This is a genomic window from Janthinobacterium sp. HH106, from assembly GCF_001758725.1.
In the GTDB taxonomy this organism is placed as follows: Bacteria; Pseudomonadota; Gammaproteobacteria; order Burkholderiales; family Burkholderiaceae_D; genus Janthinobacterium.
Window position 1 is genome coordinate 111,678 of the sequence record NZ_LRIC01000008.1, and the last position, 57,671, is coordinate 169,348.

Sequence of the window (57,671 nt, forward strand, 5' to 3'; positions counted from 1 at the left end):
CACTATGCGCAGCACGATGCGGCGCTGCGCGGCGGCTGGGGGCCGGCGCTCACGGACGAAGAAGTCAGGGCGTGGCAAGCCCTGATATAGCGCTCACGCCAGAAAGTCTTGGCGCACCTGTTCGAGCAGACGCTCCTCTTCATCCGTATCGGCATCGATTTGCGTGACCACGGTCCAGAACGGCGCACACGTCTTGATCTGCTCGAAAGCACGGCTCGTTTCCAGCCGCACCATGGTTTTCCTGAGGCTGTGCAGATAGCCTTCCTCGATGGCGCAGAGCAGCTCGTCATCGGCAGCGTCGATCAGCTCGCTTAAAGCATCTTCGATCCTTGCGTAGCCCTCCTCCCACAATTGTCCGATTTCCGGCACGTCGGCTTCCATGCACTCGTTCGACCAGTCCGGAGGATAGTAATCGCGCGCCCTGTTACCGGGATCGGTGTCAAAGCTCAGCGAAATGGACGGGAACGATACGGCATTGAAGGCAAAGGCTGAAAATGCCTGATCCTTGAAAGCGGACGCGCCCAGCAGCGCCAGCGAGGCATTGGCCAGCCTGAACCAGGTTGCTTCAACGTCATAGGCTGTTTCAAACGCGTGCCAATCCGGCGGTAAATCGGGAGTCTGGGGCATGGGAACCTGTCGAAAAAGAATAGCGGTGGATAGTGCGCGGAATTATACGTGGCGCAGCCCATGCGGCAGGTCGTGGCGCGTGCACAGTGTGGGCGATGCCGGGGAGGCAAACCGGCGGGACGCTGCGCCTAGCCGGCGGCCAGGAAGTACGGTTTTTGTAACTGCGAGGCGTCGCTTGGCTGCGGGGTGGCTGGTGGTGGGCTGATGCCCTTGGCGGCATGCAGCAAGGTATCCCTGTCGCCATTCCAGGGCGGCAGATCGGCGGGCGGGAGCGGCAAGACCTTGTCCAGATTAGGAAAACGCGCATTGGGATTGAATCCAAGTTCACGGCTAAGTACGCCGTAACGTTCCGCTCGCGCTTTATCAATGTACGGAACCAGCATATTTGCAAGATCAAACGGATCGCCGAATTCAATCGTGAGTTTGTTTGCGCATTTCTCGCAGCCCAGCCTTACTCCGGTATGTAATACTTGCAAGGCACGCTCTTTGGTTTCAGTTGTTCTTTCCCCATCAGACGTGCCGTCAGGCGTTCTTAATACAACATATAAATAAGATAAATCATATGCGGATGGGCCATATCCCTGCCCCAGTGCACACTCCATCATCTTGATTGCCACAGGAATATTCCCCCACATTTCAGCACCCGGATAATCCTTCCCCGCAGTGAGTTTTTCTCCTAAAAAACCCAGCGCTTGGGGGTTACCCATCTGCGCCGCCTTTTGCCAAAAGGCATAGGCACGCGTGATGTCGCCGTTAACGCCCGTGCCATTCGCGTAATACGTCCCCATCCGGTCAAAGGCGGCAGGTATGCCCAGGCGCATCGCCTTTTCCACCAGTTGCACCGCTTCTTCCTCACCATATACAGGATCACGCCCTTCCACATACAGGCTGGCCAGATTGAGCATCGCCTTCCAGTGCAATCGCTCTGCCGCCTGACGCGTCAAATCGACGATTTTTTTGTAATCGCGGTCTTCCACAAAAATTTCAGGATCTTCCAAAGCGCGTGCTTCGAGAAACCAGTCCTCGGCTTGCGCATCAATGGGCGGCACCTTGTTCGATTCGATTTCACAAATGAAATCAGGGACATGCGGATTGAAGAGCGGCAGGCTCTGGTTACGTGGCAAGACTTTGTCGTTAGGCATTTTGCAGGCAAGCAGGCAGCACAAGACAATCAGCGACGCAAGGCGTCCTCTTGTGGCAGCCATGCTGGATTGATTGCTATCCATTACCTTATCCAAGATCAGGAAGGGACGCATCCATCAAATGCCACGTCACGTCGCCATCTGGCAAGTCCAGCAGCCAGTCGCGGCGCGGTCGCGGGAACGGTGCGCCCTGGGTCAGCCAGGCCTGGCGCCAGTACTGGTTGACGATGGCCTGCAGCGGATGGTCGGCCGCCACCCACGGTTGCCAGACGCCGCTGACCGGACAGACCTGGTCGCAAGCGCAGCTCAACAAAGGCTCGGGCCGCGCCACCTCGCGCAGCAAACCCTGCACCGCGCGCGGTTCCACGGCGCCATGGTTGTGCCGTATCGTCAGGCACTGCTCCCACGTCACGGGGCCGTAACGGGTATCGCCAGCGGCATTGAGCAAGCCGAAATGACGGAACGCTTCGCCTTCACCGAACAGCCGGGCCGGTTCCGTCAAATCCTGCCCAGCGGCCGGTTGCCAGTATGCGGAAAATGGCGCAGTCGGCGCATCGCTGTGCAAGCCGGTGGGGCGCAGCGCATAGTCGGCGGCCAGGAAGTACGGTTTTTGCAACAGCGAGGCGGCGCTTGGCTGCGGGGTGGCTGGCGGCGAGCGGACGCCCATGGCCGCGTCGAGCAGGCTCTTTCGTTGACCATCCCAGGGCGGCAGATCGGCTGGTGGCAATGGCAAGATTTTATCGAGGTTGGGAAAGCGGCGATTGGGGTTGAAGCCGAGGGCATTACTAAGCATACGATATCGCTCTCCACGAGCCTTGTCCACATATGGCGCCAACATATCGGCAAGATTAAAAGGTGAACCAAATTCAATCGCCAATGCATTTGCACAATCCTCACAACCCAACTTCACACCTTCATGCAATACCTTCAATGCACGATTTTTTGTTTCAGCGTTACGCGAGCCATTTATTTTCCCGTTGGCAGCCCGTGGAGATACATACAAATAATGCAAATCAAATGCTGCGGGACCATATCCTTGCCCAAATGCACATTCCAGCATTTTTGTCGCGACGGGAATATTGGACCAATAGCCCCCCCCTTCACTGGCGGGTCCAACATTTAATTTATCCGCCAAAAATGCCATCGCCTGAGGATTTCCCATGACAGCAGCCTTTTGCCAGAATGCATAGGCGCGAGTGATGTCGCCGTCAACGCCAGTGCTATTAGCATAAAACGTCCCCATCCGGTCATAAGCTGCCGGTATCCCGAGCCGCATCGCCTTTTCCACCAGTTGCACCGCTTCTTCCTCACCATATAAAAGATCGCGCCCTTCCACATACAGGCTAGCCAGATTGAGCATCGCTTTCCAGTGCAATCGCTCCGCCGCCTGACGCGTCAGATCGATGATTTTTCTGTAGTCGCGGTCTTCCACGAAAATTTCGGGATCTTCCAAGGCGCGCGCTTCGAGAAACCAGTCCTCGGCTTGCGCATCGATGGGCGGCACTTTGCTCGCCTCGGTTTCACAGATAAAATCCGCGACATGCGGATTGAAGAGCGGCAGGCTTTGGTTGCGCGGCAAGATTTCTTCTTTGTCGTTAGGCATTTTGCAGGCGAATAAAGGAATACATAGGAAAACTGCCAAGATGAAAAATGGCAGGGAAAGAGGAAATCTTTTACACTTTTTCATGCTCAACCCAAACGTATCGTGGAGCTGCGTTTATCTTCCAATGGCAGCAAAAAACCGGTCATTTTTTTATCTGCAGAATTTTCAGAATACGAATTTTTTTTCCCACGATTATCTTTCATTAATTTCCCCCAGTTCCCGAACGCCGACACAATCTCCGCCTTCGTCCCGCTCCCGCCATCGACCAATCCCCCGCTATGCATACGCCACACCCGCTTGCGCAAATCGCGGGCCACGCGGTGGTCGTCGGTGGCGATATTGATTTCGCTGTCGACGGCCATGCTGCGCTGGTTCAGGTTGGCGCTGCCCAGCGTCATGAACACGTCGTCGACCAGCATCAATTTGGAATGGATGTAGATTTCACGGTAGCGCCAGCGGTCCTTGTCAAACGCACTGACATTGAGCATGGCCACCGATACCTTCAGCCCGAATTCGCTTTCGAGTGTCATCACGCCGGGTTTGTTGATGCCGTTGGCATGCTGCACCACGTCGGGCAACTTGACTTCCACCTCGTTGGTGATGCCGAATCCGCCTCTGACATGCCGGGTTTTCGGCTGCTTGTTGTAGTCATCGATCATCTTGTTTTGACCCGTCATGCCAGCGTGCTGCCCCAGCCCCGCCAGCGTATCGTGGGTGCGCGGCACCATCTGCGCGCGCTCCGGCACGGGGATGACAATGAATACGTGCATGACCGGCATGTCTTCAAGACTCTTGCCCGCCTTGACACTGCCGGCCTTCCACGCGGCGACCACCTTCTTGCGCTCGGCCAGCAAGTGCCGGGCCCATTCTTCATACTGGAAATACTGGTTTTCCACGTACAGGTAGCCGGCCGCCAGGCTGGCCTGGGTCACGGCGCGAAAATAGGTTTCCTTGATCGTCTTGTCCTGCTCCTCGGGCTGCGTCAGGACGATCTGCACGGTGGAGTCGCTTGGTTCGGCCTAATCCAACAGCCGCGCCGGTGGGCTGCCACATGGCAACTCCCGGCTAACACAGTCGGTGGAAGCCGAACGCGTGCGGTCGTCGATAGCGCGGTCCCACGCCTTCACGAAATTGTTGTAGAGCGCGATCAGCGCACGGCCGCCGTCGATGCGGCAGGCGTAATCCTGATAGGGCTTCAAGGTGGCGAACCCGCCGTCCTCGGCTACTCCCTGCACACACTCGCGCCGCTCGTTGACGCCGCCCTGTTCGCGGCGCGTATCGTCGAGCAGATGGGCCGTCGTGTCCCAATAATCGGTCACCGAGTTCAGGCCCATCACATAACCGACGGCCTTGGCCCCTTCTTCGTGGTCGAAATCGATCAGGACCGGTTTCTGGTGATGCGTACCCAAGTAGCTCATGCCAGGTTTTTCAATTTCCCCCATCGTCAGGCCGTGCGGCTGGCTTGTTTCGGTCGCGATACTCTTGCCTATCGCATGGCTGTTGCCGTGTCGCAGGTGAATCGTCAGGCGCCCCAACAAGCCATGGAACGCGGCCGCATACCAGCTGTAGCAGTATTCTTCACGCGCCAGCATCGGGATATCCTCGGGCCGTACCCTATCGCCCCTGTAACCGCCGCTGAACATCTCTTTCTTGGCGACCGCGTCCTGCAACATCGCCAGGCTGCCTTTTGCGCTGATGTTCTCAAAGCGCTGTCCACCGGTTTTCCATGGCGAGGTGCCATGCGAATGGCCCGGCATATTGTGCACCATTGGTGAACCGATCCGGTCATGCCAGATCAGCAAGCGCACCCTGAGGTGACGCCGCGTGGTGGCGGCGATCAGCAAGTCGCCAAACGTTTCACCGCGCGGCCAGGTGGCGCTGTTGCCGCGCACCAGTTCCATGCCCGGGTCGAAACCCCAGCAGCACAGGTCGATGGACTTTTTAGCCTTGGCGATCTCGCCGGCGATGTCGGCGAACCCTTCCTGTCCGCAAATGAACAGTGTCAGCTTGTTGTTGTGCGTAATCGGATGAGTGGCCTTGCCCTTCAGGTTGCGGTTTTCCAGCAGCCACTGGAGCGAACTCGTCGCAGTCCGTCCGACTTCGTCGATATGGGTGGTTTCGATGCGGCCGCTCGATTCCGGCATGGCGCTCTCCAGTCAGTGTCGTGAATCATTGAACCCAGCGGCTGTCGCTGGTGTCGTCGAACGCGCGCAAGCCGCGGTTCGACAGCGTGTGTTCGCCGCCCGGCGCCGCGTCCGGGTCGAAGCGTGTGCTCGCCTGCAATGAAAACTCTTCGCCATTGCCAAGGACGACACGGTAGCGGGGCGTGCCGTCCTGATGCGCGATCAGGATGCGGCCGAATTCGTCGGTCAAGCCGCGTTCGACTTCGGCTTCCCCGTTGTACAGCGTGTACGGCACATTGGCGTACTGGCCGCCATCCGCATGGGCCTGTATCGTATGCTGCAATTGCCCCGCTACCGGCGCGACGGGCGGTTCCAGCTCCGGCTGCGGCCGGTTCTTTGGCGCCAAGGTTTCCAGGTTTCCATGGAACAGCGTCGGCGACGCAGTAAAAAACTGTACCTTGTCGCTAATTTCAAGCATGCAATTGGCGCCATGCAGACGCACGCCTTTGCGGCCGCGAATATGCACCCAGTCGGTCTGACTGATCAATTCCAGCACCTTGTGAGCAACGATATCGACCGCATCGGTTTGCGCCGCGATCTGCACCGGGCCGGCTGCGGCGATCAGTTTCATGCCCGCCTTGTGGACGAACAGGTGGAACGCCGCGCCGATGCTGGCGAACAGGCCGCCGCCGGCCGCCAGCGACAGGTCGCGCCCGGTCGTCAGCGCCGTGTGCTCGGCGCTGACGATATGCGTCGATTGCGCGCTCGTCGTTTCGATACCGGCCGGACTGGCCAGCACCAGATGCGGCTTGGATAGTTCGGGAAATGCGCTTTCGCCACTGCCGGCACCGCCCTTGATCCCGGCATGCTGGTCGTTGAGCACATCGGCGACGGCGCCCTGCTGGGCGGCGCTTTCTTGCGCGCCGTAATGCTGCGCCAGGGCGGCAAGCGCCTTGTGCCGTTCAGCAGCCTCGGCCAGCCGGCGCAAGGTTTCATCCATGCTCTTGATATGCGAGGCGGCGCCAGGGCGCGCTTCGGTGGTCAGCAACATGCCGCGGCCGGCGCGCGCCACGCCCCAGGCGTCTGACGCCAGTTCCCAGCCCTCGCCACGCGCATCCTTGCGCCCGCTGGCGTCTTCGATGCGGCTGATGCAGCCGAGCGACAATTGGCTGTGCTGATGATCGCTTTTCAGTTGCGCCTGGATGCGCTGGTGCGTGTCGTCGAGCACCAACTGATTACCGCGCACGCCGCAGCCGCCGCCAGGCATCAGCTCGGCGCTGCGCCAGCCGCCCAGCATGCGTTGCCCCGGCAAATTCCACGGCGGCGCATGGTTGCCGTTGTACACTGCGCCGACGATGACGGGACGGTCGATATTGCCGTCGAGAAATTGGATCAGCACTTCCTGGCCGATGCGCGGCAGCGCGATCTGGCCGAACGCCTGGCCCGCCCATGGCGTCATGACCCGGATCCATGGCGAACTGCCCGCGTCGAACTTGCCCAGCCGGTCCCAGTGGAATTGCACCTTCACCCGGCCCAGCCCGTCGGTATGGATGGTTTCGCCTGCCGGCCCGGTGACGATCGCCGTCTGCACGCCGGGCAAGGCACAAGGCGTGCTGTTGAACTGCCGCCCCGGATACCAGCGGATGCTCTTGCGGATGCAGTTAAACCGGTTTTCATAATGCGACTTCGCGCCCGTGCCTGCCTGGTAATTGTTGCTGGCGATATGATCGACGGACAGGATCAGGTATTCGCGCGCGCCGATGTCCGGGCGCGCCTCCTCACCTCTGGCCGGCATGGCTTGCTGGGCGCTGAAGTGTCCGCCCAGCGTGAAACTGCGCCCGGCCTGGGCGCAGCGGTGATTGCCGCCAGCTTCGAAGTATTGCGCCTGGCAGTTCTGCTCCTCCAGGCGGCGTTGCGCCAGCGCTTCGCCGTCGCCCATGCCGGCATAGCCATAGCCGGTGTTTTGATACAGTTCATGGGCAAACACGTCGCCCTGCTCGTGCAGCGCATAGCCGCTGGCGCGGCTGGCATACGGATGCTTGTAGTTGAAGCTGGCCAGCGTGAGCGAGCCTGAAGCGATCTTGCGTATTGCCTGCCAATCGCGTATGCCGTCGCGCTCCAGCGAGCCCGCGCCGCTGCGATACACCATCTCGTCGGCTTCGCTGGCATGGCCGTCGCCTGGATCGATGCTGTCGCTCAGCCAGGTATTGTCGCCCAGACACAGCGTATGACCGTCGGCGCGATGTTCATACCAGTAATGGATACCCTGGTCTTCCCAGCGCCGGTGCAGATGGTTGTAATCGGTTTCATTATGCTGGTTGGCGCAGCTTAAAATTGCTTTTTCCTCATGCAGCTGGTTTTTCCAGTCGCGCTGCACATAATGATCGAAGGTCGTTTCGCTGATGTCGATGACCGTGCGCTCGTGGAACGAGACGTTGTCCATGCGCAGCCTGGACAACGCCAGCCAGGGTTGCAGCACCATCTGGTAGAACGCGAAACCGCCATCGCTGCGCAACAGACGAAATTCGCCGACATAACCATTAAAATAGCGCAAGCTGCCATCATCGCGCACCAGCGAAATCGTGACCATGCGTCCCATCATCGCCGTCAGGGGGACGTGGAGATTGTCGGACAGCAGTTCGACGTCGAAGCGGAAGTCGCGCGACATTTCCTCGTGTGCCCGCAAGCTGTTGACCAGCAGCGCGGTATCGGGCGGACCGTCCTCGCGCGGAAAATCCATGCGCAGCAAGCGGCTGTCCTGGACTCGCCTGTCCGCCCCGAAAAGCCGCGCCAGATCGGCTGCCAGCTCGCCATCATCCATGTTGCCTCCATCCCATAGTTTCCCTGGTCCATGCTAACCATGGTGGACGCTGGCATATTGATGGAACTCAAACCAGTTGCCCATACGCAAAAAAGCCGCATCGGCCCTGGGGCGGATGCGGCTTTGTTCCAGCGCTTGCTAAAACTGATTACTTCGCGGCTTTGACTGCTTTCGGATACTTGATGGTCATTTCCTGCAGCAAGTTATCCGCGTGGTCCACTTCCTTCATCACCCACAGCATGTAGCGGATGTCGAGGTGGATGGCGCGCGTGATGGCCGTGTCGAAGTACCAGTCCTTGGTGATCGATTCATACGTCGAATCGAAGTTCAGGCCGATCAGTTCGCCGCGCTTGTTCATCACGGCCGAGCCGGAATTGCCGCCCGTGGTGTCGGCGCTGGTGAGGAAGTTGACCGGCACGGTACCCAGCACCGGGTCGCGGAACTGGCCGTAGCGTTTTTGCTTGACGGCATCGATCAAGCCTTGCGGCGCTTCGAACGGGGCCTTGCCCGTGACTTTCTCGACGATGCCTTCCACGGTCGTGAACGGACCCTTGGTGATGCCGTCGCGCGGCGAGTACGGCGAGACCGTGCCATACGTGACGCGCAGGGTCGAGTTGGCGTCAGGATAGACCGGCTTGCCTTGCGATTTCTTCCACGCGATCACGGCTTGCATGTATTGCGGAATCACGCGCTCCAGGTTGCCGTCGATTTCCTTGCGGCGCTCTTCCAGCGCCAGTTCCACCGGATACAGCTTGACGGCCAGCTGCATGAAAGCGTCATCGGACTGGGCAACGGCAGCCTGGTCCTTGTCCAGCCAGGCCAGGCGCTTGGCCGTGTCAGCCAGTTGCGTCTGCTGGTACAGGGCGACCACGGCGCCTGGTGCCGGCAGCAGCGCGTCCAGGCCTTGCGGATGGCTCTTCGCCGCCAGCTGGGCGTAACGTTTCAGGCCCGCTTCAAAGCGCGCCTGGTCGACCTTGTTGACGTACGACTGTTCCAAACGGGCCAGACGGGCCTTGATGAAGGCCAGGTCGCGCTGCTGGAAGCCCGATTCGCGCTCGGCGTCCGGCTTCTGGCGCTCTTGCGACAGACGGTAGACGGTGCGCGCGCTTTTCAGCAGGTCGCTGTTGGTGGCCACCGTCCAGGCGAACTCCTCTTCGCTCAAGGCCATGTCGCTGGCGATCGCCGCGTCCAGTTCGGCCAGCAGGGTGGCCGACACGTTCGGCTGTTTCGCGTACCAGGCGCGGAACTCGGCATCCTGCCCATCCTTGATGGCGGCGATGTCCTTGCGGGCGAAACCGTCGAGCAAGCCCTGGGTTTTCTTCAGCACGTTGTTGATGCTTTTCACCACGCTCGCGTAGCGCACGGCGGCGGCCGCATCGCCCTGCGTGGCGGCGGCCATCACGGCCAGGTCGGCTTGCAGTTCGGATACTTTCAGGGGGAAGGCCGTATCGCGCGCGAAGCGGATTTCCGCCGGCAGCTTGTAGCGGCTGGTGCGGCCAGGGTAGCCCGCCAGCAAGATGCCGTCGCCGGCCTTCAAGCCTTCGGCCGAGACCACCAGGAAGTCCTTCGACTTGTAGGGAACGTTGTCGGGCGACGGGTCGGCCGGACGGCCATCCTTGCCCACGTAGGCACGCAGGAACGAGTAGTCGCCCGTGTGGCGCGGCCATTCGTAGTTGTCGGTGTCGCCGCCGAAGTTGCCGATCTTGTCCGATGGCGCATACACGAGGCGCACGTCGCGTATCATCATCTGGCGGATGCGGTAGTACTCGAGGCCGCGGTGGAAGGCGGGCACGGAGCAGCGGTACATCTTGTCCGTCTCGCATTCGGCGATCAGGTCCTTGATGCGCTTTTCCACGGCTTCGTGGCGCGCGCGGCCGCTCATGTTGGCCGTCAAGCCTTTCAGCACGCGCTCGCTGACGTTTTCCACCTTGTCCGTCACATACACGAGGCTGTTCGGACCGCCCGGCAGCTCGCTAGCGCGCGTCTTGGCCAGAAAGCCGTCGGTGATGTAATTGTGTTCCGGCGTGGAATTGCGCTGCACGGCGCCGTAGGCGCAATGGTGGTTCGTCACCACCAGGCCCGCGTCGGAGACGAAAGCGGCCGAGCAGCCGCCCAGCGACACGATGGCGCTCATCGGATGCTTGCTCAGGTCGGCGAGTTTTTCTGCAGGAATGTCGATGCCGACCCGTTTGAGCTCGGCTTTCAGCTGTGGCAGCTGGTGTGGTTGCCACTGCCCTTCGTCGGCGTGTGCGCCGGCGAACGCGCCCAACAAGGCGACTGGTAAAACGATTGTTTTGAACAAGATATGCCCCTCCGTAAATAGCAGGCGAAAGTATAGCCTGTCCAAGGGACCTGAGTCGGCAAAAATTAACCCATTGCAATTTCTGTATCAGGCGGCTGGCTGCCTCACTCCCTGCAGGGGAATCTGCAGGGCCAGGCGGCAGCCGGCGCCCGACGCCGGCAAGCCCACCTCGAAGTGCCCGCCCAGCGCCGTCACCCGCTCGGCAATGCCGATCAGGCCAAAACACTGTTTCTTGCGCTGCTGCTGCGGCGTGATGCCGATGCCGTTGTCGCTGATGGTCACGTACACGGCGCAGGCATCCGAACTGAGCTCGATCTCGACCTGGCTGGCCTGGGCATGGCGCATGACGTTGCTGAGCGCTTCCTGCACGATGCGGAACAGCACGATCTCAGCCTGGCTGCCGATGGCGGCAAACAGCGCCTCGTCGCGTATCAGCAGGCGGCAGGCGACGCCGCTGCGCTTGCGGAAGTCGCCCACCTGCCATTCGATAGCGGCCTGCAAGCCCAGGTCCAGCGCCATCGGGCGCAGTTCGTTGATGATGCCGCGCACGCTCTTGATGGTCGTGTCGACGTTGCTGAGCACGGCGCCGACGCGGCCGTGCAGGCGCGGATGGGAACCCTCGGTGCGGGCGCTGAGCATGGAGATATCGATGCGCAGCGCCAGCAGGTTTTGCCCCAGTTCATCGTGAATATCGCGCGAAATGCGCTTGCGCTCGTCTTCCTTGGCCGTTTCCAGGTGCAGGGCAAGCTGGCGCAGCTGCGCGTGCGACTGGCGCAAAGCGCCATCCATCAGCTTGCGTTCCGTAATGTCCGTGTGCGCCACCACCACGCGCAACGGCCCTTCGCCGAGGAAACGGCTGATCCTGGCCTGCGACCAGCGGGGCCCCGAGCGCGTGGCAAACTCGTATTCGAGCGCAAACGTGTCGGCAGTACCGGCAATGACGGAGCGGATGCCGGCGGCCAGCTCGCGTCCGGCGCTGCGCTGCCAGCGCGGGTCGGTCTCGCAAAATTCCAGGTACTGCAGCGGCGGCTGCTTTTGCCCGACGAACGCCAGGCAAGCCTGGTTCGCATGCACGACGCTGCCCGCCTGGTCCAGCACCAGCACGCGGTCCGTCAGCGAATCGATGGTGGCGTGAAAGAAGCGCTCGGCATCGCGCAAGGCTTCCTGCGCCCGCTCGCGCTGGTGCACTTCCAGCTGCAGGTGCTGGTTGGCCCGCAGCAGTTCGGCCGTGCGGTCGATGACCCGCTGGTCCAGTTCGCGGTGCAGTTCGCGCAAGTCCGCCTCGGCCAGCTTGCGTTCGGTGATATCGGAAAACACGCCGACAAAATGGCTGATGGCGCCATCGGCCGTGCGCATGGGCGTGATCGACAGCGATTCGACGAAGCGCTCGCCATTCTTGCGCCGGTTCACCAGTTCGCCATACCAGCTGCCTTCCTCGTGCAGGCTGCGCCACATGGTTTCATAGAAATGCGGCAAATGCGTGCCGCCGCCGAGGAAGGACGGATCGCGTCCGATGGCTTCCTCGGCCTGGTAGCCGGTGATGGTGGTGAAGGCGGGGTTGACGGAAATGATGCGGTTGGCGCTGTCCGTCACCAGCACGCCTTCGCGGATACTGTCGAGGATGACGAAGGCGCGCCGCAAGGCCGATTCGCGCGCGTGCTCATCGCCCAGGTCCGTCACCAGCATGCGCGCCGTGGCGCTGTCCGCGTCGAAATTGGCTTCGATGCGCACCATGCCGCCCATGCCGCCCGCCTCGCCTTCGAACAGTTGCGCCTCGAGCACCTGGCGCGCGCCGCAGGTAAAGACGGTGTCGAGGAAGCGGCGGAAGCCGCCCTGCGCCTGGGGCGCGACGAATTGCTCGAAGCGCCGCCCCAGCAGCTGGTTCTTGTCGCGCTGCAGCAAGCCGCAGGCGGCCACGTTGACACGCGTGATCACGCCCTCGCGCGCCAGCGAGAAGTAGCTGACGGGCGCCTGTTCATACAGCTGCGCATAACGGTCGCGGCTGCTTTCATATTCATTCTTCAGCTGCTCGAGCTCGGCCAGGGCCGCGTTCTGCATTTCCAGCTCGATCTGGCTGACCTGCAACTCATGCAGCTGGCGTATCACCTCTTCATTCGACTGCGGCACGGGCTGGCGCTGCTCCGCCGCCAGTTGTTCGGCCTGCTCCCGCAATCGGGCCGGCACGCTCTCCTCGTCGAATGGTTCGCTCATGAGGCGCTCTCCCCTGCTTTCCCGTCTGCCGCGACGCCGGACTGGATCTGGCGCAGCTGGGCTTCCAGCAGCTTCGATTCCGTGATGTTGATGAAGGTCACGACCACGCCATCGATCACGTTTTCGATCGTGCGGTACGGCATGATGCGCACGTTGTACCAGCGCCCGTTCTTGGTCGGCACTTGCCGTTCGCAAAACACCAGGCTGCGGATCACTTCGAGCGCATCGTCTTCCAGGCCCGGATAATCGAGGTCGTTGACGATGTCGCTGAGCGGGCGGCGCAAGTCCGTCTGGATCAATTTGTAGATTTGCGTGGCCGGCGCCGTGAAGCGGCGGATGCGCAAATCGCTGTCGAGGAAGATGGTGGCGATATCGGTGCTGTTGAGCAAGTTTTTCATGTCGCTATTGACGAGCGACAAATCATCGACCTTCGATTGCAGCTCGGCATTGACCGTGTACAACTCCTCGTTGAGCGACTGCATCTCTTCCTTCGAGGTGGTCAGCTCCTCGTTCGTCGACTGCAGCTCTTCATTGGTCGACTGCAATTCTTCGTTGGCCGATTTCAATTCCTCGCGCGAGGTCTGCATTTCATCGCGCACGGCCTGGATTTCATTGCGCGCCTGCGCCAGCTGCTGTTCCAGCTCCAGCACCTTGGGGTTAGGCGAACGGCCGCGCCGCGCCTCGGCCACCAGAGGCGCACTGGAAAACGTGACAAACACCATGCCGCGCAGGGATTCGGGCTGGCTCAGGGCTTCGGCGCTCAGATCCACGCCCAGCGATTGCCCCAGGTGGTCCTTGACGACCAGGCCCTTCAGGCGTACCACGCTTTCGCTTTGCAGCGCCTGCTTGATCAGGCTGGCCAGCTCGTAACGCAAGCCTTCGCGCGCCATGGCATGGATATTCCAGTTGGCCTTGCCGGCCGCCGGTTCCAGGAAGGCGCCCGTGCGGCCGTTGATGTAAAGAATGTCGCCATCCTGGTTCAGCAGCGCGGCGGCCGGCGAATATTTCTGGAGCAATAATTGCTCGACATGGGCTTGAATCTTTCCAGTCATGCTGACTTCTCTCGTGTCGCTAGGTGTGGGGGGGGATGCCAACGATACCTTGGTGGGAAAATACGTGGGCAGGCGCTGGCGCGCCAGATTGTCGAGGCGGCGGTACAGCCGGGTCGACGTGGTCAGCGGCGAAAACAGCTCGGAAAAATGACCGGGCGTATCGGCGCTGCCCAGCAGTAAAATCCCATCGCGGTTCAAGGCGTAATGAAACAGGGGAATGAGGCGCTGCTGCAGCTTGGCATTCAGATAGATCAACAGGTTGCGGCAGCACAGGATGTCGAGCTTGGTGAACGGCGGGTCCGAAATGATGTTTTGCTGGGCGAAGATGATCGTGTTGCGGATCTCTTTCTTCACATGGTAGCCGTGCTTGTCATTGACAAAGAAACGCTCCAGCCGCTCGGCAGATACGTCGCTGATGATGCTGTGCGGAAAGCGCCCCTGGCGCGCGCGGTCGATGGCATCGGCCGACAGATCGGTGGCGAAGATCTGCAGGCTGTATTTCGACGGCGGGTTGATGCCGGCCACCACTTCATGGAACACCATGGCCAGCGAATACGCTTCCTCGCCCGTGGAACAGGCGGGCACCCAGGCCTTGAAGGCGCGCCCGTCCGGGTGGGCCGCCAGCATTTGCGGCACGACCACCATCTTCAGGTATTCCCACACTTTCGGATCGCGGAAAAAGCTCGTCACGCCGATCAACAATTCCTTGAACAGCAAGTCGATTTCCGCGGGATTCTCGCGCAGGTAGGGAACGTACTCTTCCATCGACGTCATTTGATACAAGCTCATGCGCCGCTCGATACGCCGCAGCACCGTGTTGATCTTGTAGTCGGTAAAACTGTTGCCCGTGTGCTCGGACAGCAGGGCGACGATTTCCTGCAGCGAATTGCGGCCGTTCGGCTCATGCCCCGGCAAGCTGAGGAAACTGCTGCGGAACAGATAGGTGATGATCTTGTCAGGCATCTTGTCGGGGAAATCGACGAGGTCCACCACTTCGGCGACAATCGCGCTTTGCGGCATCATGTCGAACTTGGCCGTATCGGGATGCTGGGCCAGGGTCAGGCCGCCCGCCTGCTTGATCGCCTGCAGGCCGCGCGTGCCGTCGCTGCCCATGCCGGAAAAAATCACGCCGACGGCCAGTTCGCTCAGCTCGCTGGCCAGGCTTTCGAAAAAGGTATTGATGGGCAGGCGGTGTCCGCGCAGCTGCACCGGCTCGCTGAGCACGAATCGGCCCTTGGCCAGGCCCAGGTCGGCATTCGACGGGATCACATAGATATGATTGGGCCGCAACTCCGCCTGGTGCGTGATTTCCGTGACGGGAATGCTGGTGGCGCGCTGCAACAATTCCGGCAGCATGGCCTTTTGCGTGGGATCGAGGTGCTGGATCACCACATAGGCAATGCCGCTTTCCTGCGGCACGTTCGCCAGGAAAGCGACGATGGGATCGAGCCCGCCGGCGGAAGCGCCGATGGCCACCACGGGAAAAACGATGGTGGCCACGTCGGGAACGGACATATTACTGTGTTTGCTGCGTGTCATCGTCTGCAAGAAAGCAGCCACGGCGGGGCCGTCAGGCTGGGAATTGATAATCTTGCATTCTAGCACTCAAGATGGGCAGGAAAACGCGAATTTGGCGCAGGGGTTTTCGCCTGCACCGGCCTGCCCCTGATCGCCCCCTTACTGCGCCTGCGGCGCATGCCAGCCGCCGCCCAGCGACTGGATCAGGGCCACGGCCGTCGTCTGGCGGTCCGCCTGCGCCTGCACCAGCGAGCGGCGCGCCGACAGGGCCGTCACCTGCGCCGTCACCACATCCGTGTAGCCTACCTGGCCCGCGTTATAGCGGTTCAACATCTGCTGTTCGACCTGGTCGGCGGCCGACGACGCCTGCTGGCGCAAGGCCAATTGCTCGGCCAGCGCGCGCGTGGCCGACAACTGGTCTTCCACGGCGCCAAAGGCACTCAATACCGTCTGGCGGTAGCGCGCGACGGCCGCCTCATGGCCCGCCTTGGCAGCATCGACACTGGCCGTGGTGGCGCCCGCGTTGAACAGCGTTTGCGCTGCCGACACGCCCAGCGACCACAAGCTGCTTGAAGCGTTGAACAGGTCGCCCACCTTGCTGGCGCCGGAACCGTAGGAACCCGTCAGGTTCAGGCTCGGATAGTAGGCCGAGCGGGCGATGCCGATCTGCTCGTTAGCCACGGCCACCCTGCGCTCGGCGGCGGCGATGTCGGGACGGCGCTGCAGCAGGGTCGATGGCACACCCAGCGGCACCTCGGGCACGGTCAGGGTCCACGGCGCCACGGCCAGACTGAAGTCGGACGGTGCGCGGCCCAGCAGGATGGCGATCGCGTGTTCGAGCTGGGCGCGGGCGCGCGTCTGGCTCGACAGGTCGATCTGCGCATTGGCCAGCTGCGTCTGCGCCTGCAGCAGGTCGGACTTGGCGGCGATGCCCGAGTTAAAACGGTTGCCGGTGATCTCGAGCACGCGCTTGTAGCCATCGATGGTGGCGTTCAGCAGCGCGATCTGCGCATCGCTCTGGCGCAGCGAAAAGTAATTGGTGGCCAGCTCGCCCTGCGCCGACAGACGCGCGGCGGCCAGGTCCGCCGCACTGGCGGCCGCGCCGGCATCGGCGCCCGTCACGCCGGCGCGCAGCTTGCCCCACACGTCCGGTTCCCACGAGGCGCCGATGGCGGCCTTGAAGTTGTTGTTCGTCTGCTGCTCGCCGCCGCCACCGGAACGGGCGCCGCTGCCCGTCAGGTTCACGGTGGGGAACAGCGAGGCGCGCTGTTCGCGCACCAGCGCGCGCGCCTGCTCGTACGAAGCGATGGCGGCCGCCACGTTCTGGTTCGAGATGTCGATGCCTTCGGCCAGCTGGTTCAGCTGCGCGTCGCCGAACAGGGTCCACCAGGGACCGCGCTCCAGGGTGTCGGCCGGCGCGGCCGGTTGCCAGCCGGCCGCCTCCTTGAACGTTTGCGGCGCGGCGGCCGTCGGCGTTTCATACGCGGGGCTGACGGCGCAGCCGGCAAGGAGAACTGCTGCGGCCACGGCCAGCAGGCGGCGTGCGGGAACGGCGGATGGAATAGGTTTTACTTGCTTCATGATTGTGTGCTCGGGTTATCTGGCCCAGGAATGCGGCTCAATTGCTGCTCGTCGGCGCTGCGCGTGCGCAGCTTGTCGAGCAGGATATAGACCACCGGGGTGGTCAGCAATGTGAGTAACTGGCTGGCGATCAGGCCGCCGATGATGGCGACCCCCAAGGGCTGGCGTAGCTCCGACCCCTCGCCGAAACCGATCGCCAGCGGCAAGGCGCCAAGCGCCGCCGCCAGGGTGGTCATCAGAATGGGGCGGAAACGCAGCAAACATGCCTCGCGCACCGCCTCCACTGCACTCAAGCCGCGCGAACGCTCGGCCTCCAGCGCGAAGTCGATGATCAATATAGCATTTTTCTTGACGATACCGATCAACAGGAACACGCCGATCAGGGCGATGATGGAAAACTCCATGCGGAACAGCAGCAAGGCCAGCACGGCGCCCACCCCCGCCGACGGCAAGGTCGACAGCACGGTGACGGGATGGATCAGGCTTTCGTACAGGATGCCCAGCACGATGTAGATGACCACGATGGCCGCCAGGATCAAGAGCGGCTGCTCCTTGTTGCTGTCCTGCGCGCTCTTGGCCGAGCCCTGGAAGCTGCCGCGCACGTTCACCGGCATGCCGATTTCCGACTCCGCCTGGGCCACGGCGGCCTGCCCGTCGCTGAGCGGATAGCCGTCGGCCAGGTTGAACGACACGGTGGTGGCCAGCTCGCCGCCCTGGTGGTTGATCGAGGTCGCGGTCGCGCTTTCCGCAAAGGTGCTGAACGAGGACAGCGGCACCATGTGCGCCAGGGTCGTGGACAGGGCCGAGCCGCTGGACGGGTCGCGCGCCGCCGTCGTGTTCGACGTCGCCGCGCCCGTCGCCGCAGCGGTGGTGCTGGCCGTCGCCGTCGTGCTGGTGGCCGCGACGGCCGCCGCATTCGACGCCGGCACATACACGGAGCGCAGCGCTTCCGGGCTTTGCGCATAGCGGGGCGCCACTTCCATGATCACGTGGTACTGGTTCAGCTCATCGTAGATGGTCGCCACCTGGCGCTGGCCGAAGCTGTTGTACAGCGCATTGTCGATATCCTTCACTTGCACGCCCAGTTGTGTGGCGCGGTCCTTGTCGATGCTGACAAACGTTTCCACGCCGTTTTCCGCCTGGTCCGTGTCGACGTCGATCAGGGCCGGCTGCAGCTTCATCTGGTCGGCCAGCTTCGCCGCCCACTTCTTCAGGTCCGCCTGATTGTCGCTGATCAGGGTGTACTGGTACGTGGAATTGCTCGAGCGCCCGCCCATGCGCAAATCCTGCACGGGGTTGAGGAACAGCGAAATGCCCGTCACCTTGGCCAGTTGCGGACGCAGGCGGGCGATCACGGCTTGCCCCTTGTCCGTGCGCTGCGAGGCCGGCTTCAAGTCGATGAACATGAAGCCGCCCCCTGCCCGTCCGCCGCCCGTAAACCCCACGACGGTGGCGACGGCCGGGTCGTCCTTGATGATGTTGACCAGCTGGCGCAACTTGCTCTGCATGGCCTGGAACGAGATGCTCTGGTCGGCGCGCATGCCGCCATTGATCTGGCCCGTATCCTGCTGCGGGAAAAAGCCCTTGGGCGCGGCCGCGAACAGGTACACATTCAGGCCGACGACGAAGACGAGGATGGTCATCACCAGCGCGGCGCTCGACAGCGCCCAGTCCAGGCAGTGCTCGTAGACTTTCAGCATGCGCTCGAAACCGCGCTCGAACCAGCGCGCGACCCGGCCCGGCGGCTGGTGCTGCTGGCCGCTTTTCAGTAGCCAGGCACACATCATCGGCGTGGTCGTGAGCGAGATCACCAGCGAAATCATCACGGCGGCCGACAGGGTGACGGCGAATTCGCGGAACAGCCGTCCCACCTGCCCGCCCATGAACAGCAGCGGGATGAAGACGGCCACCAGCGACAGACTGATCGACAGCACCGTAAAACCCACTTCGCGCGCGCCCAGCAGGGCCGCCTTGAAGCGGTCCATGCCCGCCTCGATGTGGCGCTGCGTGTTTTCCAGCACCACGATGGCGTCATCGACGACGAAGCCCGTGGCCACCGTGAGCGCCATCAGGGACAGATTGTTCAGGCTAAAGCCCAGCATGTACATCACGCCGAAGGTGCCCAGCAGGGAAACGATGGTGGCCACGGCCGGGATGATGGTGGCGCGCACGCTGCGCAAAAAGGCGCTGACCACCAGCACGACGAGCACGATGGACAGGATCAGGGTGAATTCGATTTCGTGCAGCGACGAGCGGATGGAATTGGTGCTGTCGGACGCCACCTGCAGCTTGATGTCGCCCGGCAGCTGCGCCTGCAGTTGCGGCAGCAGCGCGCGCACGCCGTCGACCGTGGCGATGACGTTGGCACCGGGCTGGCGCGTGATCAGCACGATGACGGCCGGGTCGCCATTGAACAGGCCCAGGGTATTGTTGTTCTCCACGCCGTCGACCACGTCGGCCACGTCGTCGAGGCGGATGGCGGCACCGTCGCGCCAGGCCACGACCAGGCTGCGGTAGTCGTTTGCTGAGCGCCCGCCCGACGCCGTCGCCGCGCCCGAATAGATCTGCAGGCTGCGCTCGTCGCCGGAAATGGCTCCCTTGGGGCGGTTGGCGTTGCTGGCCTGGATGGCCGCCCGCACGTCCTCCATCGACAAGCTGTAGTGATTGAGCTGGTACGGCAGCAGTTCCACGCGCACGGCCGGCAGCGAACCGCCGCCCAGTTCCACGTCGCCCACGCCTTTGACTTGCGCCACCTTTTGTTGCACCAGGTTCGACACGGCATCGTAGATCTGGCCCGGCGTGCGCGTTTTCGACGTCAGCGCCAGGATGATCACGGGCGCGTCGGACGGATTGGCCTTGCGGTAGGTGGGATTGCTGCGCAGGGTGGCCGGCAAGTCCACGCGCGCGGCGGCAATCGCCGCCTGCACTTCGCGCGCGGCCGAATCGATCTTGCGGTTCAGGTCGAACTGCAAATTGATGCGCGCCGAGCCCGTGCCCGACGACGACGTCATTTCGTTTACGCCCGAGATCACGCCCAGGCGGCGTTCCAGCGGCGTGGCCACCGAGGTGGCCATGGTCGCGGGGCTGGCGCCAGGCAGGCTGGCGCTGACGGAAATGGTCGGATAATCGACCTGCGGCAGCGGCGAGACGGGCAGCACGAAGAAGGCGCCGATGCCCGCCAGCGCGATGCCGATGGTCAGCAGCACGGTGGCGATGGGACGCTTGACGAACGGTTCGGACAGGTTCACGCGGCGCTCCCCGCACCCGGCTTATCGAGACTGACAGCGTTCTTCCCTTTGCCCGCGAAGCGCTGGCCCAGGCGGTCGAAGCCCAGGTAGATGACGGGAGTGGTGAACAAGGTCAGCACCTGGCTGACGATCAGGCCGCCGAAGATGGCCAGGCCCAGCGGACGGCGCAACTCGGCGCCCTCGCCCCAGCCCAGCATCAGCGGCACGGCCGCGAACAGGGCCGCCAGGGTCGTCATCAAAATCGGGCGGAAACGCAGCAGCGCTGCCTGGTGGATGGCTTCCTGCGGGCTTTTTCCCTCGTCGCGCTCGGCCTCGATGGCGAAGTCGATCATCATGATGGCGTTCTTTTTCACGATGCCGATCAGCAGGATGATGCCGATGATGCCGATCACGCCCAGGTCCTGGCCCGAGATCATCAGGGCCAGCAAGGCGCCCACGCCGGCCGACGGCAGGGTCGACAAAATCGTCAGCGGATGGATGTAGCTTTCGTACAGCACCCCGAGCACGATGTAGACGCAGACGACGGCGGCCAAAATGAGCCACAGCTGGTTCGACAGCGAGTTTTCATACGCGCCGGCCGCGCCGAGGAACGTCAGTGTCACCGATGGCGGCAAGGCGATGTCTTTCGCCGCCTGGCGGATGGCGTCGACGGCGCTGCCCAGCGCCACGCCTTGCGTCGTGTCGAAGCCCAAGGTCGTGGCCGGGTACTGCGCCACGTGCGTGATCTGCAGCGGCGCCTGTTTTTCGCTGACGCTGGCAAAGGCGGACAGCGGCGTCGACTTGCCGGAACCCGTGCGCACCTGCAGGTCCGACAGGTCGGACGGCGTGGTGACGATGCCCGGCTGCGCTTCGAGGATCACGCGGTACTGGTTGGTTTCCGTGAAAATCGTCGAGATGATGCGCTGGCCGAAGGCGTTGTACAAGGCGTCGTCGACGGTGGCCGTGGTGACCGACATGCGCGCGGCGCTGTCGCGGTCGATGGCGACCGTCACGGCGGCGCCCGTGGCGCCCGCATCCGTGACGACGTTGCGCAACTGCGATTGCTCGCGCATGCGGGCCGCCAGCTTGCCCGCCCACTCCGTGACGGTGGCCGTATCGGCCCCTTCGAGCGAGACGCGGTACTGCGTCGGGCCCGATTCCGCGTCGATGGTCAGATCCTGCGTCGGCTGCAGATACAGGGTCACGCCGGCCACCTGGGCCACGCGGTTGCGCAGGCGTTCCATGATCTCGTCCTGGCTGCCGCTGCGCGGACGCTTCAGGTTGATCAGCATGCTGCCCGTGTGCAGCATGGTGTTGTTGGCCGCATCGACGCCGACGAGGGAACTCAAGGTATCGACAGCGGGGTCTTCCAGCAGCGCGCTGGCGGCGGCCTGCTGCAAGGCGGCCATGCGCGCGTACGAGACGGCTTGCGAGGTTTCGATGCGCGCCTGCAGCTGGCCCGTGTCCTGCGTGGGGAACAGGCCTTTCGGGATGGTGATATACAGGACGACGGTCAGCAGCAAGGTGGCCAGGGCCACGAGCAGGGTCAGTCCCTGGCGCTTCAGTACCCACACGAGCGCAAGGTCGTACTGATGGATAACCTTGTCGAGGAAAGCCTGGATGCGCTGGCCCGTGGCGCTGATTTTTTCATCGGCGTGGCTTTTCAGCCAGCGCGCCGACATCATCGGCACCAGGGTCAGCGAGACCACGGCGGAAATCAAGATCGTGATGGCCAGGGTCATGGCAAATTCACGGAACAGACGGCCCACCACGTCGCCCATGAACAGCAGGGGAATCAGCACGGCGATCAGCGAGACGGTGAGCGAGATGATGGTAAAGCCGATCTGCGATGCGCCCTTCAATGCGGCGGCCATCGGCGTTTCGCCCTCCTCGATGTAGCGGGCGATGTTTTCGATCATGACGATGGCGTCATCGACGACAAAGCCCGTGGCGATCGTCAGCGCCATCAAGGAGAGGTTGTTCAGGCTGTAGCCGAGCAAATACATGACGCCGCAGGCGCCGATCAGCGAAATCGGCACGGACAGGCTGGCGATCACCGTGGCGCGCAGGCTGTGTAAAAAGGCGAAGATCACCAGCACCACCAGCAGCACGGACAACAGCAGTTCCATTTCCACGTGCTCGACGGAGGCGCGGATGCCCGTCGTGCGGTCGCTCAGCACGTCGAGCTTCATGGCCGCCGGCAGGCTGGCCTGCAGGTCGGGCAGCAGGGCCTTGATGGCGTCCACCGTCTTGATGACGTTGGCGCCGGGCTGGCGCTGCACGTTCAGAATGATGGCCGGCTGCTTGCCCGACCAGGCACCGAGGCGCGTGTTTTCCGCGCTGTCGACGACGTTCGCCACGTCAGCCAGGCGCACGGGTGCGCCGTTTTTATACGTGATGATCAGGCGCTTGTAGTCTTCCGCCGTCACCAGCTGGTCGTTGGCGTTGATGGTAAACGAGCGCGTGGGACCGTCGAAACTGCCCTTGGCGCTGTTGACGTTGGCCGCCGCGATGGCCGTGCGCAGGCTGTCGAGGCCCAGGCCGTACGAGGCCAGCAATTTGGTGTCGCCCTGGATGCGCACGGCGGGACGCTGGCCGCCCGACAGCGAGACGAGGCCCACGCCGTTGACCTGGCTGATCTTCAGCGCCAGACGCGTGTTGACGATGTTCTGCACCTGCGTCAGCGGCATCGTGTCCGAGGTAATCGCCAGGGTCAGCACGGGCGCGTCGGCCGGGTTGATCTTCGCGTACACGGGCGGCGCCGGCAAATCGGTGGGCAGCAAGGAGCCGCCCGCGTTGATGGCCGCCTGCACTTCCTGCTCGGCCACGTCCAGGGTCTGGCCCAGGGTAAATTGCAGGGTGATGAGGGAAACGCCGGCCGCGCTGGTGGAACTCATGCGCTGTAGACCCGACATCTGCCCGAACTGGCGCTCCAGCGGCGCCGTCACCGTCTGTCCCATGACTTCGGGACTCGCGCCCGGGTACAGGGTCTGCACCTGGATGGTGGGGAAGTCCACCTGCGGCAAGGCGGCCAGCGGCAGGAACTTGAAGCCGACCAGCCCCGCCAGCACGATGGCCAGCATCAGCAGCGCCGTGGCGACGGGGCGCTGGATGAACGGCGTCGATGGACTCATTGCGCCGCGCCCTTCGCCGGAGCGGTCGCCGGCGCACTGGCGGGAGCGGAGGCGGTGGCCGAAGCGCTGGCCGCGCCCTCAGCATGCTGGCGGCGGTGGCGGCGTTCGCCGTTCGCGCCGGCAGCACCTGCGCCGCCCATGGCCGGCTTGTCGCCCGCCAGCATGACCTTCGCGCCTTCCTTCAGGCGGTCGGCGCCTTCCGTGATGACTTGCTCTCCCGCTTCCAGGCCGGCGCGGATTTCCACCATGTCGGTGGTGGCCTGGCCCCGCGTGACCATGCGCACGGTGACGGTCTTGTCGGCCTTGAGCACATACACGAAGTCGCCGTTGTTACTGTGACGCAAAGCCGTGACGGGCACCAGCACGGCGCCCGTGATGTTGCCCAGTTCCAGACGCACGTTGACGAACTGGCTGGGGAACAAGGCCATCTTGTCGTTCGTGTAACGGGCCTTGGCGCGCACGGTGCCCGTCTGCACGTCGACCTGGTTGTCGAGCGCCGTCAGGCTGCCCTTGTCCAGCGTATGCGTGCGCGTGCGGTCCAGCGCCAGCGCCGCCAGGGCCGAGCCGCCATTCAGGCGCTCCTGGATGGTCTGCACCTTATCCTGCGGCACGGAAAATTCCACGTCGATGGGCGAGAGCTGCGTCACGACCACCACGCCGCCCGTGTCGCTGGTGCTCACCAGGTTGCCGATATCGACCACCTTCAGGCCCGCGCGGCCGCTGATCGGCGACACCACCTTGGTGTAGCCGAGGTTCAGCCTGGCCGTGCCTTCGGACGCGCGGTCCGTCATGACGGTGCCTTCCAGCTGTTTTACCAATGCGGCCTGCGTGTCGACGTCCTGGCGCGCGATGGAATCCTGGCCCAGCAGGGTTTGATAGCGTTTCAGGGTCAGGCGCGCGTTTTCCAGCTGCGCTTCATCGCGCTGGCGCTGGCCCGTGGCCTGCATCAGCGCCATCTCGAACTGGGCCGGATCGATCTGCGCCACCACCTGGCCCGCCTTGACCATGCCGCCTTCCTTGAATTTCAATTCCTTCAAAATGCCCGACACTTGCGGGCGCACCGTCACGGTGGATGCGGCCGTCACCGTGCCCAGCGCATCGAGCACCACGGGCAGGTCGGACTTGACGGCCGTGGCCACGCCGACGGTGGTCGAGGGAGCGCCGCGGCGTCCGCCAGGCCCGCCGGGTCCGCCCGGGCCACCGGGACCGCCGGCACCGCCCTGGGCGCTGGCGCCGGAATGGGTCAGATACCAGGCACCGCCCCCCAGCGCCGCCATCACGGCCAGCGCGATGACCGTGCCGACGATTTTCGAACGGCGGCTGCGCCGTGGGGTATGGGGTGTTGTCTGCGAATCCATCGCTTATCCTTGTAGTGGCCGCTGGCACGGCGATTCTGTGGCGCCGGCCGAGGTGGAACACACTCAGGCCGGACGACCGTTTTTCGGGGTTGTTTCGGTACACAGCCGGGGAGTCAAGAGCTGAAAATCAGCTGAAAAAACATCGCTCTCCAGCGTGAAACGACTCTAGCATAGTCATGTAACTGTTTCATTTCTACTTGAAACAATTACACACAGCCTGGCAGGCATGGGAGGACCAGGCGGGCCGGCAGGCGGGCCGACCCTGTGGGGTAACGGTGGAAAAATCAGGCTTGCGGGGCTTCATCGCCCGACGTGCGCCAGACGCGGGCGACTCGCATGCAGATACAAACTCGCTACAAATCTCCCGCCAGCCGCCTTGACCCGGCGCCGCGCGGGGATCAAGTGGTCACAGACGACGGCGATTCTTTACCTGAATTTACAAGGTCATGCCGAGGATGACATCCTGGTAGTCGGTGCGGCCGACGCGGAAGGTGCGCCGTCCCACCTGCGCAAAGCCGCAGCGCGCATAGAACGCCAGCGCGTCGTGGTTTTCCGCGTACACGCCCAGCAGCACGCGCCCTGCCCCGCCGGCGCGCGCTTGGCTCAGCGCCGCCTGCATCAGGCGCTGGCCCACGCGCCGGCCCTGGAAGCGGTGCAGCAGGTAGATGCGCTTGATTTCCAGGTCGTCCGGACGCGGGTCCGCCACCGGCAGGCTGGCGGGACTGAGCACCAGATAACCGACGGGTGCGCCGCCGGGCATAGCCTCGGCCAGCCACAGGCGCATGGCCGGCAGCGCCAGCCAGTCGCGGTACAGCTGCGCGTCATGCTGGCGCTGGCAATGGGCGATGACGTCGGCGCCATCGAGGATGCCGGCGAACGCTTCCAGAAAGGTGGCCTGTCCCACCAGCGCCAGCGCCTGTTCATCGCCCTTGATGCAAGGGCGGATGGTGATACCCGTGGGTCCACTCATGTCGCTTGCCATAGTCTGCTCCTCAAGGAAAACAAGCCGGGCGAAGCCGGCTTGGAGATGTCATCTATATTGCCGTGTAAGGCCTGACCTTACTTGCCGCCCAAGGGCACCTCGCACAGGCAGTGCGTAAGCGCCATGAACGGTTTGCGCTCGCGCGTGATGCCCGACAGCCAGGAGAGGTCCTGCGCCATGCCCAGCGCCGCGTCGGCCGGCAAGCCCGTGCCGGCCAGGCCCAGTTTCACGTGTTCGCCCAGCCCCAGCGAGGCCATGGCCTTGGAACCGAACATGCCGATCAGGCGGTCGACGTTCGACGTTTCCTGTTCCAGGTAGGTCACGCGGTAGTCGGCGCCCAGATTGGCCCGCTTGGCGGCCGAGGCCAGCGCATCGCCATAGCTGCCGATGCGGTCGACCAGGTTGCGCTCTTTCGCCTGCAAGCCCGTCCAGACGCGGCCCTGCGCCACTGCATCGATCTTTTCCGGCGTCGTCTTGCGCGCCTTGGCCGCCAGGTTCAGGAAGTCGCCATACACGTGGTTGATCGAACCCTGGATCACTTCGGCGAAGCGGGGATCGAGCGGACGCAAGGGGTTGCCCGCGTCGGCCAGCCACGTGGTCGGCGAGCCGGCCGTGTGGATGCCCAGCTTTTCCACCACCTTGTCGGCCGTCGGCAGAATCGCGAACACGCCGATGGAGCCGGTGATGGTAGCCGCGTCGGCGATCACTTCGTCCGACGAGGTGCTGATCCAGTAGCCGCCCGAAGCGGCCACGTTGCCCATCGAGACGACCACCGGCTTGCCGGCGGCGCGCGTCAGTTCCAGTTCGCGGCGGATCAGTTCCGAGCCGAAGGCGCTGCCGCCCGGCGAATCGACGCGCAGCACGACGGCCTTGATCGACTTGTCTTCGCGCGCCTGGCGGATCAGACGCGAGGTGGACAGGCCGCCGATGGCGCCCGGTGGCGCGATGCCGTCGCCGATTTCGCCCGAGGCGATGACCACGCCGACGGCGTCGCCGATGTGCACGGGGCGCAGGCGCGCCAGGTAATCGGTGTAGTTCACCTGGCGGAAGTTCGTGCCTTCCGTGTTCTTGGCGCCGCGCGCCATCATGAACTGGCGCAGTTCATCGCGCGTTTTCAGGCCGTCGACCAGTTTTCCATTGAGCGACAGCTTGGCAATGTCGCCGCCCGCCGCCGTCATCAGCGCGGGCAGGTTGTCGATCGTTTGCATGATGGCGCCGGCCGGCAGCTTGCGCGCCTTTTCCACATCCGTCGTGTAGGTGGTCCACAGGCCGTTGTTCAGGTAGCGGTCCGCTTCAGCCGCCGCTTCGGACGGGCCGTTGGCGATGAACGGCTCGGCCGCGCTTTTATACGTGCCCACTTTCAGCAGGTTGACGGTCACGCCCACCTTGTCGAGCGCGTCGCGGTAGTAATTGCGGTAGCGGCCGAAGCCTTCCAGCATGACGCCGCCCATCGGGTGCAGAAATACCTCGTCGGCCTTGGCCGCCACCAGGTACTGGCGCTGGTTGTAGCTCGAACCCCAGGCCGTCACTTTCTTGCCCGTGGCGCGGAAACGCTCGACGCCGGCCGCCACTTCGCGCAGCGACGCCAGGCCGCCGCCCTGCAATTCGTCGAGCAGGATCACCATGGAACCGATGTTCTTGTCCTTGCCGGCCGTGTCGAGCACCGCCAGCACGTCGCGCAGCTGCACGCTTTTCTTGACTTCGCCGCTGACATTGGCCAGCACGGCCTCGCGCACGCCGCCCGGGGTTTCCTCGACCAGCGGGCCTTGCAAGTCGAGTACCAGGGTGGTCTTGTCCGCCAGGGGCTTGGCGCCGCCGCCAAAGATGGCGATCAGGATGGCGATGACGATCAGCAGGAAAATCAGGTTGATGACCGCGCGGCGGGTGGCGTCCAGCGCGCGCCAGAATGCGCCAAAGCCGCGGCGTAGCGGCGGGAAGGGGTTGAGTGACATCGATGCTCCGTGAGGTTATGTACCTAAAGGAAATCAATATAGCTGAAAATGGCCGCGATCGCCTTGGGATTCGTCTTATTTTGACAAGTATTGCGTGTCCTGGCCGCCCTGCCCCGGGGGCGTGGAAATGAGGAACAGGCCTGCGAGTACCAAGGCGCCGTTCAGGATCAGCAGTTCCAGGCCGATGCGGTAATGCTCGAACAGCCGCGCCTGCTCCCCTTCGATTAGCGCGCACAGCAGCGGCCCGGCCACGGCCACCAGCGGCACCCAGCGGTCGCGTACGCCGCGCCGGCTCAGCAGGCCGAAGGCGAACAGACCCAGCAGCGGACCATAGGTATAGCTGGCCAGCTTCAGGATCACGCCTATCATGCTGGGGTCATCCAGCCATTTGAAGGCCATGATCAATATCAGGAACAGGGCGGCGAACCCCAGGTGCACACGGCGGCGCCAGCGCATCTGCGCGGCCGCGCTCAAGTCCGGCCTGCGCTGCACGCCCAGGATGTCGATGCAGAAGGTGGACGTGAGCGCCGTCAATGCCCCATCCACGCTGGGAAACAGGGCGGAAATGAGGGCGATGAAAAAAATCAACTGCACCACGGCGGGAAAGTGCCCCAGCACGACGGCGGGAAACAGTTTATCGCCTGTCGCGCTGACGCCGGCCAGCGGCGCATACAGGTGCAGCAAGCCGCCGAGGAAGAGGAACAGCAGCAAGACGCCCGTCAGCACCACGGTCAGGCTGAGCATGTTCTTTTGCGAGTCGCGCAAGGTGCGCACGGAAATGTTCTTTTGCATCATTTCCTGGTCCATGCCCGTCATGGCAATCGTGATGAACATGCCGGCAAGAATGTGCTTCCACACATAGGCGGGGCTGTCCGGATCGACGGTGAAGATGCGCGTGAACCCTTGCGCGCGCATGCGCTCCAGGCTGTCGACGAGCGACAGGTCCATCGCGTGCAGCAAAAACACGCTGCAGATGACGAGGCCGGCCAGCATGCACGCCGTTTGCAGGGTATCGGTCCAGACGATGGTTTTCACGCCGCCCTCGTACGTGTACAGCAGGATCAGCAGCAGCACGACGCACGACGTCAGCCAGAACGGCACGCCCAGGCTGTCGAGTATGGTGGCTTGCAGGATATTGACCACCAGATACAGCCGCGCCGTGGCGCCCAGCAGCCGCGAGACGATGAAAAACGCCGCCCCGCTCTGGTAGGAGCGCCGGCCCAGGCGCAGTTCCAGGTAGCGGTAAATGGAAGTGAGCTGCAGCCGGTAATACAGCGGCAGCAAAATAAACGTGATGGCCAGGTAGCCGAGCACATAGCCGATCATCAGCTGGATGTAGCCGAAACCGTTGCTGCCCACGGCGCCGGGCACGCTGATGAAGGTCACGCCCGTGAGCGTGGTGCCGACCATGCCGAAGGCCACCAGCATCCAGTTGCTGTCCTTGTTGCCGATGAAGAAACTCTCATTGGTGGCGTGGCGCGAGGTGCGCCATGCCACGCCCAGCAGGATCAGGAAATACGCGAGGACGACGGCAAACAGGATCGCTGGGGACATGGCAGATACGGTACTGAGCTAAGGTGGGCGGCAATATACACCGGATTGCCGCGCCCGTTGCTGGAGGCGGCTAAAAGCGCCCCCCAGCCAGCCGCCACACTAGCCGCCCGAGGCGCGCCGCGCGGCATGCAGCGCGGCCAGCGCCGTTCTGAAGTGCACATTCGGCGTTTCCTGGCAGAAGTTGTCCGCCGCGCCGCTGCCGCCCAGCAGCGGGCTCACCAGCGGCGCATAATGCATGCCCTGGCGCAATGGGCCAAGCTGGCTTTCGACGGCCTGCAGGCGACGCGCATCGACCAGGGCAAAGCGCTCGGTCAGCACCTGTGCGAACAGTTCCTGTGCGCTATGCGCAAGCACGAACGATTCGAAGGTATCGATGGCGAACAGCAAATAGAGCACGCTGTCGCCATCGTGGCGGTAGCCGAGCTGATCGCCAAAGCAGGTTTCGGCAAAGAACACGGGACCGCCCTCTGCCGGGCACGGGAAAATCTCCGTCCAGAAATCTTGACGGTTCCACTCCTGCAGGCAATCGCGCGGCGCCGGCGTTGCGCCGTCACCAAAAAAGTACAGATCGTTGCGGCCGAAATAGCCGCCGCCCACCTGCCGCAGAAATGCCGCGAGGTCGTCGGGCAAGGCCACGCCCAGTACGTGCTCCGTAAAGGCAGCCAGCTTGCCGGCATCGGCGCTCACGCGCTGCGCCGGGGGAAACGCGTGTAAAAACGCCTGGTACTCGACATCCATGCACATTGCTCCATTAGTTTTCGGTACGGTCATTGACGGTGGATAACTCAGCAGCCGGTCGGCTTCACTTTTTCCACTTCCAGGCCGAACCACGGACGCAAGCGCGTGCCGATGACGTTGCCCAGGAAGGCGCAGAGCAGCCACAGCCAGCCGTGCAGGCTGCCCGAAACGATGCCGCTGAAGTAGGCGCCGATATTGCAGCCGTAGGCCAGGCGCGCGCCGTAGCCGAGCAGCAAGCCGCCGACGACGGCGGCGATGACCGAGCGGCGCGGGATGCGCCACACGGGCGCGTAGCGGCCGGCCAGGGCCGCCGCCAGCATGGCGCCCAGCACGATGCCGATATCCATCACGGAAGTCTTGTCCTGCGTCAGCGGCGCGGCCAGGGCGGCCGCGTTGGCCTTGGTCGACCAATAGGCCCAGCTGGCCGTGTCGATGCCGACCACGGACGCGGCTTTCGCGCCCCACAGGGCAAACGCGGACGTCACGCCCCACGGCCGGCCCGACAGCGCCAGGGTGATGAAATTGAGCACGACGAGCGCGATGGCGCCCGCCACCAGCGGCCAGGGGCCGTGCAGCCAGGGCGACGCCTGCGACGGACGCAGCGGCGTGGCGACGAGCTTGCCATGACGGCGCTTTTCAACGAAGACCGTGATGCCGGCGATCAGCGCGAAGACGATCCAGTTCAGCGCCAGCGCGGGCACCAGGCCCAGGGTCGTGACGAGGGAAATGGGTTGAAGTTGCGGCAGCGCCGTCCAGAACGGCATGTGCGCCGTGCCGATCACGGAGCCGACGATGAAGGCAGCCAGGGTGATGAGCATGCGCGTGCTGCCCCCGCCGACTGTATATAAGGTGCCGGAGGCGCAGCCGCCGCCCAGCTGCATGCCGATGCCGAAGATGAAGGCGCCGAAGATGACGGACGTGCCGGCGGGAGACACCAGGCCGGCGACGGGCGTGCCGAACAGGGTGCCGGCCGACAGCGCGGGAAAGAACAGCGCCACGCCCACGGCCAGCATCAGCATTTGCGCGCGCAAGCCGTCGCCGCGGCCATCGGCAATGAAGACGCGCCAGGCCGATGTAAAACCGAAGGCCGCGTGATACAGGGTGATGCCGAGCAAGGCGCCCACCACGTACAGCGCGGACTGGGTGGCGCCCACCGTCAGCGCCAGGTACCAGGCGCCTAGCACGATGAGCAACAGGGCTACGCCCAGCGGTTTCGGGTTGATGGCGGCGCGCAGGCGCAGCGGTAACATTGCGGTATCGGACATGGGGAGTATGGGCGAGAGAAAGGGAAACACCATTGTAAACCCTGCTCTCGCCCGTGCCAGCAACTTGCTTGCAGATCAAGCAGGCTTAATGCCCCACCGCATGCAGCGATTTCTCGCCGCCGCTGCGCACGGGAATCGGGTTCAAACGGTCCATCCGGCCGCTCAGGGCCGTCAAGCCGAAGGCGCCCAGCACGACCAGCGCGCCGATCCAGCCCGTGTGCACGAGGCCCAGGTGTTCGACGATCAGGCCGCCGCCCCAGGCGCCGCCGGCGATGCCAAGGTTAAAAGCGGCGATATTCAGGCCCGATGCCACATCCACGGCGCGGGGCGTGAAGTGCTCCGCTTGCTGCACGACATACACTTGCAAACCGGCCACGTTACCGAAGGCCACGGCCCCCCACAGCAGCACGGTGATGACGACGAGCACGGGATGCGGCGCCGTGAAGGTCAGCAGCAGCAAAACGGCTGCCAGCAGCAAAAAGATCAGTTTCAGGGCACTCACTGGACCCTTGCTGTCGGCCAGCTTGCCGCCCCAGATATTGCCGAACGCCACGGACACGCCATACACGAGCATCACCGCGCCCACGGCGCCGGCGCTGAAACCCGACACTTGCTGCAAAATCGGCGCCAGATAGGTAAAGGCGATGAAGGAGCCGCCATAGCCGACGGCCGTCATGGCATACACCAGCAGCAGCCGGGGCTGGCCCAGCACCCGCACTTGCTGCAGCAGCGAGGCGGGCTTGCTGTGCTTGATGGTCGACGGCACGTACAGCAGACTGCCGATGAACGCCACCAGACCCAGGGCCGAGACGGCGAGGAAGGTTTCGCGCCAGCCGAAATGCTGGCCGATGAAGGTGCCCAGCGGCACGCCCGTCACCAGGGCCACGGTCAAGCCCGTAAACATGATGGCAATCGCGCTGGCCGCCTTGTCCTTCGGCACCAGTGAGGTGGCGATGGTCGAGCCGATGGAAAAGAACACGCCATGCGCCAGCCCCGTCAGGATGCGGGCGACGACGAGGGTTGCATAGCCCGGTGATTTCCACGCCAGCAAATTGCCCAGGGTGAACAAGACCATCAACGACAGCAACAGGGTTTTGCGCGGAATCTTGCCCGTCAGGGCAGTCAGCACGGGCGCGCCGACGGCGACGCCCAGCGCATACAGGCTGACCAGCAGGCCGGCCGAAGGCAGGTTGACGCCCAGGTCCGCGGCGATGGTGGGCAACAGTCCCACGATGACAAACTCGGTGGTTCCGATGGCAAAGGCGCTGAGGGTCAGCGCGAGCAAGGCAATGGGCATGGCAAACTCCGATCAATGATGTTGGCATGCAGTATCGGGGTTTTCTTTGTTCCGAAAAATACCTGATCGGGAAGAAGATAATTGCGCTCAACTCAACAATGCAATGGTCTGCTACACTGGCCGCATCAACACGGGGTCACCACCATGAATTCAGAAAAACTGGCGCTGCTGGTCACGCGCGAAATGCCATACGGGAAATATCAGGGACGCTTGCTGGCCGATTTGCCGGGACACTACCTGGGCTGGTTCGCGCGCGAGGGCTTCCCCTCGGGCGAACTGGGCAGTTTAATTGCGCTGATGTACGAGCTCGACCACAACGATTTACGCAGCTTGCTCGACCCCTTGCGCACGCGCAAGTCGCCGTGGCGGCCGGGCGAGTAAGGAACAGGTCAGAACTGGCGCAGCTTCTTCGCCAGCATGGCGCTGAACTCGCCATTTTCCACGAGCTTTTGCAGCTCGCTGGCGCCGCCGATGAGCACGCCGTTAACGAAAATCATGGGAAACGTGGGCCAACCCGTCCACATTTTCAAGGCATTGCGGCGGTGCCACTGGTTCAGATAGCTGCCGTATTGCAGGTACTGATAAGGCGTGCCCAGCACGTCGAGTATCTTGCGCGCCTTGCGCGGGAACGGGTTGAGCGCCATGCCGACCACCACTACCTGGTGCGCGGCGATGGCCGCCTGCACCTCGCGCACGATGTCCTGGTGCTTGCTGCCGATCAAAGGGCGGGCGGCGGGATGGATCTGGGCTTCGTCAAGGATGGCGCGGGTCATGAAAGTCCTGGGGTCAGTGGCACGTGGCGTGCGGATCACGCATTGTGCCACGCACTCAGGCTGGCGTGGGCTACACTGCGCGTCTTCTCCCCCTTCACCTGAAATATATGCAAGCAATCACTCCCATGCCGGCATGCCGCACCCGCCGCCTGATCGGCTCGCTTTTTCTCGCCGCCTGCGCCTCCAGCGCCCTGGCCGCTGCCGATCCCGGGCTTGAAAGCGGTCTGATCCAGGCGCTGCACCTGAAAAAGGGCACGACGGAAAGAACCGGCACCTCCGGCAAGGCCATCGCCGCCTACATGCGCGAAGGCTACGTCGGCAAGCACCCGGACCAGCGCTTTGATTACACCGATTATTACCTGTTGAAAAAGCCGGCCGGCTTCATGGGGCATGCACTGGTGCTGATCGAGGAAGAATACATCACGCAATACATCGGCTGCTGCGTCAGCCCCGGGGCCGGCGTGACGGTCAAGGTGCAGGGCAGCACGCAGAAGCTGCAGGCGTTCGCCCGCGCCCAGCGCTGCACCCTGACCGACCCCGTCGATATCGGGCATGCACTGAGCGAGGTTGCCATCCAGGCCCGGCTGCCCCAAGGTCATTACGCGTCCTTGAGCTGCCGCGAACGCGATGCCGAGCGCGAAGAGCCTTGATGGCTGGCAGCCTTCAAAACAGCTCGTCGAGCAGCAAATGGAATGCCAGCTTGCCTTGATCGATATCAAGGAGCCCATATTGTTCAGCAAACCTTTGCTGTAGCGCGGCGTCCAACTGACCGAGAGCACGCCAGGCGATGGCCAGGTCCTGGTAGCGGTCGGCAACGCCCGCCCGTCCCACGTCGAGGCAGCCGACGACGGCGCCTTCGTGCAGGAGGATATTCTCCAGCGAAAAATCGCCATGCGTAACGACGAGGTCGGGCGCGACGGGCTGGCAATCCTGCAGCGTCGCCCACACCTGTTCCGCCGTCCAGCCTTGGCGCCCGGCATCGAAATCGTCGGCATCGACCAGGCCCGCATCGATGCGCTGGCGCGCCTGGGCCAGCCGGACGGCAGGGCTGGCGTCGAACGGGCAGGCATCGACGGGCAGCGCATGCAGGCGGCGCAGGAAGGCTGCCAGCGCGTCGGCCACGGCGAGGCCAATCTCGGGATCGGCTTCCAGTAATTCGTGCGCCGTCTTGCCCGGCAGCGCCGCCGTCAGCAGCCATACCTGCTGCGGGTCTGCCGCCTGGGCGAACTGGAGCACGACCGGCACGGGCAGGTACTGCACCAGCCAGCGCAGGCGCACCAGTTCATCGGCGAGCTCGGCGGCGGCAACACCCTTGCCATGCTTCAAAAACAGGTCCGGCGCGCCGTCCCTGCCCTGCAGCCGGTAGACGGCAGCGTCCGATTCACCGGCGCTGTCGCGCACCCATCGATAGCCGGCCACGGCGGCGCGCAGGCTGGCGGGCATGGCTGCCTTCACGGCCGCTTGCTTCTTGTTGGAGATCGTCATCTGTCCGATCCTATGCCAGCGGCACGTGCAAGCCCATCTTGAGGCAGGTCAGCGCCACCGAGGTACGGTAGCGCCGGATATTGTCGTCGCCGCCGAACAGGCGTTCCGTCAGTGCCTCGTATTCGGCCATGCTGCTGGCGGTAATGATCAGCAGGTAATCGGCCTCGCCCGTGATGCCGTAGCACTGCTGGATGGCAGGCTCGGCCATGATGCGCGCGCGCATGCCGGCCGTGCGCTGCGGGTGCTCGTCGTGCAAATGCACTTCCACCGTCAAGATCAAGGGACGGCCCAACCGGCTCGCGTCGAGCACGGCCACTTCATGACGGATCACCCCGCTCTCGCGCAGGCGGCGGATGCGCCGCTGCACGGCCGGCGCCGACAAATGCACGGCCTGGGCGATTTCGCGTTGCGAGGTCGTGTTATCGCGCTGCAGGATGTCGAGTATCGCCAGGTCGAAGGCATCGAGGTCGGGCGAAGGCGTGAGCGAAAGTTGCGTCATGAAGGTCAAAATGCAGTGCAAATATCGGAGCAGACACAATAAACTTTCACCATTCCGATATCAAGCCTTTTATCACCATGCCATTACGCCGCTATTCCTCGTTCATTCCCCTGCTCGCCATCCTCGGTTCCGTCACCGCGCTGGGGCTGGGCACCTCATGGGCCAAGCACAGCCTGTTCCCGCTGGTCGGTGCGCAAGGCACGACGGCCGTGCGTGTGGGCTTTTCCGCGCTGCTGCTGTTGCTGTTCTGGCGCCCGTGGCGCTGGCAGCTGAGCCGCGCCGACCTGCGCACGGTGGCCCTGTACGGCGCGGCGCTGGGCTTGACCAACCTGTGCTTCTACATGGCCTTGCGCACGATCCCGTTCGGCATCGCCGTGGCCATCGAGTTTTCCGGCCCGCTGGCCGTGGCGCTGCTGGCCTCGCGCCGCGCGCTCGACTTCGTCTGGGTGGCCCTGGCCGTGGCGGGACTGGCGCTGCTGCTGCCGCTCGGCCACGACATCAGCAATCTCGATCCCACGGGCGTGCTGTTCGCCCTGGGCGCGGCCGTCTGCTGGGCCTCGTACATCGTCTTCGGCAAGCGCGCCAGCCATCTGCATGCGGGCCATTCCGTCTCGCTGGGCCTGGCCATGGCCGCGCTGGTGGTCGTGCCCGTGGGCGTGATGCACAGCGGCGCCGCCCTGCTCTCGCCCGCCGTGCTGGGCATCGGCCTGGGCGTGGCCCTCATTTCCAGCGCCATCCCGATTTCGCTGGAAATGGTGGCCCTGAAGCGGCTGACGCCGCAAGCGTTCGGCATCATGAGCAGCATGGAACCGGCCGTGGCCGCCATGCTGGCCTACATCCTGCTCGACGAGCGGCTCGGTGCCGGGCAGTGGCTGGCGATTGCCATGATCATGGCCGCGTCCATGGGCAGCTCGTACATGGCGCAGCGGCAGAGACGCGGCGCGGCAGCGCTCAGGCCCGAATACAAATCGTGAAGCGCGCGCCGCCCAGCGGCGAATCGTCGACGGCGATGGCGCCGCCGTGCAGCGCGACGGCCCTGGCGGCGATGGCCAGTCCCAGGCCGTGGCCCGCGGCCGCATGGTCCTGCTCGCGCTCCAGGCGGTAGAACGGGGCGAACACCCGTTCGCGCTGGTCGGCGGGAATGCCGGGACCATCGTCCTCGATAACGATGTGCAGCGCCTCGCCATCGCGCACGGCCGACAGCGCCACGCGCGCAACGGCATATTTGGCCGCATTGCCCAGCAGGTTGCCGACGGCGCGCGCCAGCAGACGGGCGTCGCCGCGCAGCTCGCCCAGGTCGGCGGCGATGCCGGCGTCCACCTGGCGCGGCAAGGCCGCCGCCAGACAGGCGTGCAGCAGGGGCGCCAGCGCGAAGGACTGGCGCGGCAGCGCCTGCGCATGATCGAGCTGCATCAGGCCCAGCAGCTCATTGACGAGGGTTTTCAATTCATCGACATCGGCGCCCATGGCGTCGACGCGCCGCCGCAGGTCGGGCTGGCCTTTCGCATGCCGCGCGGCCAGCAGTTCCAGGCCGAATTCCAGCCGTGCGATCGGCGTGCGCAGCTCGTGCGAGACCGACAGCAGCAAATGCTTGCGCGCCTCCAGCAGCGAACCGATGCGCCCGGCCATGTCGTTGATGCGGCCCGCCAGCGGCGCGATGCTGGACGCGGGGCTGACCCGCGCCCGCGCGGCCAGGTCGCCCCGTCCGAAATCGTCGGCCATGCGCGACAGCGCCGCCAGGCTGCGGCCGTGCGCGCGCGTCCACCAGCCCAGCGGCAGCAGCAGGCATAGCGCGATGACGGCGAAACGGATCGCCTCCATGCGCAGCGCCTGGCCCACGTCGATGGGCAGCTTCTGCGCGTGGAGCACGTCGTCATCGCTGCCGGCATAGCGCGCGCCCGTGACATCGACGCGGCGGTAAAAGCCCTTGCCGCCCACGTCCATCACGACAGCGCCTTGCAGCAGCGGCGCGCGCCGGGCGGCCGGCAGCGCCGCCAATACTGTGGCCAGCGGCTGCAGTTCCAGCGTGACGTCCGACACTTCGCGCACCTTGTTCAGGCGCGGCAGCCATTCGTCGGCGGGCGCCTGGTCGATGTACTGCTCCAGCAGGAATATCTGGCCGGCCGCCTGGTCGCGCGCGATGTGCTCGAGCGGATCGCCGAACAGGCGGCTGAAGGTGAAGTAAATGACGCCGCTGCCCAGCGCGATGGCCAGCAGCACCAGCAGCGCGAAACGCCAGAACAGGCGGTTCATTCCCAGGCCGAGGGCGTGAGCAGGTAGCCTTCGCCCCACACCGTCTTGATGCGCTCGGCGGCGGTGTCGTCGAACTTGCGGCGCAGGCGCGAGATGCAGTTGTCGATGCTGCGGTCGAGGCCATCGAATTCGATGCCGCGCATCTTGACGAGGATGTCGTTGCGCGACATGACCTTGCCCGCGGCATCGGCCAGGATGGCGAACAGCTTGAATTCGGCGCTGTTCATGGCGATTTCCTGACCGCGCCAGTGCACGGCGCGGTTCTCGCGCGACACGCGCAGCTGGCCGATGACGATATCGCTGCCGGCCGCCGCGCTGCCGCGCCGCTGCAGCGCGCGCAAGCGGGCCAGCAGCACGCGCGGCTGGATCGGCTTGTTCACGTAGTCGTCGGCGCCCTGCTCCAGGCCCGAGACTTCGTCGAAGGTGTCTTCGCGCGCCGTCAGTATCAGGATGGGCACGGCGCTGAGCTGGCGCAGCTGGCGGCACACCACCAGGCCGTCGACGCCGGGCAGGGTCAGGTCGAGTATCACCAGCTCGGGCTGGGTATCGCGAAAACGCGCCAGGGCCTGGTCGCCGCGCGTGACCACGTCGACCGCATAGTCGTATTGCTCCAGGTATTCCTTGACCAGCGCGGCCAGCCGCGCATCGTCCTCCACCAGCATGACACCTTGCATCGCTCCTCCGCGCCGCCATTTTTGTGGCGTATTGTAGTGGAGCGCGGCGCGCCTGTGGCAAATTCGACAATCCCGTACACATTGCTACACTTTCTATACAAATGCGGCCTACAAATTGAGGACAATTCGAAGACAAACACGGGCGGATTCCGGGACGCTGTTTGCCTAACATTCATGGCTCTTACCTCAACCGGAATCCGAACATGAAAAAATTTGCATGCAGCACCCTGCTCGCCGTCGCCGCCACCTCGCTCGTCCACGCCGAAGGCATGTACGTGGGCGCCAACATCAGCCCGGCCAGCGACGGCAAGATCCAGTATGCGGCTGGCGGCGCGACAAGCCAGCGCGACGCGAGCGGCAAGGCGCTGCCTTTCGGCGTCTTCGCCGGCTATGAACTGACGCCGGCCTGGGCGCTGGAGGGCGGCTACCGCGCCAGCGGCGGCGCGACCAGCTTCGACCTCGACCCCGGCTACCGGCTCAGGGTGCGCGCCAGCGCCGCCTACTTGGCGGCGCGCGGCACCTGGCGTCTGGACGAGGACTGGTCGCTGTTCGCCAAGGCGGGCATGGCGCGCAGCCGCGTCAAATTCTCCATCGACGGCAGGAATGCGCCGCCCGGTGAATCGGCCGGCAAGACGGGCCTGTACGCGAGCGCGGGAGCGGCTTACCAGATCAACAAGGACGTGGCGCTGCAGCTCGAATGGGAGCACGCCCCGACAGTCAGATACGAAGGACTCGACAGCACGATGAACCGCATCGCGCTCGGTGTCCGTTTCGGTTTTTAAAGGATGGCATGCACAAGTTCGCTCCCCGTTTTTCTCCCCGGTTTTCTCCCCGGTTTTCTCCCCGGTTATTGCTGCCGGCGCTGCTGCTGGCCGGCGGCGCCGGCGCGCAGATGATGCCCGACGGGAGCCGGGACATGTACGTGGGCGCGGCGGTCACGGGCAGCTCCGCGACGGACGATGGCGCGCCGCGCGCCGCCGTCCTGCGGCCGCTGCTGCAGGTCCAGTGGAGCAATGGCGTGTTCGTCTCGGCCAGCGGCGTGGCGGGCATGCACCTGTCGGCTACGCCGGGCATTGAATACGGCCCGCTGCTGGCCGCCAGCAACGCGCGCGATCCGGAAGATGGCTGGCGCCTGCGCGGCACGCGGCGCATCAAGGGCTCGCCCGACGTGGGCGGCTTTTATGGCTATTACCTGGGCGAGCAGATGCGCGTCACGTCGAACCTGGTGTACGACACGAGCGCGCACGGCTGGCGCGCGCAGTTCGCCGTGCAAAAGACCCTGCCCTCGCTGGCGGCCCATCATACGGTGACCCTGTCGGCCGGCGTGTCGCTGGCCAGCGGCGCCGTGATGGAGGAGCGCTACGCCGTCAGCGTTGCTGCCGGCGGCGCGCGCGACTACCGCCCGGCCGGCGGCGTCACCGCCATCGAGGCAGGCGTCAACTGGAACTGGGCGCTGAGCAGCAAGTGGCTGCTCAACAGCGCCGTCACGGGCACGCGGCTGGGCAGCGGGCCGGCCGGCAGTCCCGTCATCGAACGGCGCAACGCCATCAGCTGGTCCACCGGCCTCGGCTACCGGTTTTAAGCGGCATGCTCAAGCCCCTGCTTCTCGGCCTGGCATTGCTGCCCGCGTTCGCAGGCGCCCAGGAAGGCGGCGACTGGATCGCGTATCGCGACGCCTACCGCCACATGATCTGGTTCGAGAAGTACGGCAAGCCCAAGCAATTGCTGCAGCAGCATCTGCGCTTGCGTCCGCGCGACGCCGGCGTGTCCACGGATGGCTTGCGCCTGACCTTGCACGGCAAGGACGCGCAGCTGGCGCTGCCGCTCGATGCTTTGGGGCGCGCCGTTTTCCCGTTTTCCAAGGCTGCCTATGACGACAACGCGGAACTGACCTGGAACCGCAAGCCGGGCCAGATCTCGTCAAGCGCCTGGGTCTCCATCGTCACGCGGCCCGATGGCGTGTATGCGGCGGCCGACCTGCGCGCCGCCTGCGAACAATTCCTCGCCTATACGCGCTACGCCGGCAGCGCTGGCGGCAAGCGCTGCGCCGGCGTGCAGTTTGCGTATGCGAGGACGGATGCGGCGCAAGTGCGCTATCAGGGCGGCGATGGCGCGGCGTTCCCGCTGGCGGCGCAGGACGGCCCCGCCTTTCCCGGCGACGCCGCCAGCGGCTTTCGCGTCTACGCCTTCCGTTTCCATGCGCATCCGGACGGGGGCCAGGTACTCACCGGCGGCACGCCGCTGGCGATCGCCGCCCTGCTGGAATAAGGCGGACCGCGCTCAGTGCGCGGCCGCCCCCGCCACGTGGGAGGCAAGGTTCCTGCGCGCCAGCCACGCCAGCGGCAACAGGGCCAGCAGCGCTGCGGCCACCCCGGCCCATGGCGACGACGCCATCAGCTGGCGCGACACCATCAGCGCGCCGAGCATGGAACCGAAGGAAATGCCGAGGTTGAACGCGGAAATGTTCAGGCCGGAAGCGAAATCGACGGCTTGCGGCGTGTAGCGCTCGGCCGTGGCCAGCATGCCCGCCTGCAGGGCCGGAGACAGGCCGAAGGCGAACACGCCCCAGACGAACAGCATCACCGTCATCAGCCACTGGGACGTGATGGCCAGCGCCACGCCCACTTGCGTCACGGCCAGCAACAGCAGCATCGATCGCAGCGCTTTTTGCCAGCCCAGGTGGCTGGTCAGGTAGCCGCCCGCCAGGTTGCCGGCAAAGGTGGCGATACCGAACACGATCAGCAGGGCGCTGGCCATGGTGGCGGAAAAGCCCGTCACATCCGTCAGGATGGGCGTAATGAACGTGAACGCGGCAAAGCTGCTGCCGAAGCCGAAGGTGGTGACCGCCATCATCGTCAGGATCGGACCGCTGCCGAGCGCCGCCAGTTGCGTCATGGCATTGCCGCCCTTACCCTGCTGCAAACCGGCCGGCAGCCAGCGCGCCATGGCGGCCAAACCCAGCGCGGCCAGGACCACCACGGCAAAGAAGGGCAAGCGCCAGCCCATCAGGTTGCCGAGGAAGCCGCCGAACGGCACGCCGATCACCATGGCCAGCGTCAATCCCGCAAACATCACGGAAATCGCCCTGCCCGCCTGCGCCTTGTTCACCAGGCTGGCGGCCACGGTGGCGCCGATGGCAAAGAAGGTGCCGTGCGCCACGGCCGTGATGACCCGTCCCGCCAGCAGCAATTCAAACGTGTGGGAAAAAGCAGCCAGCAAATTACCGGCCAGGAACACGCTCATCAGCCCCAGCAAGGCCGCTTTGCGCGGCAGGCGCGACATCAATAACACGAGCAGCGGCGTGCCGATGGCCAGCGCCAGCGCGTACAGGCTCACCAGCGAGCCGGCCGATTCGATGGAAATGTGCAAATCCTTCGCAATGGCGGGCAAGATGCCGACGACGATGAATTCGGTGACGCCGATGGCAAAGGCGCCGACGGCCAGCGCCAGCACGCCGGGCGGCATGGTGCTGGCTGAAGGGGAAACAGGGTGTGCGGTGGTCATGATGGCTCCAACAAATAGTTCAAGCGGGCCAGTGTATCGAGATAAATACTTTTGATATAGACTCTAATAATGGAAACACCTGTGAAATGGATTCAATAATGGCCAGGCAAGACATCAACCGCGCGTTCGAGATGGCCGTGTTCGTGGCCGTGGTGGAAACGGGCGCCTTTTCCGCCGCCGCGCGCCGCCTGGCCCTGACGCCGTCGGCCGTCAGCAAGCTCGTCAATCGCCTGGAAGCGCGGCTCGGCGCCCGTTTGCTCCAGCGCAGCACACGCCAGCTGCATACGACGCCCGAGGGCGACGCCTTCTTCGTGCAGTGCAAGCGCATCCTCGACGATATCGATGGCGCCGAGCGCGAAGCATCGCAGGGCGCCGCGCCGCGCGGACGCTTGCGCATCAACTGTTTCGTGCCGTTCGGCGTGCGCCACCTGCTGCCCATCCTGCCCGAGTTCGCGCAGCGCTATCCCGACATCGTGCTCGACGTCGTCGTCAGCGACGCCATCGTCGACCTGCTGGAAGACCGCACCGACATCGCCATCCGCACGGGCACGCTGAAGGCATCGAACCTGGTGGCGCGCAAACTCGGCGAAGACACGATGGTCGTGGTGGCCTCGCCCGCCTACGCGGCCCGGCACGGCCTGCCGCGCACGCCGCAGGAATTATCCGAACACAATTTATTGGCCTTCAACTTCCGCTGCCAGAACGAAACGTGGCCCTTCCTCGACGGGAGCGGTGGCACCTTGCAGGTGGCGCCGCAGGGCAATACCTGCGTCAGCGATGGCGAAAGCATGCGCCAGCTGGTGCTGGCGGGCATGGGCCTGGGACGCTTTTCGCGCCAGCACGTGCAGCACGACATTGAGCAAGGCCGACTCATGCCAGTGCTGCAGGACTACAATCCGGGCGACAAGGAACTCGTGCACGCCGTCTTCGTGGGACCGGGCCTGCAAGTGCCGGCCAGGGTGCGCGTGATGCTCGACTATCTGCTGGAAAAAGTGCAGCTGGGATGAGCGCTGCCCGCCGGCATCGCGTCTTATAATCGGCCATATCGCTGAACTTCCAGGGAGCCGCGCCATGCATGATGACTTGATCCGCACCTTGCAAACCCGCTTCAGCCGGCACATGCACCGCCATCCGGGATGGACGTGGGACAAGGTGCTGGCGCGCTTGAACGCCGCTCCCGCCAGCCTGGTGGCATTGCAGAAAATGGAAGACACGGGCGGCGAACCGGACGTCATCGGGCACGCCGGCGAGACGGATGCCGTCACGTTTTGCGATTGCTCAACAGAAAGCCCGATCGGCCGGCGCAGCCTGTGTTTCGACGCGGCGGCCCTGGCTGCGCGCAAGGCCAACAAGCCGGCCGGCAGCGCGCTCGCCATGGCGCAGGCGATGGGCATCGCCTTGCTGACGCAGGCGCAGTACCGGCAGTTGCAAGAGCTGGAACCGTTCGACCGCAAGACCTCGAGCTGGATCGCCACGCCGGACAGCATCCGGGCATTGGGCGGCGCCCTGTTTGGCGACCGCCGCTATGACCAGGTCTTCGTCTATCACAACGGCGCCGAATCGTATTATGCGAGCCGGGGCTTTCGCGGACTGCTGCGCGTCTGAGCGACGCCGGTTCAGACCGCCTCTTCCAGGCGCAATTGCCGGCCTTCATCGAGCATCAGCTCGAATTCGGCCGCCGGCACGGCCGGGCTGAACAGATAGCCTTGCAGCTGGTCGCAACCGAGTTCGCGCAGGAAGCGCATCTGTTCGGCCGTTTCCACTCCTTCGGCGACGATTTCCTGGCGCAGCTGCTGCGCCATGGTGACGATGGCGCGGGCGATGGCGCAATCGTTTTCCTCGAAGGGCAAGCCGATGACGAAGGAGCGGTCGATTTTCAATGTGCTGATGGGGAATTTCTTCAGGTAGGCGAGGCTGGAATAGCCGGTGCCGAAGTCGTCCAGCGCCAGCGCCAGTCCCATGGCCACCAGCTGGTTCATGATGCCGATGACCTTGTCGGCGCCGCGCATCAGCAGGCTTTCCGTGATTTCCAGCATGATCTGGTCGGGCCGCACCTGGTAGCGCTCGAGTACGGCCGCTATGCGCGCCGGCAACTGTTCATCGAACTGGCGCGCCGACAGGTTGACGGCAATGGCCGGCATGTGCAGGCCACGGTCTTCCCAGCTGCGGATCTGGCGGCACGCCTCGTCCAGCACCCAGGTGCCCAGCTCCAGAATCAGACTGGTTTCCTCGGCGACGGGGATGAAAACGCCGGGCGAAACCATGCCGCGCATCGGATGCTTCCAGCGCAGCAAGGCTTCCGCGCCCACGATGCGTCCGCTGGCCAGGCTCACTTTCGGCTGGTAATGCAATTCCAGCTCCTTGTCGCCGAGCGCCAGCCGCATTTCGCTTTCCAGGCGCAGATGCTCCTTAGCCCTGCGGTTCATGTCTTCGCGGTAGAACAGGAAGGTCGATTCGATGGTCTGCCCCGCCTTGGCCACGGCCACGTCGGCAAAGCGGAACAGGGCCGGCGCTTCCAGGCCGTCTTCCGGATACACGGTGATGCCGATGCTGGCGCCCACGTGCAGCGCGTGCGCGTCGATATTGATCGGCGCCTCCAGCAGGTTGAGCAGCTTTTGCGCCACGTTGGCCGCGTGTTCGCGCTTTTCGATGTGCAGCAGGGCCACGACGAATTTGCTGTTGTCGACCCGCGCCAGGATGTCGGCGTCGCGCAAGGCGCCGCGGAACAGCTGGCCGATGGCGATCACCAGCTGGTCGCCCACTTCATGGCCCAGGGTGTCGCTGATGGAACCGATGCGGCTGATGTCGATGACCATCAGCGCGCCATGCGTGCCCTGGCGCTTCGCTTCGGCCAGACCCTGGTCGACCAGCTGGTTCAGCAGGCAGCGGTTGGGCAAGCCCGTCAGGCTGTCGTAGTTGGCCATGCGCTGCATGCGCGCTTCGGCATCCTTGTGCACCGAGATATCGGAAAACAGGGAAAACACGTGGCTGATTTCGCCGAATTCGTCGCGCACGACGCTGATGGTGACGTCTTGCGGGAACAGTTCGCCATTCTTGCGCTTGCCGATGATTTCGCCGCGCCAGGAACCGTGGCCGCGCATGGCGGCGCGCACCTTGGCGCGGAAATCCGGGTCGTGCACGCCCGAGCGCAGCAAGTCCGGCGTGCGGCCGATGGCTTCGGCCGGCGAATAGCCGGTGATGCGGGAAAACGAGCTGTTGATCGAGACGATGCGCTCTTCCGCATCCGTGATCAGCACGGCTTGCTCGCTGTCTTCGATGATGCGGGCGTGCAACCGGACCTTGTCCACGTCGGACAGCGGCTCGCTCATGGCCGACAGGCGCACGGCCATGCCGCAGCCCTTGCCCGCCTGGTCGTGGATCACATGGCGGTGCATGCGCAGCCATGTCACCATGCCAGACTTCTTGCGCCGGCGCACATCGGTGGCCACGTCGCCCTGCGTGAAATGCAGTTCCAGCACGCTCGCTTCCGCGTCGTCTTCCGGATACAAAAACAGGATGTGCTGGCCCAGTGCTTCCAGTTCAGAATAGCCGAACATCTGTTCGGCACCATGGTTCCAGCCGATCAAAAAGCCGTCGGGATCGATTTCCAGCAAGGCGTCAGGGGGCGCCACGCGCACCACGGGCCGGCTGGCGCCGCGCAGCCGCTCCAGCTCTTCCTCCAGCCGCGCCAGGGTGGCGGCCTGCTGCGGGCCCGCCTGTTCACGGGCATCCTGGGCCAGGCGCAGGCACAGCGCGACCTTCGCCTCAAGCATGGCAACCCCACTCTTGGACCAGGTCAGGGGAAGGGATCAGGGGCGCTGCGGTGTGTGTAATCATCAAAATCCCACTGTGGGGCGTGGAGGTCGGGCGGGAAATACTGTGAATATGGTAACTTAAAAGTGTTGGCGTATGTCAACATTTTAAGGCCTACGCCGAATGGCCCGGCAGATGCTGCGCCAGGCGGGCAAACACATCGGGTTCGCGCATGCGCGCCATCCACCAGCGCAGCGCGGCGCCATCCTCGCCCACTCTCCAGGCCAGGTAAAACGTTTCCGACGGTTTCGGCTCTTCCACGGCCTTTTCCACCAGCAAGCCACGCGCAATGGCGGCGCGCGCGCACGGCCCCGGCAGGAAGCCAAAGCCCAGCCCCAGCACCTGGTAATCGAACTTGACCTGCATGTTCGGCACGCTCAAGGCATCTTGCCCCAGCAGCAGCCCCACCGTGCGCGGCGCCATCTGGCGCGCCGAATCGGCCACCACCACGGCCCGGTGCTGCTGCAAATGGCCGCGCGACAAGGGTTCGGCCACCCGCGCCAGCGGATGCGTGGGCGCCACGGTAAAGACGAAGTCGAGCATGCCGATCGGCTGCGCGATATAGCCGCCGCCCGCCGGCCCGTCGCCTGGCGCGCCCACCAGCAAATCGGCGCGCCGGTCCAGCAACGCTTCCCAGGTGCCCGACAAGGTGTCTTGCGACAGGCGCAAGCGCGTCTGCTGCGCCACGTCGTAAAAGGCGCGCACGTCGTCGGCCAGGGCCACGGCGGAAAACATGGAATCGATGCCGATGGATAATTCCGTTTCCCAGCCGGACGCCACCCTGCGCACGCGGTGCTCGAGGTCCTGTGCCGCCTTCAGCAAATACCTGCCCTCTTTCAGCAATTCCTGGCCGGCCGCCGTCAGCATGACTTTCGGGCCATTGCGCTGGAACACCTGCACGCCCAGGTCGTCCTCGAGCTTGGCCACCGTATAGGAAATGGTGGACGGGACTTTATGCAACTCCTTGCCGGCCGACGAGAACGATCCACGGCGGTCGATGGCATCGACGATTTGCAGCGCTTCCAGGCTCAGTCTTAACATTCGATTTTTTCGATCATAGGTCGCAAGATTTTCCGTTTTTCTTTCTCTTCTGAGGCGCCTATACTTTGTTCATCGTACAGCGAAGGGCAGAAAAGAACCCAAGGCATAGCGCCAGGCAACGGTCCTTCGAAATTATCGCACATTAACCTTTAGAAACGGAGTCCACCATGTTACAGATTCGTCATAGCGAAGAACGCGGCGCCGCCAACCACGGCTGGCTCAATTCCCACCACAGCTTTTCCTTCGGCAGCTACCACGATCCGCTGCACATGGGCTTTGGTCCCCTGCTGGTGATCAATGAAGACCGGGTCACGCCAGGCCAGGGTTTCGGCACGCACGGCCACCGCGACATGGAAATCATTTCGTATGTGCTCGACGGCGCGCTCGAACACAAGGACAGCATGGGCACCGGTTCCGTGCTGCACTACGGCGATGTGCAGCGCATGAGCGCCGGCAGCGGCGTGCGCCACAGCGAGTTCAACCACTCGGCGACGGATGGCTTGCACTTCCTGCAGATCTGGATCCAGCCGAACGTGACGGGCATTCCCCCCAGCTATGAAGAGAAACACTTCACGCCGGAAAGCAAACGGGGCAAGCTGCGCTTGATCGCCTCGTCCGACGGCCGCCAGGGTTCCGTGCTGATCCACCAGGATGCGGCCATCTACGCCAGCATCCTGCAGGAAGGCGAGCAAGCCGAACATGCGCTGGAAGAAGGCCGCCTCGCCTATGTGCACCTGATCCGCGGCAGCCTGGTCGTCAACGGCACGCCCTTGAAAGCGGGCGACGCGCTGAAATTGACGCAGGAAGCGGCCGTGATCATCACGCAAGCAGAGGACGCAGAGTTTCTGGTCTTCGATTTACCGAAATAATTGATAAATACAAAGAAAGAGAAAATCATGGAAAACAGAACCAACGTATTGCTGCCCCTCGGCCGTGCCGCCCTTGGCGTGCTGTTCTTTGTCTCGGGCTTGCTGAAAATCGGCGGCTTTGCCGGTGTGGCCGGCTACATGGCCAGCCAGGGTTTGCCGATCGCCAATATCTTGCTGGTGGGCGTGATCGCCCTGGAAGTGGGCGGCGGCCTGCTGCTGATCACGGGGTGGCAGGCGCGCTGGGCGGCGCTGGCCCTGGCGCTGTTCCTGATTCCGACCACCGTGATCTTCCACGCCTTCTGGAGCGCCGATGCGGCCCACTTCCAGGACCAGCTGACGAACTTCCTGAAGAACCTGTCCATCTTCGGCGGCATGCTCTTGCTGGTGGAGCGCGGCTTTCGCCAGACCAAGTGAGGCCAAGGCTGCCTGACCGGACGGGCCCGTCATCGACGCGTCCCGTCCGGCCGGCAGCCTGTCACCGTTTTGTCATTAAGCTGACATGGCGCTGTCACATTCGACAACTATCATGCGGTTGCCTTTAAATCACGCAACCACAGGACATCGCAGCCCATGAACAAGCCCAACGATCTGGCCATCCGCGCCACCGATCTGAACGACATTGACAGCAACGCGTCCCACGACAACCATTTCAACAGCATCCTGAACGCCCGCCTGAGCCGCCGCAACTGGCTGCGCGGCAGCGCCGTCACGGCCGCTACCGCCGTCATGGGTTCGATGGGTCTGTCCGCCTGTGGCGGCGGCAGCGATGCGGCGGCCGTCACACCGACGCCAACGCCGACACCCGAAAAACTGCTGGCCTTCACGGCCGTGCCTAAAAGCCTGGCCGACGTCGTGTCGGTGCCGGCCGGCTACACGGCCACCGCGCTGTATGCGTTGGGCGACTCGCTGCGCGCGGCCACGCCAGCCTACAAGAATGACGGCAGCGATACCGATTTCGACAACCGCGCCGGCGACCACCACGACGGCATGGAATACTACGGCCTGTCCGCCGCCGGCGCGCCGCTGGCCTCCGGCGCCGAACGGGGCTTGCTGGCGATGAACCACGAAGCGACCACGGACGAAAAACTGTCCTCGCACTTCCTGCACCTGAATGGCGGCACCACCACGCTGCCGCGCCCCGCCGCCGAAGTCGACAAGGAAGTGGCCGTCCACGGCTTGAGCGTGGTGGAAGTCAAGAAGACGGGCAGCACCTGGGCCACCGTCAACGATTCCGCCTTCAACCGCCGCGTCACGCCGTTGACGGACATCGAGCTTGCCGGCCCCGTGCGCGGCAACGCCCTCGTGGTGACCAAGTATTCGCCGACCGGCACCAAGACGCGCGGCACCATCAACAACTGCGGCACGGGCAAGTCGCCATGGGGCAGCTACCTCTCCGGCGAAGAAAACTGGGCCGGCTACTTCACGCGCTCGGCCACCGACAACGCGGCGCGCGGCGACAAGTCCGTGGTGTCGCTGAACCGCTATGGCCGCAGCCAGGGCGGCGCCTCGCGCCACGGCTGGGAAACGGGCGGCAGCGACGACAAATACGCGCGCTGGAACCTGAGCAAGACCGGCGCATCAGCCGACGGCAGCGACGATTACCGCAATGAGCTCAACGGCATGGGCTACATCGTCGAAATGGACCCGTACGACAAGACCAAGGCGATCCGCAAGCGCACGGCGCTGGGCCGCTACGCGCACGAAAGCGCCGCCTTCAGCGTGCCGACCGTGGGCCAGCAGCTGGCCGTCTACATGGGCGACGATTCGCGCAACGAATACATCTACAAATTCGTCACGACGGCCGTCTGGGCCGCCGCGGATGCGACGCCTGCGGACCGTATCGCCACCGGCGACAAATACCTCGATTCGGGCAAGCTGTACGTGGCCAAGCTGGCCGCCGACGGCACGGGCCAGTGGATCGAGCTGTCCCTGTCGAACGCGCAGATCCAGGCGTACGGCGCCTACAAGTTCGCCGACCTGGCCGACGTGCTGGTCAATGCCCGCCTGGCGGCCGACGCCGTGGGCGCGACGAAGATGGACCGTCCGGAATGGTGCTCGGTCAACCCGGCCAATGGCGAAATCTATTACACGCTGACCAACAACTCGAACCGCACCGTCAATCCGAGCGGCTCGTCGCAGCTGGCGCCCGACAGCGCCAACCCGCGCGCCTACACGGACATGAAGGGCAGCAGCGCGCAGAACGGCAATCCGAACGGCCACATCATCCGCTTCAAGGAAGGCACGGGCGCGGCCGCGGCCACCAGCTTTACGTGGGATGTCTACCTGTTTGGCGCCGAGAGCGGCGCCGACGCCAGCAAGATCAACCTGTCGAACCTGACGGCCGACCAGGATTTCTCGAGCCCGGACGGCCTGGCCTTCAGCCCCTACACGGGCATCTGCTGGATCCAGACGGACGATGGCGCGTACACGGATGTGACCAACTGCATGATGCTCGCGGCCATCCCCGGCAAGGTGGGCGACGGCGCCAAGTCCACCCTGAACTACGCCACGGCGGCCGGCGGCAACCTGGCCGTCGATACCTTCATCGGCAAGAAACCCACGGCCGACACGCTCAAACGCTTCCTGGTGGGGCCGGTCGGCTCGGAAATCACGGGCATCAGCGAAACGCCGGACGGCAAGACCATGTTCATCAATATCCAGCATCCGGGCGAAAACACCGCGCTGGCCAACATCGGCGATCCGTCCAAATACACGAGCCAGTGGCCGGCCAACGCCGGTTACGGCGCCGGCAAGCGTCCCCGCTCGGCCACCATCGTGATCACCAAGAACGACGGCGGCCGCATCGGCAGTTGATGTGACGTGCCTGGCGGCGGCATCCGCCAGGCATAGCCAGACATCGACCTTGTAAAAGGAGGAAGTGCCCCTAAGTAAGGTTCATCACCAGACATTGCAACGACCGAATGGCAACCGGGGAAAACGTTTCCCTGCTTTTTGGTATGATGGCAAGGCGCGCCGGCACCGGAGTGGTGTCGCGCGCCTTTTATTTTTGACAATTACTTATATGAGCACAACCATGCAAAGCGGCGCAGACCTCCTGGCGACAGGCGAATTGGATTACACGACTTCCTGCGCACTGCCGACGCCGTGGGCCCAGTTCACCCTGCACGCCTTTGTCGAACACGCCACGGGCAAGGAACACCTGGCCATGGTGCTGGGCGATATCGGCAACGGCGAACCGGTGCTGGCGCGCGTGCATTCCGAGTGCCTGACGGGCGACGTGCTGTTTTCGCAGCGCTGCGACTGCGGCGCCCAGCTCGAAGGCGCCTTGAAACGCATCGCCGAGGAAGGCCGCGGCATCTTGCTGTACCTGCGCCAGGAAGGGCGCGGCATTGGCCTGATCAATAAAATCCGCGCCTACCGCCTGCAAGAAGCAGGCGCCGACACGGTGCAGGCGAATGAACAGCTGGGCTTCAAGGCCGACGCGCGCAACTACACCTTGTGCAAACCCATGTTTGCGCAATTCGGCATCCACAGCCTGCGTTTGATGACGAACAACCCGCGCAAGATCGCGGCCATGGAAGCGCTGGGCATCACGGTGGCCGAACGGGTGCCGCTGCTGGTCAACCGCAATGCGTTCAACCAGCACTACCTGAATACCAAGCAAAGCAAACTGGGCCACATGATGACGCCGGAAACGGCGCCGGCGCTGGAAGACGGCGCCCTGTAATTGCCAACCGGCTAGCCGCGCCGGCGCGGCAGCGCGCCCCCCGTTTCGCTCCTGCTCACGCACAAAGGATGCATGAAATTCTCTGACTACGCCTGCTTGCTGGCCAGCCTGTGCGCTGGCGCAGGCGCCCACGCGGCCCCGGCCCCGGCCCCGGCGCCGGCACCAGCCGCGGCCACCGCCGCTTCGACTCCCCCCGCCAAGCCGCCGCCAGCCACCGCCGCGCCTGCCGCCACCGAACATGCGGCCCTGCCGCCGCCCTCGTCGGCCGCGCAAAAACTGTACACGGCCGCGCGCGCCGACATTTTGCAAGTGCGCGTGCTGCTGAAAAACGGCCGCACGCAGTCGTCCGTCGGTTCGGGCTTTTTGATCGGCACGGGCGACCTGGTGGTGAGCAACTATCACGTCGTGTCGCAATTCGCCCTCGACCCGGACACCTATGTGGGCGAATGGGTCGACACGAGCGGCCAGCGGGGCAATGTGGAATTGCTGGCCGTCGACGTGCTGCACGACCTGGCGGTGCTGCGCGTGAACCGCCACGGCACGGGCTTTTTCAAGATGCCGGAAGCGCTGGCACCGCTGACGCAGGGCCAGTACCTGTATTCGATGGGCAACCCGCTGGACCTGGGTTTCGCCATTTCGGAAGGTTCGTACAACGGCGTCGTCACGCGCAGCTTCTACGACCAGCTGATGTTTACGGGACCGATCAATTCCGGCATGAGCGGCGGCCCCAGCGTCACCGCGAATGGCGACGTCGCGGGCGTGAACGTGTCGAAACGCCTCGACGGCGAACTCGTCAGTTTTCTCGTGCCGGCCCGCTATGCCCAGCAATTGCTGGCCAAGGTGGCGCAGCAAGGCAAGCCGCCGAAAGACTTCAAGCCGCTGGTGACGGCGCAACTGCTGGCGCACCAGGACGTCATGCTGGCGCGCCTGCTCGACACGCCGTTGAGCCTGAAAGCCATGGGCCCGTATCGCGTGCCCGTGCGCGAGTCCGACCAGATGCGCTGCTGGGGGCGCTCCAACGTCAAGTCCGACAAGCCTTATTTGCTCGACAACACCAGTTGCGCCATGGAGTCGGCCATCTTCATTTCCGGCGCCCTGCAGACGGGGCAGGTGTCGATGCGCCACGAATTCTTGCGCAGCAGCGAACTGGGCCCGCTGCGATTTTCCGAGCTGGCCAGCGCCTCGTTCAAGAATGAAAGTTTCGGCAGTTACAAGAGCGCGCACCTGACAGGCCCCCATTGCACCGAACAGTTCGTCAAGAACAAGACCCTGCCCCTGCGCGCCGTGCTGTGCGTGCGCGCCTACCGCAAGTTTACGGGCCTGTACGACTTTGCCCTGCTGGCCGCCAGCACCGATGAGCCACTGATGAGCCTGCAAAGCCGCATCGACGCGCGCGGCGTGTCCTACGCCAACGGCATGCGCGTCACGCGCACCTTCCTCGAAGCGCTGTCGCGGGAAAGCAGCCGCAAGCCATGAAGCCGCCCTATTACCTTGAAATCCTCGCCGAGAATGGCGAAGTGCAGCGGCGCCAGCGGATGGAGTCCCTGCCGATCCGCATCGGCCGCGGCTATGACAACGACTTCATCCTCGACGATCCGCATACGGCGGCCGAGCACGCCATTGTCGAGGACGATGGCGCAGGCGGCCTGCTGCTGCGCGACCTGGGCAGCCATAACGGCGTGATCCACCGGGGACAGCGTCAAGCGCAAGTGGCCCTGAACGGCAACAGCATCGTGCGCCTGGGCCACACGCGCCTGCGCGTGCGCGCCAGCGACCATCCGGTGGCGCCCGAACTGGGCGACACGACCAGGCATGACTGGGAAGGCTTGCGCCCGGCCGTCGCCGGCCTGGCCATGATCGGCGCTTCGGCCGCCTTCAGCAACTGGCTCAGCGATGCAGACGCCTTCGATCCGATTTCCTACCTGATGATCATCGCCACCGCGCTGGCCGGCGGCCTCGTGTGGTCGTCGATCTGGGCCGTGGCGAACCGTCTGTTCGGCCATGTGGCGCGCTTCGGCCGCCACCTGTTCATCATCGGTTGCGGCTTGCTGGCCATGGAAGTGTGGGAACTGGGCAGCAAGGTGGCGGCGTATGCGTTCTCGCTGGAAGCGCTGACGCGCTACGGACGGCATGTGTTCATCGTCATCGTCTGCGCCATGATCTACTACCATCTGTGCACGATCAAGCCCCAGCATCCGCGCCGCTTCGGCCTCGTCGCCGTCGTGCTGGCCATCCTTGGCTCGACCCTGATTTTGCTGAGCAACCTGCAGATCAGCGGCCGCCTGGCCGACGAGGCGTACATGGCGGCGCTCTACCCGCCGGCCTTGCGCCTGAGCCCGGATCACACGACGGATGCCTTCTTCCGCGACGCGGCCAGCCTGCAGCGCGCCGTCGACGCCGAACGGGGCAAGGCGGCCAAGGGCGCCGACGAAGACGAAGACAGCGGCGATTGACGATGCAAGCGCCGCCATGCAAAAAGCCCGCCGTGTCCTGACAGACCGGCGGGCTTTTTTTAAGTGCGCCGCGAGGCGCGCAGCGTATCGCTGTTTAGAACTTGGCTTCCTGCTTGCGGCGCGCCGTAAAGCCCAGCAAGCCCAGGCCGACCAGCAGCATGGCGTAGGTGGTTGGCTCAGGGACGGCCGAGATCAAGCCATCGTTGGCGCCGAAGCTGACGAAATTGCTGTTGCCCGCCTTGAACTGCGCTTGCTGGCCGCCATCGCAGCAACCTTCCAGGCCGTAGATGCTCAGGGTATGGTTACCGGCCGACAAGGCGCTCGAACCGCTGAGGAACTGGCTGCCATTGTTGTAGTTGCCTGCCCACCACATGTCATTGCTCTTGAAGTCCAGCGCCACGCCGTCGAGGAACAGGGCGCCGCCCTTGCCGAAGTCGACGCCGCTGCGGAAGCTCCAGGCGCCCGCATCGGCCGCGCTGACGCCAAAGTTGATGACGGATTTGAAGGCGATGTTCGAGCCGCTGCCGAACAGGCCGCTGTTGTTGACGTTATCGTAGCTGGCAATCGTCGTCGAGCCATAGCCGGCGCCTGGCGTGGCCACGGCGGCGTTCACGGCGGATTCATAGGCGGCGGCGGAGCTTTGCGCGCCAGCGTTCGAATAGCCGGTGGACACGGTGATGGTGCTGGCGTTCGCGTGGGCAAACGCACCGACGGCGATCAGGGACAGGGCGATTTTAGGCAAGTTTTTCATGATGGTATCCAGTAAGTAAGTATTCAGTGGGCGCAGCAAGGGGCACTGGAGCTGAATACACGCTGCATTGAGGCGTGTCGGCATAGCGCCAGGAATTGCAAGGATGAGCGGTCGGGGGCGTGAACTTCCGCGTGACAGTGCGGACTTGCGGCGTGCCATGGCGGCACTGCAAGCGTCCTGGAAAGGGTTCGGGTTCCCGGGACAAGGCCAGACAATTGACGGATCAGGTAAGACGATGGAGCTATTCTAGCGTAAATTCCCCAGAAGAAAAGTATTTTTCTTTTGACCATGAAAGATATTTTTCTGGCAATCACCTGCCCAGCGGCAGAAAAGCGCCAGCTTCCACTCTGGCGCGACGGCCATCTGCGGCGCGCGGCATGTCGCGGCGGCACCACAGATCAGGCCGTCAGTGTCGCATCGCGCGCATTTCTTTTCGCATGCCGCTGCACCACGGGGCGAAACAGCATGGCAAAATGTAGTCACGCTGCTATCTGTCCGATGAGGGGGAAAGAGGAATGGTCGACCTGGAAGAACTACGCTATCTGGCACTGTCGTTTCCCGACACGAGCGAGGAAGAACACCACGACCGTCCAGCCTTCCGCGTGGGCGGGAAGATCTTTGCCACCCTGCCCGATGACGAGCACATCAACGTGCTGCTCGATGCGGAAGCGGCGCATATCGCCACCGTCATCACGCCATCGGGCTGCGAGAAACTCTGGTGGGGCGAACGCCTGGCCGGCATCACGGTATGCCTGGCGGACGCGGAGCTGGACATGCTGGCCGCCGCCCTGACGGCCGCCTGGCGGCGCAAGGCACCGAGCGACCTGGCCAAAACCATCGCCCCGACGGGCTAAGTAACCCCCAATAAATTATTGTAATTTCTGACTGCCATAATCGGCGCTCTGCAAGGTGGCCGACGAGGCTTGCTCACTGCTAGCAGTGCCCGCACTGCGTCGCAGCGAGCGCCTTGCATAGCATCCGGTTCTGTTCGTCATAAATTCACACTAATTTCCCGAGGATTACTTAGCTACATCGGCCAATTGCGCAGCAGCAAGCCCACCATTTGCTGCAATTGCTCGCGCGAGACGCCGGCCGCCGCCTGGATGGCCATGCCCTGCGACAAGGTCACGACAAAGCGCGCCTGCTGCTCCGGGCAGGAATCGGGCGGCAGATCCCCCTCCTCCTTGGCGCGCCGCAAGCGGTCGCGCAACTTGATTTCGCCGCGCAGCCGGCGCGCGAACAATTCATCGCGGATCGGCAAGGCGTCGTCGCTGCAGGCCAGCGCCGCATTGACGCCCATGCAGCCGTGCGGGCCGTCCGGCATGGTTTGCGCGTCGACATACTGCGTCAGCAGGGCTTCCACCACCTGGCGCGCCGTCGGCTGTTCCAGTGCCGCATCGAAAAACCGCATGCGCGTGTCGCTGTAGCGCTCGAGCGCCTTGTGGAACAATTGCTCCTTGTTGCCGAAGACGGCATACAGGCTGGGCCGGTTCATGCCCATGGCCTTCGTCAATTCCGGCAGGGAACTGCCCTCATAGCCCTTTTCCCAGAACACTTTCATGGCGCAATCGAGCGCCTCGTCCGCGTCAAACGTGCGTGGCCGTCCCGTTTTCGCCTTGACGACTTCCTCTTTTTTATCTTGTTTCATACCGTTCGGTAAAAAATTATTGACAACACTGTCTGCCTGCCCTGATTATATACCGACCGGTTAAAAACCTCCCGGCTTTTCAGGAACCCTATGCACACACCTTCCAACACCTCTGCCGACGATACCACCGTGGCGCCGTGGCTGGCCGTCTTATCGGTCGGCATCGGCGCCTTCGCCCTCGTCACCTCCGAATTCCTGCCCGTCGGCCTGCTGCCCGCGATGGCCGCCGAACTGGCCATCAGCAAGGGCCAGGCGGGGCTGATGATCACCACGCCCGGCATCGTTGCCGCGTTCGCCGCCATCTTCGTCACCGTCGGCTCGGGCCGGCTGGACCGCCGCATCGTGCTGCTGGCGCTCACCGCCCTGCTCGTCGTCTCGAACCTGCTGGTGGCGCTGGCGCCCTCGTATGCGTGGATACTGCTGGGCCGCGCCATGCTGGGCGTGGGCGTGGGCGGTTTCTGGGCCATCGGCAGCGCCATCGGACCGCGCCTGGTGGCGCCGCAACATGCGTCGCGCGCCATGTCCATCATCTTCGCCGGCGTTTCGCTGGGCACGGTGGCGGGCGTGCCGGCCGGCGCGCTGGTGGGCGAGCTGGTGGGCTGGCGCGTGGCTTTCGGCGCGGCCAGCGCCATTGCCGTGCTGGTCTTCATCGGCCAGCTCTTGCTGCTGCCCAGGCTGCCGCCGACGCAGGCCATCCGCCTGCGCCAGTTGCCGATGATTTTCGGCATCGGCAAGGCCAGGCTGGGCCTGATCGCCACGGCCATGCTCTTCACGGGCCAGTTCGCCGCTTACACGTATATCGCGCCCTTCCTCACGCAGATCTCGCACCTGGCGGCCGGCACGGTCAGCGCCATGCTGCTCGTCTACGGCGCTTCCGGCTTCATCGGCAACCTCGTGGGGGGCTGGGGCGCCGGGCGCTACGAACGGGCCGCGCTGATGGTCACGGGCGCCGTGCTGGGCCTGTCCACCCTGGCCCTGGCCGCGTTCGGCAGCCATTCCGTGACGGCCATGATGCTGGTGGCCGTCTGGGGCTTCGGTTTCGGCGCCATGCCGATCGCCGTGCAGACGTGGATGTTCAAGGCGGCGCCCCATTTGATGGAAGGCAGCAGCGCGCTGTTCGTTGCGATCGTGCAAGTATCGCTGGCGTCGGGCGCCTTGCTCGGCGGCATGGCCGTCGACCGGCTGGGCGTGTCGAGCGCGATGGTGGTGGGCGGCCTGTTCGCCCTCGGCTGCGCCTTGACGATCGCGCTGTTCGGCAAGCCGCAGGCCGCCGCCAAGGCCGGCGCGGCGTGCCCAGCGTCGTAGGGCCGTGGCTTCAGATGCGGCCGCGACGGAATTCGCCGAGGAATTTCGTCACTTCGGACGGCGTCATGGGCACGTCCGCATCGCCGTGATAGGCATACAGGAAGGGCGTGCCGCCCAGGCGGTCCGTCAGCTTGGCAAAGAGTAAAAAGCGGCTGCCCAGCGGATAGCGCTGCAGGTCAACCAGGCGGCGCGAGCACTGCACGGCCAGTTCGGGAGAGAAGGCCTGGCCCGGCACGGGGCGGATTTCCACGCGGCCATGAATCGCGCGCGATTCGACGGCAACATGCCGGTATGCATAAGTATCACGGGCCATGCCGCCACCTTGAATGAAATAAAGGCGCCATCTTAAGCGAAGATGGCGCCTGGCGTATTACCGCGGCACGATGCGCAGCAGTCGGCCATTGTCTTCGTCCGTCAGCGCATACAGG

General features: G+C 64.2%; 48 protein-coding genes (2 of these 48 cut by a window edge). 17 read left to right on the plus strand and 31 right to left on the minus strand.

Going from position 1 to position 57,671, the window contains the following annotated elements; all coding sequences use genetic code 11:
* Positions 1 to 90 carry the 3' end of a hypothetical protein gene (locus tag JAB8_RS04845; protein ID WP_070288716.1) on the plus strand. 312 nt of this gene lie to the left of the window's left edge, so only the last 90 of its 402 coding nucleotides appear in the window; the start codon falls outside the window, past its left edge; its stop codon occupies positions 88 to 90.
* A 3-nt stretch (positions 91 to 93) separates the two neighbouring features.
* Here the strand turns inward: JAB8_RS04845 and JAB8_RS04850 are convergent, their stop codons facing one another.
* The 19 genes from JAB8_RS04850 to JAB8_RS04940 form a co-directional block, all read right to left on the minus strand.
* On the minus strand, positions 94 to 627 hold the full coding sequence (locus tag JAB8_RS04850) for a hypothetical protein (RefSeq protein ID WP_070224029.1): 534 nt from the start codon (positions 625 to 627) through the stop codon (positions 94 to 96).
* Positions 628 to 755: 128 nt separating this feature from the next.
* Positions 756 to 1,853: a tetratricopeptide repeat protein gene (locus JAB8_RS04855; protein WP_139142947.1), complete on the minus strand. Its 1,098-nt coding sequence runs from the start codon at positions 1,851 to 1,853 to the stop codon at positions 756 to 758.
* Positions 1,854 to 1,857: 4 nt separating this feature from the next.
* Complete coding sequence (locus JAB8_RS28865) at positions 1,858 to 3,456, minus strand: tetratricopeptide repeat protein (RefSeq protein ID WP_139142948.1); 1,599 nt, start codon at positions 3,454 to 3,456, stop codon at positions 1,858 to 1,860.
* Between the two features lie 2 nt (positions 3,457 to 3,458).
* A complete protein-coding gene (locus tag JAB8_RS29820; protein WP_254679450.1) occupies positions 3,459 to 4,370 on the minus strand; it encodes a phospholipase D-like domain-containing protein in 912 nt (303 codons plus the stop codon).
* A gap of 21 nt (positions 4,371 to 4,391) precedes the next feature.
* Complete coding sequence (locus tag JAB8_RS29825) at positions 4,392 to 5,516, minus strand: hypothetical protein (RefSeq protein ID WP_254679451.1); 1,125 nt, start codon at positions 5,514 to 5,516, stop codon at positions 4,392 to 4,394.
* Between the two features lie 25 nt (positions 5,517 to 5,541).
* Positions 5,542 to 8,316, minus strand: coding sequence for a type VI secretion system Vgr family protein (gene tssI, locus JAB8_RS04875; protein WP_070288720.1), 2,775 nt, complete (start codon positions 8,314 to 8,316; stop codon positions 5,542 to 5,544).
* A gap of 148 nt (positions 8,317 to 8,464) precedes the next feature.
* On the minus strand, positions 8,465 to 10,618 hold the full coding sequence (locus JAB8_RS04880; protein ID WP_070288721.1) for a S46 family peptidase: 2,154 nt from the start codon (positions 10,616 to 10,618) through the stop codon (positions 8,465 to 8,467).
* An 87-nt stretch (positions 10,619 to 10,705) separates the two neighbouring features.
* On the minus strand, positions 10,706 to 12,829 hold the full coding sequence (locus tag JAB8_RS04885) for a PAS domain S-box protein (RefSeq protein WP_254679452.1): 2,124 nt from the start codon (positions 12,827 to 12,829) through the stop codon (positions 10,706 to 10,708).
* On the minus strand, positions 12,826 to 15,396 hold the full coding sequence (locus JAB8_RS04890) for a chemotaxis protein CheB (RefSeq protein WP_071654382.1): 2,571 nt from the start codon (positions 15,394 to 15,396) through the stop codon (positions 12,826 to 12,828). The genes JAB8_RS04885 and JAB8_RS04890 overlap by 4 nt, the downstream gene beginning before the upstream one ends.
* 162 nt (positions 15,397 to 15,558) lie before the next feature.
* Positions 15,559 to 16,980, minus strand: a complete 1,422-nt coding sequence (locus tag JAB8_RS04895) for an efflux transporter outer membrane subunit (protein WP_070288723.1) — start codon at positions 16,978 to 16,980, stop codon at positions 15,559 to 15,561.
* Complete coding sequence (locus tag JAB8_RS04900) at positions 16,977 to 20,228, minus strand: efflux RND transporter permease subunit (RefSeq protein ID WP_070288724.1); 3,252 nt, start codon at positions 20,226 to 20,228, stop codon at positions 16,977 to 16,979. Before JAB8_RS04900 ends, JAB8_RS04895 begins: the two co-directional genes overlap by 4 nt.
* Positions 20,225 to 23,341: an efflux RND transporter permease subunit gene (locus tag JAB8_RS04905; RefSeq protein WP_070288725.1), complete on the minus strand. Its 3,117-nt coding sequence runs from the start codon at positions 23,339 to 23,341 to the stop codon at positions 20,225 to 20,227. Before JAB8_RS04905 ends, JAB8_RS04900 begins: the two co-directional genes overlap by 4 nt.
* The gene (locus tag JAB8_RS04910) at positions 23,338 to 24,699 is read right to left on the minus strand and encodes an efflux RND transporter periplasmic adaptor subunit (RefSeq protein ID WP_070224052.1); all 1,362 of its coding nucleotides are present in this window, start codon (positions 24,697 to 24,699) and stop codon (positions 23,338 to 23,340) included. Before JAB8_RS04910 ends, JAB8_RS04905 begins: the two co-directional genes overlap by 4 nt.
* 436 nt (positions 24,700 to 25,135) lie before the next feature.
* Complete coding sequence (locus tag JAB8_RS04915; RefSeq protein WP_070288726.1) at positions 25,136 to 25,669, minus strand: GNAT family N-acetyltransferase; 534 nt, start codon at positions 25,667 to 25,669, stop codon at positions 25,136 to 25,138.
* A gap of 89 nt (positions 25,670 to 25,758) precedes the next feature.
* Positions 25,759 to 27,633 carry a signal peptide peptidase SppA gene (gene sppA / locus JAB8_RS04920; RefSeq protein WP_070224056.1) on the minus strand — a complete coding sequence of 625 codons (1,875 nt, stop codon included), beginning with the start codon at positions 27,631 to 27,633 and terminating at the stop codon, positions 25,759 to 25,761.
* A gap of 75 nt (positions 27,634 to 27,708) precedes the next feature.
* Complete coding sequence (locus JAB8_RS04925) at positions 27,709 to 29,187, minus strand: sodium:solute symporter (RefSeq protein WP_070288727.1); 1,479 nt, start codon at positions 29,185 to 29,187, stop codon at positions 27,709 to 27,711.
* Positions 29,188 to 29,286: 99 nt separating this feature from the next.
* Positions 29,287 to 29,925 (minus strand): SMI1/KNR4 family protein, encoded by a 639-nt coding sequence (locus JAB8_RS04930; protein WP_070288728.1) that lies wholly within the window; start codon positions 29,923 to 29,925, stop codon positions 29,287 to 29,289.
* Positions 29,926 to 29,972: 47 nt separating this feature from the next.
* A complete protein-coding gene (locus tag JAB8_RS04935; protein ID WP_070288729.1) occupies positions 29,973 to 31,190 on the minus strand; it encodes a YeeE/YedE family protein in 1,218 nt (405 codons plus the stop codon).
* Between the two features lie 85 nt (positions 31,191 to 31,275).
* A complete protein-coding gene (locus JAB8_RS04940; protein WP_070288730.1) occupies positions 31,276 to 32,487 on the minus strand; it encodes an MFS transporter in 1,212 nt (403 codons plus the stop codon).
* 144 nt (positions 32,488 to 32,631) lie between these two features.
* Between JAB8_RS04940 and JAB8_RS04945 the strand changes: the two genes are divergently transcribed.
* A complete protein-coding gene (locus JAB8_RS04945; RefSeq protein WP_034749909.1) occupies positions 32,632 to 32,868 on the plus strand; it encodes a DUF3820 family protein in 237 nt (78 codons plus the stop codon).
* A gap of 8 nt (positions 32,869 to 32,876) precedes the next feature.
* Here the strand turns inward: JAB8_RS04945 and JAB8_RS04950 are convergent, their stop codons facing one another.
* The gene (locus JAB8_RS04950; protein ID WP_070224062.1) at positions 32,877 to 33,260 is read right to left on the minus strand and encodes a glutaredoxin; all 384 of its coding nucleotides are present in this window, start codon (positions 33,258 to 33,260) and stop codon (positions 32,877 to 32,879) included.
* A gap of 107 nt (positions 33,261 to 33,367) precedes the next feature.
* On the opposite strand from JAB8_RS04950, the gene JAB8_RS04955 reads away from it, so the two are divergent.
* Positions 33,368 to 33,910, plus strand: a complete 543-nt coding sequence (locus JAB8_RS04955) for a hypothetical protein (RefSeq protein ID WP_139142949.1) — start codon at positions 33,368 to 33,370, stop codon at positions 33,908 to 33,910.
* 13 nt (positions 33,911 to 33,923) lie between these two features.
* On the opposite strand, the gene JAB8_RS04960 is transcribed toward JAB8_RS04955, so the two are convergent.
* Both JAB8_RS04960 and JAB8_RS04965 read right to left on the minus strand, forming a co-directional pair.
* Entirely contained in the window at positions 33,924 to 34,745 is an 822-nt protein-coding gene (locus tag JAB8_RS04960; RefSeq protein ID WP_070288732.1) for an APH(3') family aminoglycoside O-phosphotransferase, read from the minus strand.
* A gap of 10 nt (positions 34,746 to 34,755) precedes the next feature.
* Positions 34,756 to 35,244, minus strand: coding sequence for an Lrp/AsnC family transcriptional regulator (locus JAB8_RS04965; RefSeq protein WP_070288813.1), 489 nt, complete (start codon positions 35,242 to 35,244; stop codon positions 34,756 to 34,758).
* Positions 35,245 to 35,321: 77 nt separating this feature from the next.
* Between JAB8_RS04965 and JAB8_RS04970 the strand changes: the two genes are divergently transcribed.
* Entirely contained in the window at positions 35,322 to 36,218 is an 897-nt protein-coding gene (locus JAB8_RS04970; RefSeq protein WP_070288733.1) for a DMT family transporter, read from the plus strand.
* On the opposite strand, the gene JAB8_RS04975 is transcribed toward JAB8_RS04970, so the two are convergent.
* Positions 36,196 to 37,497: an ATP-binding protein gene (locus JAB8_RS04975; RefSeq protein WP_070288734.1), complete on the minus strand. Its 1,302-nt coding sequence runs from the start codon at positions 37,495 to 37,497 to the stop codon at positions 36,196 to 36,198. The genes JAB8_RS04970 and JAB8_RS04975 overlap by 23 nt on opposite strands.
* Positions 37,494 to 38,171: a response regulator transcription factor gene (locus JAB8_RS04980; protein WP_070224073.1), complete on the minus strand. Its 678-nt coding sequence runs from the start codon at positions 38,169 to 38,171 to the stop codon at positions 37,494 to 37,496. Before JAB8_RS04980 ends, JAB8_RS04975 begins: the two co-directional genes overlap by 4 nt.
* 203 nt (positions 38,172 to 38,374) lie before the next feature.
* Between JAB8_RS04980 and JAB8_RS04985 the strand changes: the two genes are divergently transcribed.
* Genes JAB8_RS04985 through JAB8_RS04995 form a run of 3 tightly spaced genes read left to right on the plus strand, consistent with a single transcriptional unit; the run spans position 38,375 to position 40,439 of the window.
* Positions 38,375 to 38,953: a porin family protein gene (locus JAB8_RS04985; RefSeq protein WP_070288735.1), complete on the plus strand. Its 579-nt coding sequence runs from the start codon at positions 38,375 to 38,377 to the stop codon at positions 38,951 to 38,953.
* A gap of 8 nt (positions 38,954 to 38,961) precedes the next feature.
* Positions 38,962 to 39,753: a MipA/OmpV family protein gene (locus tag JAB8_RS04990; protein ID WP_071654383.1), complete on the plus strand. Its 792-nt coding sequence runs from the start codon at positions 38,962 to 38,964 to the stop codon at positions 39,751 to 39,753.
* A 5-nt stretch (positions 39,754 to 39,758) separates the two neighbouring features.
* Positions 39,759 to 40,439, plus strand: a complete 681-nt coding sequence (locus JAB8_RS04995) for a hypothetical protein (protein WP_070288736.1) — start codon at positions 39,759 to 39,761, stop codon at positions 40,437 to 40,439.
* A gap of 12 nt (positions 40,440 to 40,451) precedes the next feature.
* Here the strand turns inward: JAB8_RS04995 and JAB8_RS05000 are convergent, their stop codons facing one another.
* A complete protein-coding gene (locus JAB8_RS05000) occupies positions 40,452 to 41,675 on the minus strand; it encodes an MFS transporter (protein WP_070288737.1) in 1,224 nt (407 codons plus the stop codon).
* 86 nt (positions 41,676 to 41,761) lie between these two features.
* Between JAB8_RS05000 and JAB8_RS05005 the strand changes: the two genes are divergently transcribed.
* Positions 41,762 to 42,682, plus strand: coding sequence for a LysR family transcriptional regulator (locus tag JAB8_RS05005; protein ID WP_254679453.1), 921 nt, complete (start codon positions 41,762 to 41,764; stop codon positions 42,680 to 42,682).
* 64 nt (positions 42,683 to 42,746) lie between these two features.
* On the plus strand, positions 42,747 to 43,280 hold the full coding sequence (locus JAB8_RS05010; protein ID WP_070224084.1) for a DUF4256 domain-containing protein: 534 nt from the start codon (positions 42,747 to 42,749) through the stop codon (positions 43,278 to 43,280).
* Between the two features lie 11 nt (positions 43,281 to 43,291).
* Here the strand turns inward: JAB8_RS05010 and JAB8_RS05015 are convergent, their stop codons facing one another.
* Together JAB8_RS05015 and JAB8_RS05020 are read right to left on the minus strand one after the other, a co-directional pair.
* Entirely contained in the window at positions 43,292 to 45,448 is a 2,157-nt protein-coding gene (locus tag JAB8_RS05015) for an EAL domain-containing protein (RefSeq protein WP_070288739.1), read from the minus strand.
* 154 nt (positions 45,449 to 45,602) lie between these two features.
* A complete protein-coding gene (locus JAB8_RS05020) occupies positions 45,603 to 46,529 on the minus strand; it encodes a LysR family transcriptional regulator (RefSeq protein WP_070288740.1) in 927 nt (308 codons plus the stop codon).
* Positions 46,530 to 46,696: 167 nt separating this feature from the next.
* On the opposite strand from JAB8_RS05020, the gene JAB8_RS05025 reads away from it, so the two are divergent.
* From JAB8_RS05025 to JAB8_RS05050, 6 genes are all read left to right on the plus strand, one after another.
* The gene (locus tag JAB8_RS05025; RefSeq protein WP_070288741.1) at positions 46,697 to 47,398 is read left to right on the plus strand and encodes a pirin family protein; all 702 of its coding nucleotides are present in this window, start codon (positions 46,697 to 46,699) and stop codon (positions 47,396 to 47,398) included.
* A 27-nt stretch (positions 47,399 to 47,425) separates the two neighbouring features.
* Complete coding sequence (locus JAB8_RS05030) at positions 47,426 to 47,812, plus strand: DoxX family protein (protein WP_070288742.1); 387 nt, start codon at positions 47,426 to 47,428, stop codon at positions 47,810 to 47,812.
* 156 nt (positions 47,813 to 47,968) lie between these two features.
* Positions 47,969 to 50,212: a PhoX family phosphatase gene (locus JAB8_RS05035; protein ID WP_070288743.1), complete on the plus strand. Its 2,244-nt coding sequence runs from the start codon at positions 47,969 to 47,971 to the stop codon at positions 50,210 to 50,212.
* 220 nt (positions 50,213 to 50,432) lie between these two features.
* Positions 50,433 to 51,086 carry a GTP cyclohydrolase II gene (gene ribA, locus JAB8_RS05040; protein WP_070224093.1) on the plus strand — a complete coding sequence of 218 codons (654 nt, stop codon included), beginning with the start codon at positions 50,433 to 50,435 and terminating at the stop codon, positions 51,084 to 51,086.
* Positions 51,087 to 51,158: 72 nt separating this feature from the next.
* Complete coding sequence (locus JAB8_RS05045; RefSeq protein WP_070288744.1) at positions 51,159 to 52,562, plus strand: serine protease; 1,404 nt, start codon at positions 51,159 to 51,161, stop codon at positions 52,560 to 52,562.
* Positions 52,559 to 53,539 (plus strand): FHA domain-containing protein, encoded by a 981-nt coding sequence (locus tag JAB8_RS05050; protein ID WP_070288745.1) that lies wholly within the window; start codon positions 52,559 to 52,561, stop codon positions 53,537 to 53,539. Before JAB8_RS05045 ends, JAB8_RS05050 begins: the two co-directional genes overlap by 4 nt.
* Before the next feature lie 94 nt (positions 53,540 to 53,633).
* Here the strand turns inward: JAB8_RS05050 and JAB8_RS05055 are convergent, their stop codons facing one another.
* The gene (locus JAB8_RS05055) at positions 53,634 to 54,290 is read right to left on the minus strand and encodes a CCXG family PEP-CTERM protein (protein WP_070288815.1); all 657 of its coding nucleotides are present in this window, start codon (positions 54,288 to 54,290) and stop codon (positions 53,634 to 53,636) included.
* A gap of 515 nt (positions 54,291 to 54,805) precedes the next feature.
* Here JAB8_RS05055 and JAB8_RS05060 point away from each other — a divergent pair.
* Positions 54,806 to 55,144 (plus strand): MmcQ/YjbR family DNA-binding protein, encoded by a 339-nt coding sequence (locus tag JAB8_RS05060; protein WP_046683867.1) that lies wholly within the window; start codon positions 54,806 to 54,808, stop codon positions 55,142 to 55,144.
* A 173-nt stretch (positions 55,145 to 55,317) separates the two neighbouring features.
* On the opposite strand, the gene JAB8_RS05065 is transcribed toward JAB8_RS05060, so the two are convergent.
* Complete coding sequence (locus JAB8_RS05065; RefSeq protein ID WP_070224096.1) at positions 55,318 to 55,938, minus strand: TetR/AcrR family transcriptional regulator; 621 nt, start codon at positions 55,936 to 55,938, stop codon at positions 55,318 to 55,320.
* A 90-nt stretch (positions 55,939 to 56,028) separates the two neighbouring features.
* Here JAB8_RS05065 and JAB8_RS05070 point away from each other — a divergent pair, with 90 nt between their 5' ends.
* Entirely contained in the window at positions 56,029 to 57,243 is a 1,215-nt protein-coding gene (locus JAB8_RS05070; RefSeq protein WP_070288746.1) for an MFS transporter, read from the plus strand.
* A 10-nt stretch (positions 57,244 to 57,253) separates the two neighbouring features.
* Here the strand turns inward: JAB8_RS05070 and JAB8_RS05075 are convergent, their stop codons facing one another.
* Positions 57,254 to 57,556, minus strand: coding sequence for a hypothetical protein (locus JAB8_RS05075; protein ID WP_070288747.1), 303 nt, complete (start codon positions 57,554 to 57,556; stop codon positions 57,254 to 57,256).
* A gap of 57 nt (positions 57,557 to 57,613) precedes the next feature.
* Positions 57,614 to 57,671, minus strand: the final stretch of a protein-coding gene (locus JAB8_RS05080; RefSeq protein WP_070288748.1) for a PQQ-dependent sugar dehydrogenase. It continues 1,106 nt past the right edge of the window; only the last 58 of its 1,164 coding nucleotides appear in the window; its start codon lies off the right edge, out of view — the gene reads right to left on this strand; it ends in the stop codon at positions 57,614 to 57,616.

Excerpts from the sequence above, each read along its gene's own strand:
- JAB8_RS04850 (WP_070224029.1), bottom strand. The coding sequence starts at position 627 with ATGCCCCAGACTCCCGATTTACCGCCGGATTGGCACGCGTTTGAAACA.
- JAB8_RS04855 (WP_139142947.1), bottom strand. The coding sequence starts at position 1,853 with ATGGATAGCAATCAATCCAGCATGGCTGCCACAAGAGGACGCCTTGCG.
- JAB8_RS28865 (WP_139142948.1), bottom strand. The coding sequence starts at position 3,456 with ATGAAAAAGTGTAAAAGATTTCCTCTTTCCCTGCCATTTTTCATCTTG.
- JAB8_RS29825 (WP_254679451.1), bottom strand. The coding sequence starts at position 5,516 with ATGCCGGAATCGAGCGGCCGCATCGAAACCACCCATATCGACGAAGTC.
- tssI (WP_070288720.1), bottom strand. The coding sequence starts at position 8,316 with ATGGATGATGGCGAGCTGGCAGCCGATCTGGCGCGGCTTTTCGGGGCG.
- JAB8_RS04885 (WP_254679452.1), bottom strand. The coding sequence starts at position 12,829 with ATGAGCGAACCATTCGACGAGGAGAGCGTGCCGGCCCGATTGCGGGAG.
- JAB8_RS04890 (WP_071654382.1), bottom strand. The coding sequence starts at position 15,396 with ATGTCCGTTCCCGACGTGGCCACCATCGTTTTTCCCGTGGTGGCCATC.
- JAB8_RS04895 (WP_070288723.1), bottom strand. The coding sequence starts at position 16,980 with ATGAAGCAAGTAAAACCTATTCCATCCGCCGTTCCCGCACGCCGCCTG.
- JAB8_RS04905 (WP_070288725.1), bottom strand. The coding sequence starts at position 23,341 with ATGAGTCCATCGACGCCGTTCATCCAGCGCCCCGTCGCCACGGCGCTG.
- JAB8_RS04910 (WP_070224052.1), bottom strand. The coding sequence starts at position 24,699 with ATGGATTCGCAGACAACACCCCATACCCCACGGCGCAGCCGCCGTTCG.
- JAB8_RS04915 (WP_070288726.1), bottom strand. The coding sequence starts at position 25,669 with ATGAGTGGACCCACGGGTATCACCATCCGCCCTTGCATCAAGGGCGAT.
- sppA (WP_070224056.1), bottom strand. The coding sequence starts at position 27,633 with ATGTCACTCAACCCCTTCCCGCCGCTACGCCGCGGCTTTGGCGCATTC.
- JAB8_RS04925 (WP_070288727.1), bottom strand. The coding sequence starts at position 29,187 with ATGTCCCCAGCGATCCTGTTTGCCGTCGTCCTCGCGTATTTCCTGATC.
- JAB8_RS04930 (WP_070288728.1), bottom strand. The coding sequence starts at position 29,925 with ATGGATGTCGAGTACCAGGCGTTTTTACACGCGTTTCCCCCGGCGCAG.
- JAB8_RS04935 (WP_070288729.1), bottom strand. The coding sequence starts at position 31,190 with ATGTCCGATACCGCAATGTTACCGCTGCGCCTGCGCGCCGCCATCAAC.
- JAB8_RS04940 (WP_070288730.1), bottom strand. The coding sequence starts at position 32,487 with ATGCCCATTGCCTTGCTCGCGCTGACCCTCAGCGCCTTTGCCATCGGA.
- JAB8_RS04945 (WP_034749909.1), top strand. The coding sequence starts at position 32,632 with ATGAATTCAGAAAAACTGGCGCTGCTGGTCACGCGCGAAATGCCATAC.
- JAB8_RS04950 (WP_070224062.1), bottom strand. The coding sequence starts at position 33,260 with ATGACCCGCGCCATCCTTGACGAAGCCCAGATCCATCCCGCCGCCCGC.
- JAB8_RS04955 (WP_139142949.1), top strand. The coding sequence starts at position 33,368 with ATGCAAGCAATCACTCCCATGCCGGCATGCCGCACCCGCCGCCTGATC.
- JAB8_RS04960 (WP_070288732.1), bottom strand. The coding sequence starts at position 34,745 with ATGACGATCTCCAACAAGAAGCAAGCGGCCGTGAAGGCAGCCATGCCC.
- JAB8_RS04965 (WP_070288813.1), bottom strand. The coding sequence starts at position 35,244 with ATGACGCAACTTTCGCTCACGCCTTCGCCCGACCTCGATGCCTTCGAC.
- JAB8_RS04970 (WP_070288733.1), top strand. The coding sequence starts at position 35,322 with ATGCCATTACGCCGCTATTCCTCGTTCATTCCCCTGCTCGCCATCCTC.
- JAB8_RS04975 (WP_070288734.1), bottom strand. The coding sequence starts at position 37,497 with ATGAACCGCCTGTTCTGGCGTTTCGCGCTGCTGGTGCTGCTGGCCATC.
- JAB8_RS04980 (WP_070224073.1), bottom strand. The coding sequence starts at position 38,171 with ATGCAAGGTGTCATGCTGGTGGAGGACGATGCGCGGCTGGCCGCGCTG.
- JAB8_RS04985 (WP_070288735.1), top strand. The coding sequence starts at position 38,375 with ATGAAAAAATTTGCATGCAGCACCCTGCTCGCCGTCGCCGCCACCTCG.
- JAB8_RS04990 (WP_071654383.1), top strand. The coding sequence starts at position 38,962 with ATGCACAAGTTCGCTCCCCGTTTTTCTCCCCGGTTTTCTCCCCGGTTT.
- JAB8_RS04995 (WP_070288736.1), top strand. The coding sequence starts at position 39,759 with ATGCTCAAGCCCCTGCTTCTCGGCCTGGCATTGCTGCCCGCGTTCGCA.
- JAB8_RS05000 (WP_070288737.1), bottom strand. The coding sequence starts at position 41,675 with ATGACCACCGCACACCCTGTTTCCCCTTCAGCCAGCACCATGCCGCCC.
- JAB8_RS05005 (WP_254679453.1), top strand. The coding sequence starts at position 41,762 with ATGGATTCAATAATGGCCAGGCAAGACATCAACCGCGCGTTCGAGATG.
- JAB8_RS05010 (WP_070224084.1), top strand. The coding sequence starts at position 42,747 with ATGCATGATGACTTGATCCGCACCTTGCAAACCCGCTTCAGCCGGCAC.
- JAB8_RS05015 (WP_070288739.1), bottom strand. The coding sequence starts at position 45,448 with ATGCTTGAGGCGAAGGTCGCGCTGTGCCTGCGCCTGGCCCAGGATGCC.
- JAB8_RS05020 (WP_070288740.1), bottom strand. The coding sequence starts at position 46,529 with ATGTTAAGACTGAGCCTGGAAGCGCTGCAAATCGTCGATGCCATCGAC.
- JAB8_RS05025 (WP_070288741.1), top strand. The coding sequence starts at position 46,697 with ATGTTACAGATTCGTCATAGCGAAGAACGCGGCGCCGCCAACCACGGC.
- JAB8_RS05030 (WP_070288742.1), top strand. The coding sequence starts at position 47,426 with ATGGAAAACAGAACCAACGTATTGCTGCCCCTCGGCCGTGCCGCCCTT.
- JAB8_RS05035 (WP_070288743.1), top strand. The coding sequence starts at position 47,969 with ATGAACAAGCCCAACGATCTGGCCATCCGCGCCACCGATCTGAACGAC.
- ribA (WP_070224093.1), top strand. The coding sequence starts at position 50,433 with ATGCAAAGCGGCGCAGACCTCCTGGCGACAGGCGAATTGGATTACACG.
- JAB8_RS05045 (WP_070288744.1), top strand. The coding sequence starts at position 51,159 with ATGAAATTCTCTGACTACGCCTGCTTGCTGGCCAGCCTGTGCGCTGGC.
- JAB8_RS05050 (WP_070288745.1), top strand. The coding sequence starts at position 52,559 with ATGAAGCCGCCCTATTACCTTGAAATCCTCGCCGAGAATGGCGAAGTG.
- JAB8_RS05055 (WP_070288815.1), bottom strand. The coding sequence starts at position 54,290 with ATGAAAAACTTGCCTAAAATCGCCCTGTCCCTGATCGCCGTCGGTGCG.
- JAB8_RS05060 (WP_046683867.1), top strand. The coding sequence starts at position 54,806 with ATGGTCGACCTGGAAGAACTACGCTATCTGGCACTGTCGTTTCCCGAC.
- JAB8_RS05065 (WP_070224096.1), bottom strand. The coding sequence starts at position 55,938 with ATGAAACAAGATAAAAAAGAGGAAGTCGTCAAGGCGAAAACGGGACGG.
- JAB8_RS05070 (WP_070288746.1), top strand. The coding sequence starts at position 56,029 with ATGCACACACCTTCCAACACCTCTGCCGACGATACCACCGTGGCGCCG.
- JAB8_RS05075 (WP_070288747.1), bottom strand. The coding sequence starts at position 57,556 with ATGGCCCGTGATACTTATGCATACCGGCATGTTGCCGTCGAATCGCGC.